General features: G+C 53.9%; 45 protein-coding genes, 1 pseudogene and 1 riboswitch (2 of these 47 running past the window's edge). Of the genes and pseudogenes, 28 read left to right on the top strand and 18 right to left on the bottom strand.

Annotation, left to right across the window (positions count from 1 at the left end; genetic code table 11):
• From I2123_RS20445 to kefC, 6 genes are all read left to right on the top strand, one after another.
• Positions 1-494 carry the 3' portion of an HlyD family type I secretion periplasmic adaptor subunit gene (locus I2123_RS20445; protein ID WP_213051391.1) on the top strand. The gene continues 940 nt to the left of window position 1, outside the view, so the window shows 494 of its 1,434 coding nt (coding positions 941-1,434); its start codon lies off the left edge, out of view; its stop codon occupies positions 492-494.
• Positions 495-764: 270 nt separating this feature from the next.
• Positions 765-1,586, top strand: coding sequence for a 4-hydroxy-tetrahydrodipicolinate reductase (gene dapB, locus I2123_RS20440; RefSeq protein WP_213051390.1), 822 nt, complete (start codon positions 765-767; stop codon positions 1,584-1,586).
• A 477-nt stretch (positions 1,587-2,063) separates the two neighbouring features.
• Entirely contained in the window at positions 2,064-3,221 is a 1,158-nt protein-coding gene (carA, locus tag I2123_RS20435) for a glutamine-hydrolyzing carbamoyl-phosphate synthase small subunit (RefSeq protein WP_213051389.1), read from the top strand.
• Between the two features lie 15 nt (positions 3,222-3,236).
• Entirely contained in the window at positions 3,237-6,461 is a 3,225-nt protein-coding gene (carB, locus tag I2123_RS20430) for a carbamoyl-phosphate synthase large subunit (protein WP_213051388.1), read from the top strand.
• Positions 6,462-6,585: 124 nt separating this feature from the next.
• On the top strand, positions 6,586-7,146 hold the full coding sequence (kefF, locus tag I2123_RS20425; protein WP_213051387.1) for a glutathione-regulated potassium-efflux system oxidoreductase KefF: 561 nt from the start codon (positions 6,586-6,588) through the stop codon (positions 7,144-7,146).
• Complete coding sequence (kefC, locus tag I2123_RS20420) at positions 7,133-8,986, top strand: glutathione-regulated potassium-efflux system protein KefC (RefSeq protein ID WP_213051386.1); 1,854 nt, start codon at positions 7,133-7,135, stop codon at positions 8,984-8,986. The genes kefF and kefC overlap by 14 nt, the downstream gene beginning before the upstream one ends.
• Before the next feature lie 62 nt (positions 8,987-9,048).
• Here kefC and I2123_RS20415 read toward each other — a convergent pair whose 3' ends face one another.
• Positions 9,049-9,663: a LysE family translocator gene (locus tag I2123_RS20415; RefSeq protein ID WP_213051385.1), complete on the bottom strand. Its 615-nt coding sequence runs from the start codon at positions 9,661-9,663 to the stop codon at positions 9,049-9,051.
• A 105-nt stretch (positions 9,664-9,768) separates the two neighbouring features.
• On the opposite strand from I2123_RS20415, the gene I2123_RS20410 reads away from it, so the two are divergent.
• The 3 genes from I2123_RS20410 to folA all read left to right on the top strand — a co-directional run bounded on the left by I2123_RS20410 (position 9,769) and on the right by folA (position 11,655).
• The gene (locus I2123_RS20410; protein ID WP_213051384.1) at positions 9,769-10,578 is read left to right on the top strand and encodes a threonine/serine exporter family protein; all 810 of its coding nucleotides are present in this window, start codon (positions 9,769-9,771) and stop codon (positions 10,576-10,578) included.
• On the top strand, positions 10,575-11,039 hold the full coding sequence (locus I2123_RS20405) for a threonine/serine exporter (protein ID WP_213051383.1): 465 nt from the start codon (positions 10,575-10,577) through the stop codon (positions 11,037-11,039). Before I2123_RS20410 ends, I2123_RS20405 begins: the two co-directional genes overlap by 4 nt.
• Before the next feature lie 130 nt (positions 11,040-11,169).
• A complete protein-coding gene (folA, locus tag I2123_RS20400) occupies positions 11,170-11,655 on the top strand; it encodes a type 3 dihydrofolate reductase (RefSeq protein WP_112168225.1) in 486 nt (161 codons plus the stop codon).
• Between the two features lie 75 nt (positions 11,656-11,730).
• Here folA and apaH read toward each other — a convergent pair whose 3' ends face one another.
• From apaH to lptD, 6 genes are all read right to left on the bottom strand, one after another.
• Positions 11,731-12,585, bottom strand: coding sequence for a bis(5'-nucleosyl)-tetraphosphatase (symmetrical) ApaH (gene apaH / locus I2123_RS20395; RefSeq protein ID WP_213051382.1), 855 nt, complete (start codon positions 12,583-12,585; stop codon positions 11,731-11,733).
• Between the two features lie 6 nt (positions 12,586-12,591).
• On the bottom strand, positions 12,592-12,969 hold the full coding sequence (gene apaG / locus I2123_RS20390; protein ID WP_112168227.1) for a Co2+/Mg2+ efflux protein ApaG: 378 nt from the start codon (positions 12,967-12,969) through the stop codon (positions 12,592-12,594).
• 4 nt (positions 12,970-12,973) lie between these two features.
• Positions 12,974-13,801, bottom strand: a complete 828-nt coding sequence (gene rsmA, locus I2123_RS20385) for a 16S rRNA (adenine(1518)-N(6)/adenine(1519)-N(6))-dimethyltransferase RsmA (protein WP_056776854.1) — start codon at positions 13,799-13,801, stop codon at positions 12,974-12,976.
• A 5-nt stretch (positions 13,802-13,806) separates the two neighbouring features.
• On the bottom strand, positions 13,807-14,829 hold the full coding sequence (gene pdxA, locus I2123_RS20380; RefSeq protein WP_213051381.1) for a 4-hydroxythreonine-4-phosphate dehydrogenase PdxA: 1,023 nt from the start codon (positions 14,827-14,829) through the stop codon (positions 13,807-13,809).
• Complete coding sequence (surA, locus tag I2123_RS20375) at positions 14,819-16,114, bottom strand: peptidylprolyl isomerase SurA (RefSeq protein ID WP_112168228.1); 1,296 nt, start codon at positions 16,112-16,114, stop codon at positions 14,819-14,821. The genes pdxA and surA overlap by 11 nt, the downstream gene beginning before the upstream one ends.
• 66 nt (positions 16,115-16,180) lie before the next feature.
• A complete protein-coding gene (lptD, locus tag I2123_RS20370) occupies positions 16,181-18,556 on the bottom strand; it encodes an LPS assembly protein LptD (protein WP_213051380.1) in 2,376 nt (791 codons plus the stop codon).
• A gap of 181 nt (positions 18,557-18,737) precedes the next feature.
• Between lptD and djlA the strand changes: the two genes are divergently transcribed.
• On the top strand, positions 18,738-19,559 hold the full coding sequence (gene djlA, locus I2123_RS20365; RefSeq protein ID WP_112168230.1) for a co-chaperone DjlA: 822 nt from the start codon (positions 18,738-18,740) through the stop codon (positions 19,557-19,559).
• Positions 19,560-19,636: 77 nt separating this feature from the next.
• Here djlA and rluA read toward each other — a convergent pair whose 3' ends face one another.
• From rluA to I2123_RS20350, 3 genes are all read right to left on the bottom strand, one after another.
• A complete protein-coding gene (gene rluA, locus I2123_RS20360; protein WP_112168735.1) occupies positions 19,637-20,338 on the bottom strand; it encodes a bifunctional tRNA pseudouridine(32) synthase/23S rRNA pseudouridine(746) synthase RluA in 702 nt (233 codons plus the stop codon).
• Positions 20,339-20,403: 65 nt separating this feature from the next.
• Positions 20,404-23,301, bottom strand: a complete 2,898-nt coding sequence (rapA, locus tag I2123_RS20355; protein ID WP_213051379.1) for an RNA polymerase-associated protein RapA — start codon at positions 23,299-23,301, stop codon at positions 20,404-20,406.
• Between the two features lie 223 nt (positions 23,302-23,524).
• Positions 23,525-25,930, bottom strand: a complete 2,406-nt coding sequence (locus tag I2123_RS20350) for a DNA polymerase II (protein WP_213052581.1) — start codon at positions 25,928-25,930, stop codon at positions 23,525-23,527.
• 238 nt (positions 25,931-26,168) lie between these two features.
• On the opposite strand from I2123_RS20350, the gene I2123_RS20345 reads away from it, so the two are divergent.
• Complete coding sequence (locus I2123_RS20345) at positions 26,169-26,936, top strand: DedA family protein (RefSeq protein ID WP_112168732.1); 768 nt, start codon at positions 26,169-26,171, stop codon at positions 26,934-26,936.
• Here I2123_RS20345 and thiQ read toward each other — a convergent pair.
• The 4 genes from thiQ to sgrR all read right to left on the bottom strand — a co-directional run bounded on the left by thiQ (position 26,926) and on the right by sgrR (position 32,063).
• Positions 26,926-27,633 (bottom strand): thiamine ABC transporter ATP-binding protein ThiQ, encoded by a 708-nt coding sequence (thiQ, locus tag I2123_RS20340; protein WP_112168739.1) that lies wholly within the window; start codon positions 27,631-27,633, stop codon positions 26,926-26,928. The genes I2123_RS20345 and thiQ overlap by 11 nt on opposite strands.
• Positions 27,617-29,227 carry a thiamine/thiamine pyrophosphate ABC transporter permease ThiP gene (thiP, locus tag I2123_RS20335; RefSeq protein ID WP_213051378.1) on the bottom strand — a complete coding sequence of 537 codons (1,611 nt, stop codon included), beginning with the start codon at positions 29,225-29,227 and terminating at the stop codon, positions 27,617-27,619. Before thiP ends, thiQ begins: the two co-directional genes overlap by 17 nt.
• Positions 29,203-30,186 carry a thiamine ABC transporter substrate binding subunit gene (gene thiB / locus I2123_RS20330; RefSeq protein ID WP_213051377.1) on the bottom strand — a complete coding sequence of 328 codons (984 nt, stop codon included), beginning with the start codon at positions 30,184-30,186 and terminating at the stop codon, positions 29,203-29,205. The genes thiP and thiB overlap by 25 nt, the downstream gene beginning before the upstream one ends.
• 43 nt (positions 30,187-30,229) lie before the next feature.
• Positions 30,230-30,358: riboswitch (TPP riboswitch) on the bottom strand.
• A 40-nt stretch (positions 30,359-30,398) separates the two neighbouring features.
• Positions 30,399-32,063 carry an HTH-type transcriptional regulator SgrR gene (sgrR, locus tag I2123_RS20325; protein ID WP_213051376.1) on the bottom strand — a complete coding sequence of 555 codons (1,665 nt, stop codon included), beginning with the start codon at positions 32,061-32,063 and terminating at the stop codon, positions 30,399-30,401.
• A 102-nt stretch (positions 32,064-32,165) separates the two neighbouring features.
• On the opposite strand from sgrR, the gene sgrT reads away from it, so the two are divergent.
• Both sgrT and I2123_RS20315 read left to right on the top strand, forming a co-directional pair.
• Positions 32,166-32,366: a glucose uptake inhibitor SgrT gene (gene sgrT, locus I2123_RS20320; RefSeq protein ID WP_112168728.1), complete on the top strand. Its 201-nt coding sequence runs from the start codon at positions 32,166-32,168 to the stop codon at positions 32,364-32,366.
• Positions 32,367-32,544: 178 nt separating this feature from the next.
• A complete protein-coding gene (locus I2123_RS20315; protein WP_213051375.1) occupies positions 32,545-33,708 on the top strand; it encodes an MFS transporter in 1,164 nt (387 codons plus the stop codon).
• A 60-nt stretch (positions 33,709-33,768) separates the two neighbouring features.
• Here I2123_RS20315 and leuD read toward each other — a convergent pair whose 3' ends face one another.
• From leuD to leuA, 4 genes are read right to left on the bottom strand one after another with little or no spacing between them, the layout of a single operon-like run.
• Positions 33,769-34,371 (bottom strand): 3-isopropylmalate dehydratase small subunit, encoded by a 603-nt coding sequence (leuD, locus tag I2123_RS20310; RefSeq protein WP_112168726.1) that lies wholly within the window; start codon positions 34,369-34,371, stop codon positions 33,769-33,771.
• A gap of 10 nt (positions 34,372-34,381) precedes the next feature.
• A complete protein-coding gene (leuC, locus tag I2123_RS20305) occupies positions 34,382-35,782 on the bottom strand; it encodes a 3-isopropylmalate dehydratase large subunit (RefSeq protein WP_112168725.1) in 1,401 nt (466 codons plus the stop codon).
• 1 nt (position 35,783) lies between these two features.
• Positions 35,784-36,875, bottom strand: coding sequence for a 3-isopropylmalate dehydrogenase (gene leuB / locus I2123_RS20300; RefSeq protein WP_213051374.1), 1,092 nt, complete (start codon positions 36,873-36,875; stop codon positions 35,784-35,786).
• A gap of 2 nt (positions 36,876-36,877) precedes the next feature.
• Positions 36,878-38,467 carry a 2-isopropylmalate synthase gene (gene leuA, locus I2123_RS20295; protein WP_112168723.1) on the bottom strand — a complete coding sequence of 530 codons (1,590 nt, stop codon included), beginning with the start codon at positions 38,465-38,467 and terminating at the stop codon, positions 36,878-36,880.
• 752 nt (positions 38,468-39,219) lie between these two features.
• Here leuA and leuO point away from each other — a divergent pair.
• The 15 genes and pseudogenes from leuO to murG all read left to right on the top strand — a co-directional run.
• Positions 39,220-40,178 (top strand): annotated as a pseudogene (gene leuO, locus I2123_RS20285) (transcriptional regulator LeuO).
• 290 nt (positions 40,179-40,468) lie between these two features.
• Positions 40,469-42,265: an AMP-dependent synthetase/ligase gene (locus I2123_RS20280; protein ID WP_213051373.1), complete on the top strand. Its 1,797-nt coding sequence runs from the start codon at positions 40,469-40,471 to the stop codon at positions 42,263-42,265.
• Positions 42,266-42,674: 409 nt separating this feature from the next.
• Positions 42,675-44,393: an acetolactate synthase 3 large subunit gene (ilvI, locus tag I2123_RS20275; RefSeq protein ID WP_112168719.1), complete on the top strand. Its 1,719-nt coding sequence runs from the start codon at positions 42,675-42,677 to the stop codon at positions 44,391-44,393.
• A 2-nt stretch (positions 44,394-44,395) separates the two neighbouring features.
• Positions 44,396-44,887, top strand: coding sequence for an acetolactate synthase small subunit (gene ilvN, locus I2123_RS20270; protein ID WP_013577020.1), 492 nt, complete (start codon positions 44,396-44,398; stop codon positions 44,885-44,887).
• 167 nt (positions 44,888-45,054) lie between these two features.
• Positions 45,055-46,059, top strand: coding sequence for a catabolite repressor/activator (gene cra / locus I2123_RS20265; RefSeq protein ID WP_112168718.1), 1,005 nt, complete (start codon positions 45,055-45,057; stop codon positions 46,057-46,059).
• 704 nt (positions 46,060-46,763) lie between these two features.
• Positions 46,764-47,222 (top strand): division/cell wall cluster transcriptional repressor MraZ, encoded by a 459-nt coding sequence (mraZ, locus tag I2123_RS20260; RefSeq protein WP_112168717.1) that lies wholly within the window; start codon positions 46,764-46,766, stop codon positions 47,220-47,222.
• Between the two features lie 2 nt (positions 47,223-47,224).
• On the top strand, positions 47,225-48,166 hold the full coding sequence (rsmH, locus tag I2123_RS20255; RefSeq protein WP_213051372.1) for a 16S rRNA (cytosine(1402)-N(4))-methyltransferase RsmH: 942 nt from the start codon (positions 47,225-47,227) through the stop codon (positions 48,164-48,166).
• Complete coding sequence (ftsL, locus tag I2123_RS20250) at positions 48,163-48,483, top strand: cell division protein FtsL (protein WP_112168715.1); 321 nt, start codon at positions 48,163-48,165, stop codon at positions 48,481-48,483. The genes rsmH and ftsL overlap by 4 nt, the downstream gene beginning before the upstream one ends.
• 27 nt (positions 48,484-48,510) lie before the next feature.
• Positions 48,511-50,274 (top strand): peptidoglycan glycosyltransferase FtsI, encoded by a 1,764-nt coding sequence (locus I2123_RS20245; RefSeq protein WP_112168714.1) that lies wholly within the window; start codon positions 48,511-48,513, stop codon positions 50,272-50,274.
• On the top strand, positions 50,261-51,748 hold the full coding sequence (murE, locus tag I2123_RS20240; protein WP_112168713.1) for a UDP-N-acetylmuramoyl-L-alanyl-D-glutamate--2,6-diaminopimelate ligase: 1,488 nt from the start codon (positions 50,261-50,263) through the stop codon (positions 51,746-51,748). The genes I2123_RS20245 and murE overlap by 14 nt, the downstream gene beginning before the upstream one ends.
• Positions 51,745-53,121: a UDP-N-acetylmuramoyl-tripeptide--D-alanyl-D-alanine ligase gene (gene murF, locus I2123_RS20235; protein ID WP_213051371.1), complete on the top strand. Its 1,377-nt coding sequence runs from the start codon at positions 51,745-51,747 to the stop codon at positions 53,119-53,121. The genes murE and murF overlap by 4 nt, the downstream gene beginning before the upstream one ends.
• Complete coding sequence (mraY, locus tag I2123_RS20230) at positions 53,115-54,197, top strand: phospho-N-acetylmuramoyl-pentapeptide-transferase (RefSeq protein WP_213051370.1); 1,083 nt, start codon at positions 53,115-53,117, stop codon at positions 54,195-54,197. The genes murF and mraY overlap by 7 nt, the downstream gene beginning before the upstream one ends.
• A 2-nt stretch (positions 54,198-54,199) precedes the next feature.
• Positions 54,200-55,516 (top strand): UDP-N-acetylmuramoyl-L-alanine--D-glutamate ligase, encoded by a 1,317-nt coding sequence (gene murD, locus I2123_RS20225; protein ID WP_213051369.1) that lies wholly within the window; start codon positions 54,200-54,202, stop codon positions 55,514-55,516.
• A 5-nt stretch (positions 55,517-55,521) separates the two neighbouring features.
• Positions 55,522-56,724, top strand: a complete 1,203-nt coding sequence (ftsW, locus tag I2123_RS20220; protein ID WP_413527961.1) for a cell division protein FtsW — start codon at positions 55,522-55,524, stop codon at positions 56,722-56,724.
• On the top strand, positions 56,721-57,671 hold the 5' portion of the coding sequence (murG, locus tag I2123_RS20215) for an undecaprenyldiphospho-muramoylpentapeptide beta-N-acetylglucosaminyltransferase (protein WP_213051368.1). Its footprint extends 117 nt past the window's final position; the window shows 951 of its 1,068 coding nt (coding positions 1-951); its start codon is at positions 56,721-56,723; its stop codon lies beyond the right edge, outside the window. Before ftsW ends, murG begins: the two co-directional genes overlap by 4 nt.

Here is a 57,671-nt window from a genome sequence, read left to right as displayed (position 1 = left end):
GCGGGCAACTGGAAAAGGCGGAGCAGCGGCAGTCGCTGATGAACCTGAAGGCACCGGTTGACGGAACCGTGCAGCAAATGGCTTTTCATACGCTGGGTGGCGTCGTTATGGAAGGGCAGGCAATCATGACAATTGTCCCTCTCGACGATAAAATTGAAGTTGAAACGATGATCGCCAATAAAGATATTGGTTTTGTGAATGTGGGTCAGGATGTTGTCGTCAAAATTGAATCTTTCCCTTATACCCGTTACGGTTACATCACGGGTAAAGTAACCAGCGTCAGTTTTGATGCGATCGAAAATGAGAAGCTGGGATTAGTTTTCAGCGCAATAGTCTCGCTCGATAAAAATTACCTGCTGGTTGAAGGCAAGCGGATTAATCTGGTCGCGGGCATGAATGTCAGCGCTGAAATCAAAACAGGTAAACGGAAAGTCATCGACTATCTCCTTAGTCCGCTGCAGACCAAAGTGGATGAGAGTTTTAAAGAACGCTAGTGCATGATGGTGTTTATTCACAAAAGTGAATCGTTATGCGAAGTGGCTTTTTGCGCATTTTTTCAGCCTTTTTCTCTCTTAGTTCCAGTTTGGCTGTTTGGTTAACACAAATCATTTAAGTTGGTAACCTTAAATCAGATGCTTTTTACTGATATTAACCAGCCTGTATCATAATTTTCTAATTATGAGGCAATTTTGCTGGCTACCCGATAACAGGGTGGCTAACCTGATTCTGTTTTACGGCAGAACCCCTATATAAAGAGAGTATTTATGAGTAACGCTGATATTCGCATGGCCATCGTTGGCGCAGGTGGTCGTATGGGCAGACAGCTGATCCAGGCCGTTTCTGAAGCCGAAGGCGTAGTGCTCGGCGCGGCACTGGAGCGTCCGGGTTCTACGCTTGTCGGTGCCGATGCCGGAGAACTGGCGGGGATCGGAAATGCAGGTGTCAAAGTGAATGACTGCCTGAATACCGTCGTGAATGACTTCGATGTGCTGATTGATTTCACCCGCCCTGAAGGCACGCTGGCACATCTGGAAATTTGTCAGAAACACCATAAAGGCATGATTATCGGCACTACGGGCTTCGATGATGCCGGTAAGGCCGCGATTAAACAGGCTTCTGAGGTTATTCCTGTGGTTTTCGCCGCCAACTTCAGCGTGGGCGTAAACGTCGTCCTCAAACTTTTAGAGAAAGCCGCCAAAGTGATGGGCGACTATACCGATATCGAAATCGTGGAAGCGCACCACCGTCACAAAGTGGATGCACCATCAGGCACTGCCCTGGCGATGGGCGAAGCAATTGCCGGTGCGCTGGGCCGTGACCTCAAGGAGTGCGCGGTGTATGCCCGTGAAGGACATACCGGCGAGCGCGATCCAAAAAGCATTGGTTTTGCCACTATCCGTGCCGGCGATATCGTAGGGGAACATACTGCGATGTTTGCTGATATGGGAGAGCGGGTGGAGATTACCCACAAGGCTTCCAGCCGCATGACCTTCGCAAATGGCGCTGTTCGTGCCGGAAAGTGGATTTCGTCGCATAAGTCGGGTCTTTATGACATGCGTGACGTGCTTGGATTAGAAGATTTGTAGTAAATGATTTAGATGTGATGTGGTTGTTTTGGTCATAATGTTTTGATAAAAGGGCAGTTCCTTGATTGCCCTTCTCTTTTTATTTAAAAATACGGACTTAATCAAAATATTTTATCCTCGCTTGTATTTGTTTTGGTTTATGTTGTTTTTTACATGCGAGTTGTGCGTTTTTTAAACTCAGCCTTTCTCCGTCATTGACCCCTACCCACTTTTATCACTGTTTTTCAGACATCGTCTTCCGCAAACGGTTACTATGCTTACTTAGGCTATGCTTTTGTGGCTGTGATGAAGCCTTTTCACTGAGTTGTGCGAAAAATAGAGAAATAGTGGTGCTTTTGGTAGACAAACCGAACTGCCCTCATTAGAATGCGCCCAATTTGCCGAAAATTGGCTTCCGGAGCGATTTTTGCATTGATTTAGATCGGGTTATCTGAATTAATATGCAAATATTGTGATTTATTATTCTTGGAGGATGCTTTGATAAAGTCAGCGCTATTGGTTCTGGAAGACGGAACCCAATTCCACGGTCGGGCCATCGGGGCAGAAGGTTCGGCAGTGGGGGAAGTGGTCTTCAATACGTCGATGACCGGTTATCAAGAAATCCTCACTGATCCTTCCTATTCCCGCCAGATTGTCACTCTCACTTATCCCCATATCGGTAACGTCGGCACCAATGCCGCAGACGCAGAATCTTCCGCAGTACACGCTCAGGGCCTGGTCATTCGCGACTTACCTCTTATTGCCAGTAACTACCGCAGTGAAGAAAACCTTTCTGATTACCTCAAGCGCAACAACATCGTAGCCATCGCCGACATTGATACCCGCAAGCTGACCCGTCTGTTACGTGAAAAAGGCGCACAGAACGGCTGCATTATCGCGGGCGATTCTCCGGATGCCGAACTGGCGCTGCAAAAAGCCAAAGCGTTCCCGGGGCTGAAAGGGATGGATCTGGCGAAAGAAGTGACCACCGCAGAATCCTACAGCTGGCAGCAAGGCAGCTGGACGCTAGAAGGCGAGCTGCCGGAAGCGAAGAAAGAAGAGGAACTGCCTTTCCACGTGGTGGCTTACGACTACGGCGCAAAACGCAACATCCTGCGTATGCTGGTAGATCGCGGTTGCCGCCTGACGGTAGTGCCGGCGCAAACGCCTGCCGCTGACGTGCTGAAACTTAATCCGGATGGCATCTTCCTGTCCAACGGCCCGGGTGACCCGGAGCCTTGCGATTACGCCATCGCTGCCATCCAAACGTTCCTCGAAACGGAAATTCCGGTCTTCGGTATCTGCCTCGGCCATCAGTTACTGGCATTAGCCAGCGGCGCAAAAACGCTGAAAATGAAACTGGGCCACCACGGCGGTAACCATCCGGTTAAAGATATCGACAACAATGTGGTGATGATTACCGCGCAAAACCACGGCTTCGCAGTAGATGAAAACAATCTGCCCGCGAACCTGCGCGTGACCCACAAATCGCTGTTCGACCATACGGTTCAGGGCATCCACCGCACGGACAAACCGGCATTCAGCTTCCAGGGTCACCCTGAAGCCAGCCCTGGCCCGCACGATGCTGCGCCGCTTTTCGATCATTTCATCGAACTGATTAACGCTTTCCGCGCTTCTCACAACAACGCCAAATAACAGGAGCGAATAAAAATGCCAAAACGTACAGACATAAAAAGCATCCTGATCCTCGGCGCCGGCCCGATTGTCATCGGCCAGGCTTGTGAATTTGACTACTCGGGTGCACAGGCGTGTAAAGCGCTGCGCGAAGAAGGTTACCGCGTCATTCTGGTGAACTCGAACCCGGCGACCATCATGACTGACCCGGACATGGCCGATGCGACTTACATCGAGCCCATCACCTGGGAAGTGGTACGCAAAATCATCGAAAAAGAGCGCCCGGACGCTGTGCTGCCAACCATGGGCGGCCAGACCGCGCTGAACTGTGCGCTGGAACTGGAACGTCAGGGCGTGCTGGAAGAATTCGGCGTGACCATGATTGGCGCGACCGCAGATGCCATTGATAAAGCTGAAGACCGCCGCCGTTTTGATGTGGCGATGAAAAAAATCGGTCTGGATACGGCGCGTTCGGGCATCGCCCACACAATGGAAGAAGCGCTGGCGGTTGCCGCTGACGTCGGCTTCCCGTGCATCATCCGTCCTTCATTTACCATGGGCGGCACCGGTGGCGGTATCGCGTATAACCGCGAAGAGTTTGAAGAGATTTGCGAACGCGGTCTGGATCTTTCCCCGACCAAAGAGCTGCTGATTGATGAGTCGCTGATTGGCTGGAAAGAGTACGAGATGGAAGTGGTGCGTGATAAAAACGACAACTGCATCATCGTCTGCTCTATCGAAAACTTCGATGCAATGGGCATCCACACCGGTGACTCCATCACCGTGGCACCGGCGCAGACCCTGACCGACAAAGAATATCAAATCATGCGTAACGCCTCGATGGCGGTGCTGCGTGAAATCGGCGTTGAAACCGGTGGCTCCAACGTGCAGTTCTCGGTGAACCCGAAAAATGGCCGTCTGATTGTTATCGAAATGAACCCACGCGTCTCCCGCTCCTCCGCGCTGGCATCAAAAGCGACTGGCTTCCCAATTGCGAAAGTAGCGGCCAAACTGGCGGTAGGTTATACCCTCGATGAACTGATGAACGACATCACCGGCGGCAAAACGCCTGCGTCATTCGAACCGTCCATCGACTATGTTGTGACGAAAATTCCTCGCTTTAACTTCGAAAAATTTGCCGGTGCTAATGACCGTCTGACCACGCAGATGAAATCTGTCGGCGAAGTGATGGCAATCGGTCGCACACAGCAGGAATCCCTGCAAAAAGCGTTGCGCGGTCTGGAAGTTGGTGCAAGCGGCTTCGACCCGAAAGTGAGTCTGGATGATCCGGAAGCGCTGACCAAAATCCGTCGCGAACTGAAAGAAGCCGGTGCCGAGCGTATCTGGTACATCGCTGACGCCTTCCGCGCCGGGATGTCCGTGGACGGTATCTTCAACCTGACCAACGTTGACCGCTGGTTCTTGGTGCAGATTGAAGAGCTGGTGAAACTGGAAAACGAAGTTGCCGAAGGCGGCTTCAATATACTGACGCATGATTATCTGCGTATGCTTAAACGTAAAGGCTTTGCTGACCTGCGTCTGGCGACCCTGGTGGGCGTTTCAGAAAGTGAAGTCCGCAAACTGCGCCACAAATACAATCTGCATCCGGTCTACAAGCGTGTGGATACCTGCGCGGCGGAATTCTCCACCGATACCGCCTACATGTACTCCACATACGAAGAAGAGTGCGAATCCAACCCGACTAACGACAAGCCAAAAATCATGGTGTTGGGCGGTGGTCCAAACCGTATCGGTCAGGGCATTGAGTTCGATTACTGCTGCGTACATGCCTCACTGGCGCTGCGTGAAGACGGTTACGAAACCATCATGGTGAACTGTAACCCGGAAACCGTATCCACCGATTACGACACTTCAGACCGTCTGTATTTCGAATCCGTAACCCTGGAAGACGTGCTGGAAATCGTGCGCATCGAGAAGCCAAAAGGCGTCATCGTGCAGTACGGCGGCCAGACTCCGCTGAAGCTGGCGCGTGAACTCGAAGCCGCTGGCGTGCCAATTATCGGCACCAGCCCGGACGCGATTGACCGTGCCGAAGACCGTGAGCGTTTCCAGCAGGCGGTTCACCGTCTGGGCCTGAAACAGCCGGCGAACGCCACCGTAGCGACCATCGAACAGGCGGTTGAGAAAGCCAGCGGTCTGGGTTATCCGCTGGTGGTGCGCCCGTCTTATGTTCTGGGTGGCCGCGCGATGGAAATCGTGTATGACGAAATCGATCTGCGCCGTTACTTCCAGAATGCCGTCAGCGTCTCCAACGACGCGCCGGTTCTGCTGGATCGCTTCCTGGATGATGCGATCGAAGTAGACGTCGATGCTATCTGCGACGGCGAACGCGTACTGATTGGCGGCATCATGGAGCATATAGAGCAGGCTGGCGTGCACTCCGGTGACTCCGCATGTTCGCTGCCATGCTACACGCTGAGCAAAGAAATTCAGGACGTGATGCGCCAGCAGGTTGAGAAACTGGCCTTTGAGCTGAGCGTTCGTGGCCTGATGAACGTCCAGTTCGCGGTGAAGAATAACGAAGTTTATCTGATTGAAGTCAACCCGCGCGCCGCGCGTACTGTGCCGTTCGTCTCTAAAGCGACCGGTGTACCGCTGGCGAAAGTGGCTGCCCGCGTAATGGCTGGTCAGACGCTGGCGCAGCAGGGCATCACAGAAGAAGTCATCCCGCCTTACTACTCCGTGAAAGAAGTGGTTCTGCCGTTCAACAAATTCCCTGGCGTTGACCCGATTCTGGGGCCAGAAATGCGCTCTACCGGTGAAGTCATGGGCGTCGGACGCACCTTCGCTGAAGCCTTTGCCAAAGCGCAGCTCGGCAGTAACTCCGGCATGAAGAAAGCGGGACGCGCGCTGTTGTCTGTGCGTGAAGGCGATAAAGGTCGCGTCGTCGATTTGGCGGCGAAACTGCTCAAACGCGGCTTCGAGCTGGATGCGACGCACGGGACCGCAGTCGTACTGGGCGAAGCAGGGATAAACCCGCGCCTGGTCAACAAGGTGCATGAAGGCCGTCCACACATTCAGGACCGTATTAAAAACGGTGAGTATGTGTACATTGTCAACACCACGGCGGGCCGTCAGGCGATTGAAGATTCCAAGCTGATTCGTCGCAGCGCACTGCAATACAAAGTGCATTACGACACCACGCTGAACGGCGGATTCGCCACGGCGATGGCGCTGTCTTCCGACCCGACTGAGCAGGTGATTTCAGTGCAGGAAATGCACGCGAAAATCAAAGGCTAATGGCATAATCGGTTAGCAAAAGGCGCGGCGAAAGCTGCGCCTTTTTCATTTTATCCATCCGACTTTCACCACAATGTCGAAAGTTGCGTATGCTGAAGTAAATAAAATAAGACAAGAGACCTGCATGATTTTAATCATTTACGCCCATCCTTATCCGCGCCATTCGCGGGCCAATCAGGGATTACTCGCGGCGGTAAAAGACCTGCCGAACGTGGAAATTCGTTCACTGTACGATCTTTACCCCGACTTCAACATTGATGTGAATGCCGAACAAAAAGCTGTTGAACGCGCCGATATGGTGGTGTTCCAGCATCCTATCCAATGGTACAGCCTGCCGCCGTTGCTGAAATTGTGGGTCGATAAAGTGCTGGAGCACGGCTGGGCTTACGGTCACGAAGGCAACGCGCTGAACGGCAAACATTGTCTTTGGGCAGTGACCACCGGCGGTGACGAGCATCATTTTGAACTCGGCGATCACCCGAATTTCGACGTGCTGTCGCAGCCTTTACAGGCGACGGCGGTCTACTGCGGCATGCACTGGCAGCCTTACTTTGCGGTGCACAATACGTTTATCTGCGATGAAGTCGCGCTGAAAGCGGCGGGCGAAGAGTACCGCAGGCGCTTAACCGCATGCCTGAGTCTGAAAGAAGGCTGTGCGCCGGAGGTCGAAAATGGACAACCATAATCTGATGATTGAAGGGCTGATTTATCTGGGGTCGGCGGCGTTATTTGTGCCGATCGCGGTTCGCCTCGGATTAGGTTCAGTTCTGGGTTATCTCATCGCCGGCTGCATCATCGGCCCGTGGGGACTGAAGCTGGTCTCGGACGCCGAATCGATTCTCACCTTTGCGGAAATTGGCGTCGTGCTGATGTTGTTTGTCATCGGCCTTGAACTGGATCCTAAACGTCTGTGGACCATGCGCGCCTCGGTCTTTGGCGGTGGCAGTATTCAGATGGTTGGCTGTGGTGCGGTGCTCAGTGCCTTCTGCTATTTCCTGGGCCTGGACTGGAAAATCGCCATGCTGATCGGCCTGACGCTGGCGCTGTCTTCCACCGCCATTGCCATGCAGGCGATGAGTGAACGCAGCCTGACCGCAGCGCCAATTGGTCGCAGCGCGTTTGCCGTTCTGCTGTTCCAGGATATTGCGGCGATCCCTTTGGTCGCCATGATCCCCTTGCTGGCGAGTACCGGTGAAGCCACCACGCTGGTGAGCTTTGGGCTGTCTGCCGCGAAAGTCGCCGGTGCGCTGGTGCTGGTGGTTCTGCTCGGTCGCTATGTCACGCGTCCGCTGCTGCATTTTGTTGCCCGTTCCGGGATGCGCGAAGTGTTCAGCGCCGTGGCACTTTTCCTGGTGTTCGGCTTCGGGATTCTGCTGGAAATGGCGGGCATGTCGATGGCAATGGGCGCATTTCTGGCGGGGGTTCTGCTGGCGAGTTCCGAATACCGTCACGCGCTGGAAAGCGATATTCAGCCGTTTAAAGGTTTGTTGCTCGGCTTATTCTTTATCGGCGTCGGTATGTCTATCGACTTTGGGACGCTGGTCCATCAGCCGTTGCTGATTGCCACATTGCTGGTCGGCTTTATGGCGCTGAAAGCTGCCTTGCTGTGGCTGGTGGCGCCGTGGCTGGGTGTACCGAAAAAACAGCGCGGACTGTTTGCTATTCTCATCGGGCAGGGGAGTGAGTTCGCCTTCGTGATTTTCAGCACCGCGCAAACTGCCGGTGTGTTGCCGGTGGAATGGGCGAAAGCGCTGACGTTGGCCGTAGCGTTGTCGATGGCGGTCACACCGCTGCTGCTGGTTCTCGCTGCACGTATGGAACGTAATGCGCCGCAAGACGATCGTCCGCAGGACACTATCGATGATGAAAACGCGCAGGTGATCATTGCCGGCTTTGGCCGCTTCGGACAGATTGCCGGTCGTTTGCTGCTGGCGAATAACGTGCATACCGTGGTATTGGATCACGATCCGGACCATATCGAAACGCTGCGTAAGTTTGGCACCAAGGTATTTTACGGCGATGCCACCCGCGTGGATTTGCTGGAATCCGCCGGTGCCGCGCAGGCCAAAGTGTTGATCAATGCCATCGACGATGTCGAAGCCAATCTGCAGCTGACCGCGCTGGCAAAAGAGCATTTCCCGAACCTGAAGATTATCGCCCGTGCGCGAGATGTCGATCACTGGTATCAGTTGCGTCAGTTAGGCGTCGAAGCGCCGGAGCGTGAGCTGTTCGAAGGTTCTCTGCGCGTTGGCCGTGAAGTGCTGGAAACGCTGGGGCTGGATGCTTATGAAGCCCGCGAAAAAGCCGATCTGTTCCGTCGCTATAACCTGAAAATGCTGGAAGCGACGGTCGCGAATTACGAAGATACCAAGTTCCGTATCGCCAGTATGCAGCGTGCGAAAGACATGCTGAGTGCGGCCATCGAGCAGGATCAGGAACGTCTGGCCTCGGAGCAACAGCAGGGCTGGCGTGGCAGTATCGACGGCAAAGCGCCGGAAAATGAAGTGATTGAAGCGAAGAGTTAACGAAGGATGAAACCAGAAGCCGGTGCCCGAAATGCACCGGCTTTTTTTATGGCTGTAGGTTATCAGCTGAGCGCCACTTTAATGCCCAAACCAATCAACACACCGCCCAGCAGTTTATCAATAATCTTCTGCGCTTTCGCCAGACCGCGACGCACCGGTGCGCTCTGAATGAGCAGAGCCAGTGAAGGCCACCAGACCGTGGAAAGGCCAACGATGATCGAGGCATACCAGAGTTTTTCGCCGATGCTGGAATCTATCTGCAAGACCTGAGTAAACATCGCCAGGAAAAACAGCGTCGCCTTCGGGTTTAGCAAGTTGCACAGATAACCCTGCACAAACGCCGTGCGCAGTTTCACCTGCTGCGGTTCAAGTCCGTCGAGATTCATCTTGCTGTTGCTGCGTGAAAACAGTGCCTGAATACCCACCCAAATCAGATAAGCCGCGCCGACGTATTTCAGTAAATCAAACAGCCACGGCGTGGTGGTAATAACAACAGCCAGACCTGCGACGCAGTAAGACATATGCGTGATCACGCCACAAATCACCCCGAAAGATGTCATCAGTGCCGCAATGCGAGGATAGCGGGCCGCATTTTTGATCACCAGAAAGAAATCAGGGCCGGGAGAGAGCATGCCGAGAAAGGCGATACTGGCAACAAAAAGGGAGGTTTCAAGCATGAAAGTAACCGTCGTCAATGTTCAGAACAAAATAAGGCCGCATGATACGTCAATCTTCACTTCGGCGTATCACACTTATTGGCTTTTTTTACGGGCGGTAACGGTATGCAAGACCCTGTCGTTGAATACCTGGAACGTGAAAGTCCGCAGGCGCACTATCAGCGTGAAATCACCCGGCTGTGCATCGAATGTGCGCTGCTGCTGTTGCAGCACGGTGCAGAAAGCATGCTGGTGGAACAGCTGCCAGCGCGGCTGGGTATCGCGCTGGGTATGGATCGGGTGGAAAGCTCGATCTCCGCTAACGCCGTGGTGCTCAGCACGCTGTGCGGTGGCTATTGCCTGACGTCGACGCGCAAAAATGTCGATCGCGGGATCAACATGCAGGTAGTGACTGAAGTGCAGCATACGGTGATTCTGGCTGAGCATAAGCTGCTCGACAGCACGCTGGTGGCGAAACGTCTGAGCCACATTAAGCCGCTGCGCTATCCCCGGGGTTTGATGATCCTAATGGTGGCGCTGTCCTGCGGTTGCTTTAGCAAACTCAACGGCGGCGGCTGGGATGCGTTCAGCGTGACATTTTTAGCCAGCGGCGTGGCGATGGCGGTACGCCAGACGCTGACCATCCGTCATATGAACCCGCTGATCAACTTTTGCTGCACCGCTTTTGTCGCGACGTCGATTTCCGGTTTACTCATGCGTCTCGACTTTTTCCATCTGACGTCAAACGTGGCGATGGCCGCCAGCGTGTTGCTGTTGGTGCCCGGCTTTCCACTGATTAATGCGGTGGCGGACATGTTCAAAGGCCACGTGAATACCGGGCTGGCGCGCTGGGCGATGGCCAGTCTGCTGACGCTGGCGACCTGCATCGGTGTAGTAATGGCCATGGCGTTGTGGGGATTACGGGGGTGGTCATGAGTCTTTTGTGGGCACTGATTCAGGATATGTTGCTGGCCGCCGTACCGGCACTGGGTTTTGCGATGGTGTTCAATGTCCCGCCCCGGGCGTTGCGCTATTGTGCGCTGCTCGGTGCGCTGGGGCACGGCTCGCGTATGCTGATGATGCACGGCGGGATAAACATTGAGTGGGCTTCTCTGCTGGCGGCTATACTGATTGGCATCATAGGGATCCACTGGTCGCGATGGCTGCTGGCGCACCCTAAAGTTTTCACGGTGGCGGCCGTTATCCCCATGTTCCCCGGCATTTCTGCGTATACGGCGATGATTTCGATGGTGGAGATTTCACACCTTGGCTACAGCGAGGCGCTGATGTCTACTATGGTCACCAATTTCCTGAAGGCCAGTTTTATCGTCGGCGCATTATCGATTGGATTATCTTTGCCGGGACTGTGGCTGTACCGCAAACGTCCCGGTGTGTAAGTCTGTTAAGAGTACGCTTATATCTTTGTAAAGCGTGAGTCTCCCTATCGACGGCTGATAGGGCTTTCCGTATAGTGGCAGCTCTTTTTTCGGGTCACGGTTTTATTCCTTATCTACACAGGGTTTCACAATGATTATTAGCCTGATCGCCGCACTGGCGACCGATCGCGTTATTGGCATGGAAAACGCTATGCCTTGGCATTTACCCGGTGATCTGGCCTGGTTTAAGCGTAATACGCTCAATAAACCCGTCATCATGGGTCGCAAAACGTTTGAGTCGATAGGGCGCCCTTTACCTGGCCGACTGAATATTGTCATCAGCTCTAAACCCGGCGAGCACGAAGGCGTGACCTGGGTGACGTCTGTTGATGCAGCACTGGCAGCGGCCGGTGGTGTGGAAGAAGTGATGGTGATGGGCGGAGGCCGTGTGTATGAGCAGTTCCTGCCGAAGGCCAACCGTTTATATCTGACTCATATCGATGCCGAAGTTGAAGGGGACACGCATTTCCCTGACTATGAGCCGGATGACTGGGAAAGCACCTTCAGTGAATTCCACGACGCTGACGAGCAGAACTCACACGGCTACTGCTTCGAGATCCTTGACCGCCGCGCCTGATTTAATGGCGGCAGTCAGCAAAAAGGCACCTCTTTGAAGGTGCCTTTTGTTTTTCAGCGCGCAGTAAGAGCCTGATTATTCGGCTTTTGGAACCACGGCTTTCTCTTTTTCAGGACGGCGGTGTGAAGGTTCGGTGAAATAGGTTTTGTCTTCCCAGCGCAGCATCGTCATATCACCACCCCAGCAACAACCTGTGTCCAGTGCATAAATCCCTTCCGGCGCACCTTTGCCTTCCAGCGACGCCCAGTGACCGAATGCAATCCTGTATCCGGCTTCCTGCAACGGCCCTGGAATATCAAACCACGGCTTGAGCGGTTTCGGCGCGTTTTCCGGCGTGTCTTTGCAGATCATATCCAGCTGCCCGTTCGGGAAGCAGTAACGCATACGGGTAAACGCATTGGTGCTAAAACGCAGGCGCGCCAGACCTGTGAGCTCCGGATGCCAGTTGTTTGGCATGTCGCCGTACATCGCGTCGAGGAACAGCGGATAAGTGTCGCTGCGCAGCACGGCTTCTACTTCACGGGCGCACATCTGTGCGGTCTCCAGATCCCACTGCGGGGTAATTCCGGCATGGGCCATCACCAGTTTCAGCTCTTCATCGACCTGCAGAACCGGCTGACGCCGCAACCAGTTGATCAACTCATCGGCGTCATCGGCCTCAAGCAGCGGCGTAATACGGTCTTTCGGTTTGTTAAAGCTGATGCCCGCAAAAACCGCCAGCAAATGCAGATCGTGGTTACCAAGCACCATGCGCACAGAATCGCCCAAACCGCTGACAAAACGCAGAACCTCGAGGGATGACGGACCACGGGCGACTAAATCGCCAGTCAGCCAGAGACAATCATTTTGCGGATTAAAATCCACCTGCGCCAATAGCGCCTTGAGTTCATCGATGCAGCCGTGAACATCACCAATAAGGTATGTCGACATAGGGGATTAATTTATCAGTGTAGGGATGGCGAGGCGGAAGACCGGAACCGGCACACGGAAGATTTCACCGTCTTGTGCGACCATTTCATAATGGCCTTCCATGGTACCGAGCGGCGTTTCGAGAACAGCACCGCTGGTGTAGTGAAATTCACTGCCGGGCAGGATCAATGGTTGTTCGCCAATAACCCCTTCGCCCTGGACTTCCGTTTGCTGACCGTTACTGTTAGTGATCAGCCAGTAACGGCGCAGGAGTTGCACATTAAAACGCCCCAGATTGCGGATGGTGATGGTGTAAGCGAAGACGAAACGCTCTTCTTCCGGTATCGACTGAGACTCAATGTAGACACTTTGCACCTGAACACAAACGCGGGGCGAATTAAGCATATCGCTACTCCTGAGGTTCTGTTGTTTTCGGTCGGGTAGATAACCAGTTAGCCAGTTTACAGAATTGCTCAACAGAAATATTTTCAGCACGCATTGAAAGATCCAGACCCAACGCGCTCATCTGTTCTGGTGTGAACAAGTGACCGAGACTGTTACGGATTGTCTTGCGACGCTGGTTAAACGCATCGGTCGTCAGACGACTCAGAATGCGGATATCGGAAACCGGATAGGGGATCACGTCGTGTGGAATCAAACGCACCACGGCGGAATCAACTTTCGGTGCCGGCGTGAAGGATTCTGGCGGAACTTCCAGTACCGGGATCACATTACAGTAATACTGCGCCATGACAGTTAAACGACCATACGCCTTGCTGTTCGGGCCTGCAACCAGACGGTTAACCACTTCCTTCTGCAACATGAAGTGCATGTCTTTGATGGCGTTGGTATAGGTGAACAGATGGAACATCAGCGGGGTAGAGATGTTGTACGGCAGGTTACCGAAGACGCGAAGCGGCTGGCCGAGCTCTTCTGACAGTTCCGCGAAATTGATTTTCATCGCATCAGACTGAATAACGCGTAATTTGCCCTGAAACTTAGGATTGCTCTCCAGACGTGCGGCCAAATCGCGGTCAATTTCGATAACGGTCATGCTGTCCAGACGTGAAGCGACAGGTGCCGTCAACGCTGCCAGACCGGGCCCGATTTCGACCACCGCTTGCCCAGGCATTGGGTGAATGGCCGACACGATGCTATCAATCACAAATTGATCGGTTAAAAAGTTCTGGCCGAAACGTTTACGGGCAAAGTGCCCCTGGTGGACTCTACTATTCATTGTTTTTATTTATCAGTTTGTTGTGGATCAAAAGTATTGATTGCCATACGAATGGCGAGATTTATTGCTGTCCTGAAACTGCCCGCATCGGCGGTGCCGGTGGCGGCAAGTTCAAGTGCGGTACCGTGATCAACCGAAGTCCGGATAAAGGGCAGGCCAAGCGTGATATTCACTGCGCGACCGAATCCCTGATATTTTAGCACCGGAAGGCCCTGATCGTGATACATCGATAAAACAGCATCAGCGTGCTGTAAATATTTCGGCTGGAAAAGGGTATCTGCGGGCAGCGGGCCGATCAGATTCATTCCCTGCTGGCGTAATTCCTCCAGTGCAGGAATGATCGTGTCGATCTCCTCGTGCCCCATATGACCGCCTTCTCCGGCATGCGGATTCAGGCCGCACACGTAAATCTGCGGTTCTGCAATGCCGAATTTGGTTTTCAGGTCATGATGAAGAATGGTGATCACTTCATGCAGGCTTTGACGGGTAATGGCACCCGGCACGGCCAGCAAAGGTAAATGCGTGGTCGCCAGCGCGACGCGCAGTTCTTCCGTCGCCAGCATCATTACTACACGATCGCAGTGGCTGCGTTCGGCAAAGAATTCGGTATGGCCGATAAATGGAATGCCAGCATCATTGATGATGCTCTTTTGCACCGGGCCGGTAATCAGCGCAGAAAATTCACCGCTGATTGCGCCGTCACAGGCTCTGGCGAGAGTTTCCACCACGTACGAACTGTTCGCGACGTCAAGCCTGCCCGCTGTTACCGGCGCTGCGGTTTTCACCGGCAGTACGGTCAGCGTACCTGCGGCCTGAGGCTGTGCAGGACGCCCCTGTACATAGTCGCGTAACTGAATACTCAGCCCCAGTTTGTCTGCTCGTTCAAGCAGCAGGGCCGGATCGGCACATACCACCAACTCAACAGGCCATGCCTGCTGAGCCAGCGCCAGTACCAGATCCGGCCCAACCCCGGCAGGCTCGCCGGGGGTGATGACCACAGATTTTGTCATGGAAGTATTATTTACCATTACCATCCATAATTTTCACATACGCTTCAGCACGTTGTTCCTGCATCCACGTCTGTGCTTCTTCCGCAAACTTACGGTTGAACAGCATGCGGTAAGCGCGTTCTTTCTGTGCTGCATCGGTTTTATCGACCTGACGGGTATCAAGCAGTTCGATCAGATGCCAGCCAAAGGCAGAGTGCACCGGAGCGCTCATCTGGCCTTTTTTCAGGTTCAACAGCGCATCGCGGAACGCCGGATCATACATGTCCGGAGACGCCCAGCCTAAGTCACCACCCTGAAGGGCAGAACCTGGATCCTGAGAAATTTGTTTAGCTTCATCAGCAAACGTCGCCTTACCGCTCTTAATATCAGCAGCAACCTCTTCCAGTTTCGCCTTAGCCTGTGCATCGGTCATCACTACAGAAGGTTTCAGCAGGATGTGACGTGCATGGACTTCGGTGACGGAGACCGTTTTGTTATCGCCACGGATATCGTTCACTTTCAGAATATGGAAACCGACACCTGAACGGATTGGACCGATGATCTGGCCTTTCTGTGCGGTACTCAGCGCCTGTGCAAACAGGGAAGGAAGCTCCTGCAATTTGCCCCAGCCCATGTTGCCGCCTTTCAGCGCCTGTGAGTCAGCAGAATAGGTAATAGCCAGTTTGCCGAAATCGGCGCCGTTGTTCAGATCGGCGACAATTTTCTTCGCCTGTTCTTCTGCAGCATCAACCTGATCCTGCGACGGGTTTTCTGGCAGAGCCAACAGGATGTGGCTGAGGTTGAACTCAGCGCTACCGCCGTTTTGGGCCGCAACCTGTTTGGACAGCTGGTCCACTTCCTGAGGCAGGATAGTGACGCGACGACGGACTTCGCCGTTGCGCACTTCGCTGATCAGCATTTCTTTACGGATCTGGGCGCGGTAAGTGCTGAAGTTCAGACCGTCGTAAGCCAGACGGCTACGCAGCTGATCCACGGTGATGTTATTTTGCTGAGCAATACCGGCAATGGCTTTATCCACGTCCTGATCGGTCAGCGTGATGCCCATCTTCGACGCCATCTGAAGCTGGATCTGGTCCATAATCAAACGATCAAGGATCTGGTGGCGTAAGGTCGCATCATCAGGCAGCTGTTGTTTAGCCTGGCCCGCTTGTTGTTTAACCGACTGCATTAAGCCATCGACGTCACTTTGTAACACGACACCGTTGTTCACAACGGCGGCGACTTTATCAACTTCCTGAGGGGCTGCAAACGCAGTGCTGGCACAAAGCGTCACGCCGAGGAGAAGTGTTCTCCAGTTCTTCATACTTTTTCCATTTGTCTAATCCGCAAAGCGGGTTTCAAGTTCACTGAGTTAAACGTGTCGTCTGGCTTAGAAAGCGCGTTGATAAGGCAGTATGCCGGTGGCCAACATTTCTTTCGTTCCGAGGGTTTGATTACTTCCAAGGCCTCTAAGTTCAATGTTGAAACCAATCTTATTGTCATACTTACTTTCTGACTTAACGGTGTCGTAGTTGGTTATCTTACGTTCGTAGCCGACGTTGACAGCCCAGCAACAGGTGTTGTATTGCAGGCCGATTAACTGGTCTGCTGGCTGCTGTGCTTTGGTGTCGTAATAGTAAGCACCGACAATCGCCCAGCGATCGGCGATTGGCCAGCTTGCGATACCACCGACCTGAGAAATGCCGTCCTGATAGCCTGCATTTTTCACATCAGGCAGCGTCGCCTGAATATATTCCGGGCTGGCATAACGGTAGCTCAACTGAATCATTCTTTCTGAGTCAGCTTTGTACTCAAGGACCGCATCACCAACGGCCAGCGAATCGAGACGGGTGTCATACTGCACACCGCCGCGAACACCCCAGAAATTGTTGATTTTGTAGTAAGTATCACCGGCCCACACCAGGCTACCGGTATCATCATTTTTATCCAGTGCGCTGTTCTGATCGCCAGTACGCGGTGGCTGGAAGTAGTAAATCTGACCCGCAGACGCATTGAAACGTTCTACCAGACCTTCATCATAAATACGTGTCGTTAAACCACTTGCCACCTGGTTAGCAGAGGCAATACGGTCGAGTCCACTGTAGCTCTTATCACGGAACAGGCCGGTATAGTCGGACTGTAACAACGTGGAGTCATAGACGTTAATTGAGCTTTGATTACGATAAGGGATGTACAGATACTGAACACGCGGCTCCAGCGTTTGCGTGTAATCACTGTTCCAGTCCATGTTACGGTCAAAGACCATTTTGCCGTCGCTTTTAAACTCAGGCATCACACGGTTAACTGACGAGCGCAGTTTGGTATCCGGATTGGCATCGTAATAGTTATCCGAAATAGTCTGCTGATAGTGGGTCGCCATCAGTTTTACTTCGTTATCGAGACTTCCCCAGCCGTTACTGAGCGGCAGGCTGATGGTCGGTTCGATATGAGTTCGGACGGCTTCCGGGTTATCCGGATTTACGCTGGTAAACTTCGCGGCCTGACCATAAATATGCAGGTCGAAAGGCCCCACATCATTCTTGTAATAATTGACATCTAGCTGTGGCTGGGCGCGGTAAGCATTGGTGTTGCCGAAATCGGAGAACACCTGGAACTGTTTACTGGCAAGCGTCGCGTTCCAGTTTTCGTTGAAATAGCCAACGCTGAATTTTTGCGTCGCATAGCCGTCGGTACTGGAACCGTATTTCGAATCAAAATCGGTGAAGTAGTACGGGTCACTAACTTTGGTGTAGTCGACGTTGAAACGCCATACCTGATCGTAAACACCTGAATGCACCCAGTAGTACATCCAGCGTTTAGTCTTGTCGCTGATACGGTTTTCATCTGCGACATACTGGTCATCAATTTTCTTATCATTACCGAGGTAGTCAAACTCCATCAAACCCGCACCGGCTACGGTCAGGTAACGGAATTCGTTCTGCAATTGCAGACCACGGTTACTCATATAGTTTGGTGTGATGGTGGCATCGTAGTTTGGCGCAATGTTCCAGTAGAAAGGAACGGTCGCACCGAAGCCGTTGTTGCTGCTGTATTTCGCGTTCGGAATAAGGAAACCGGAACGGCGGCGGTCGCCGATAGGCAACTGCATATACGGGCTGTAGAACACCGGCACCGGGCCGATGTGGAAGCGCGCATTCCAGATTTCTGCCACTTCTTCCTGGCGATCCTGAATCACTTCAGAGCCTACAACGCTCCAGCTATTGTCGCCGGGCAAACAGGTGGTGAACGTACCGTTGTCCATGATGGTGTAGCGGTTATTATCACGCTGCTTCATCTTGTCGGCGTCACCGCGGCCCTGGCGGCCAACCATCTGGTAATTACCGTCCTGAACATCAGTATCTTTGGTGGTCAGGTTCGCAAAACCCTTTGGTCCGTTCAGCTTGATTTGGTTATCGTTATAACGCACGTTGCCGGTCGCCGTGGCGGTACGGGTCGGTGTGGGCTGATTAGGATTAGCGATTTGATTGAGCTGAACCTGATCGGCATCCAGCGTGCTGTTGCCCTGTACAACGTTAACGTTTCCGCTAAACAGTGCGTTATCAGGGTAGTTGCCGGTTGCCTTATCGGCATTGATGGTCACAGGCAGTGAGTTAGGATCACCCTGCACCAGAGGTTTGTCATAGGTCGGAACGCCGAGCATACATTGTGCAGCAAGGTCGGCCATTGCGCCGTGACTGTACAATGCCGACCAGATTGTGGCGGCCAGCATTGTGGGTAAGCGTGTTTTCAGACGTCTGTTTTTCATACGTAAAATGGTGTTCCGTCATCAGAGGCATCATGCCGGCAAACGGTCAGAGACTATCTCACTCATCATGGTTGCGCTAGTGTTAAATCCCACCTGTTACGTTGCCGCCGTTAGGCACAACGATAAATGCCGGTTATGATAAAGCAATTTTTAAGCGACGGCATGGCGAATTGAGGAGTATATGCAGTATTGGGGAAAACTGCTCGGACTTATCCTTGGCTATATGTCAGGGACAGGCTTCTGGGGGATTGTATCAGGGTTGTTGATTGGACATATGTTTGACACAGCGCGCGCTGCAAAACGCCGCGGTTATTTCACCGATCAACAGACACGTCAAACTATCTTCTTCCGCACCACATTTGAGGTGATGGGGAATCTGACTAAATCGAAAGGCAGGGTTACTGAGGCCGATATCCAGATAGCCAGCCTCTATATGGAGCGTATGCAGTTACACGGCGAACAGCGCAATGCCGCGCAGCGCGCCTTTCGCGACGGGAAAGAAGCCAATTATCCGTTGCGGGAAAAAATGCGCGAATTGCGCAGTGCGTGTTTTGGTCGTTTCGACCTGATACGGACTTTTCTGGAAATTCAAATCCAGGCGGCATATGCCGATGGGTCGTTGCACCCCAATGAACGGGAAGTGCTGTATGTGATCGCCGAAGAGCTCGGCATTTCACGCATGCAGTTCGATCAGTTCTTGCGCATGATGGAAGGCGGTCAGCAGTTCGGAGGCGGTCAGCAGGGCGGCCGGTCTTACGGTGGCGGCTATCAGCAGGCGCAACAGGGCCCGACGCTGGCCGATGCCTGTAAAGTGCTGGGCGTGAAGGCGACAGACGATGCGACCACCATCAAGCGTGCGTACCGTAAGCTGATGAGCGAACACCATCCGGATAAACTGGTGGCGAAGGGTTTACCGCCAGAAATGATGGAAATGGCGAAGGAAAAGGCGCAGTCGATTCAGGCAGCGTATGACCTTATCAAGCGTGAGAAAGGGTTTAAGTAAGACTTTCTGACCGGAACGTAATGCAAAAAGGCGCTGAATTCAGCGCCTTTTTTACTTTCAGGGACGGAACACTTCCCTTAAAAATCCGGTTCGCAGTTAAACACCAGTGGGGCATCAGTAATCGGATGATAAAAAGACAGCTCCTGCGCGTGCAGTTGCAGACGGGGGGAGGCGGCCAGTGCGTCGGGGTGTGCATAGAACTTATCACCGAGGATAGGATGCCCGAGTGCCAGCAGATGAACGCGCAACTGATGCGAACGCCCGGTGATGGGGCGCAGTTTGACGCGCGTCGTACCATCATCATCCCACGACATCACTTCGTACTGCGTCAGCGCCTTTTTACCGGTCTCGTGACAGACTTTCTGCTTTGGCCGGTTCGGATAATCGCAGATCAGCGGCAAATCGATGATGCCGTAATCATCTTCCATGCGTCCCCAGACCCGCGCGATATACACTTTCTTGGTTTCGCGTTCGCGAAACTGACGCTTGAGCTCGCGCTCGGCGTCTTTGGTCAGCGCGACGACAATCACGCCGCTGGTCGACATATCCAGACGATGCACCGATTCCGCGACCGGAAATTCCTGCTGAATGCGGGTCATCAGGCTGTCCTGATGCTCCGCTAATTTCCCCGGCACCGAGAGCAGACCGCTGGGTTTATTAACCACCATGATGTGTTCATCCTGAAAAATCACCTGCAACCAGGGATCGGTCGGTGGATTGTAGTTTTCCAGCGGCCGGGTGTTTGAAGGGACAGGGATGTTCGGTTGATGTTCGCTCATAGCGGTTTCAGTCTGTGTCAGCGTTAAAAGAAAGAGGGATGCAGACCGGCTGCATCCCGTCGGGCTTACTGGTGGCTGACCACCACCAGGCGGATCGCATCCAGACGCCAGCTGGCATCGTTCAGGTTTGCCAGCACTTGCTTACGGTTGGAGTCTACCGCGTCCAGCTCATCGTCACGAATGTTCGGGTTCACTTCTTTCAGCGCTTTCAGTCGGGCGAGTTCCTGCGTCAGTTGCTCGTCGGCTTCTACTTTGGCGGCTTCAATCAGCACCCGCGCCTGTTCGGCAATCTGCGGTTCTGCCTGTTGCAGCATGGTATGCACATCCTGCTGTACGGCATTCACCAGCTTGCTGGAGTTATGACGGTTGATGGCGTTCAACTGGCGGTTAAAGCTTTCAAACTCGACCTGAGCAGCCAGATTGGTGCCTTTACTGTCCATCAACATGCGAACCGGCGTCGGCGGCAGGAAGCGGGTAAGCTGCAGGTGTTTTGGTGCCTGACATTCCACCACGTAAATCAGCTCTGCCAGCATGGTGCCTACCGGCAACGCTTTGTTTTTTAGGATCGACACCGCACAGCTGCCGGTATCACCGGAGAGGATCAGATCCAAACCGTTGCGCACAATCGGATGTTCCCAGCTGATGAACTGCGCATCTTCGCGCGACAACGCCTGTTCGCGATCGAACGTCACAGTGCAGCCATCTTCCGGCAGACCTGGGAAATCCGGCACCAGCATGTGATCGGAAGGTGTCAGTACGATCAGGTTATCGCTGCGATCTTCCTGATTGATGCCGACGATATCGAACAGATTCAGCGCGAAGTTAACCAGATTCACGTCGTTATCCTGCTCACCGATTTCCTGCGCCAGTTGCTGCGCACGTTCGCCGCCGTTGGAATGCATCTCCAGCAGACGATCGCGACCATTTTCCAGCTTCTCTTTCAGCGCATCGTGCTCAGCGCGGCATTCAAGGATAAACGTATCCAGACCTTCCTGCTCGGCAGGCGTGGCGAGGAAAGCGATCAGCTGTTCATAAGCGCTGTCATAAATGGTGCGGCCGGTCGGGCAGGTATGCTCAAATGCATCCAGACCTTCGTGGAACCAGCGAACCAGCACCGACTGCGCGGTCTGCTCGAGGTAAGGCACCATAATGTCGATGTTGTTTTGCTGACCGATACGATCCAGGCGGCCAATACGCTGTTCGAGCAGATCCGGGTTGAACGGCAAATCGAACATCACCATTTTACTGGCGAACTGGAAGTTACGGCCTTCGGAGCCGATTTCAGAACACAGCAGAACCTGTGCGCCATCTTCCTGCGACGCAAAGTACGCGGCGGCGCGGTCGCGTTCGATGATGGACAAACCTTCATGGAACACGGCAGCACGGATCGCTTCACGCTCGCGCAGAACCTGCTCCAGTTGCAGCGCAGTGGCGGCTTTGGCACAGATAACCAGCACTTTTTCGTCGCGGTTGGCGGTCAGATAGCCGAGCAGCCATTCCACACGCGGGTCGAAGTTCCACCACGTCGCATTCTCGCCTTCGAATTCCTGATAAATCTGCTCCGGATAGAGCATGTCGTGCGCACGCGCTTCGGCGGATTTTTTCGCGCCCATGATGCCTGAGACTTTAATCGCGGTCTGATACTGCGTCGGCAGCGGCAATTTCACCGCGTGCAGATGACGATCCGGGAAGCCTTTCACACCGTTACGGGTGTTACGGAACAGCACGCGGCTGGTGCCGTGGCGGTCCATCAGCATGGAAACCAGCTGTTTAGCTGCAGCCTCGTCGCCCTGATTGGCGGCGGTCAGCAGGGCATCGGTATCGGCATTGCCGACGCTTTCACCCAGTAAAGCCAGCGCTTCTGGCGTCAGCGGTTCTTTATTGAGCAGCAGCGTGACCGCATCGGCAACTGGCTGATACTGCTGCTGCTCTTCGATGAATTCTTCGTAATCGTGGAAACGATCCGGATCGAGCAAACGCAGGCGCGCAAAGTGGCTCTCCTGCCCGAGCTGTTCCGGCGTTGCGGTCAGCAACAGCACGCTTGGGATTTGTTGTGAAAGCTGTTCGATCACCTGATATTCGCGGCTCGGCGCGTCTTCGCTCCACACCAGATGGTGCGCTTCATCGACTACCAGCATGTCCCATGACGCGTCGGACAGCTGCTCCAGACGAGATTTGTTGCGGCGTACGAAGTCCAGCGAGCAGATAACCAGCTGTTCGGTTTCAAACGGGTTAGTCGCTTCGTGAACGGATTCCGCGTAGCGATCGTCATCAAACAGGGAGAAGTGCAGGTTGAAGCGGCGCAGCATTTCGACCAGCCACTGGTGTTGCAGTGTTTCCGGTACCACGATCAGCACGCGTTCGGCGCGGCCTGACAGCAGTTGCTGATGGATGATCATCCCCGCTTCGATGGTTTTCCCCAGACCCACTTCATCGGCCAGTAAAACGCGTGGCGCATGACGCTGACCGACTTCATAAGCAATGTGTAACTGATGCGGGATCAGGCTGGCGCGCATACCGCGCAGGCCGCCGAATTCCAGACGGAACTGTTCGCGCTGATATTTACGGGCACGAAAGCGCAGGGCGAAACGATCCATGCGGTCGATCTGGCCGGCGAATAGGCGATCCTGCGGCTTGCTGAAGGTCAGCTTGCTGTCGAGCAGCACTTCGCGCATCGCGACGCCGGTTTCTTCTGTATCAAGACGGGTGCCGATATAGGTCAAGAGACCTTTATCTTCAATGACTTCTTCGACTTGCAGCTGCCAGCCTTCGTGGCAGCTGATGGTATCACCGGTATTGAACATCACGCGGGTGATCGGGGAATCATTTCGGGCATACAAACGGTTTTCACCGGTGGCGGGGAAAAGCAAAGTCACCATGCGCACATCTATTGCAACCACGGTGCCTAATCCTAATTCGCTTTCCGTATCGCTTATCCAGCGTTGACCCAATGTAAACGGCATAATCTCTCTCTGTGTTGTATGTTCCAGATGTGGCAACTGCGACGTCAACTGCGCAATGCTTGCTATGCCTCGGATAACGCGCGGGCAATAGTCTTCTTTCCCCGCCCGAAGGCGCGGAGTGTTTCACTGTGTGAGGATGATTCAGAAATGGGAAAGGGCGCTATGGTAATGGAAGGTAAACGATTCGTCACCTGCGAATCACCGGACTCGCGCCAACTTTTGTTTAAAACAGCCCCATCTGACCTGTAATAAGTGTAGCAAAATCGTCGTGCAGGAAAGGCAAAATACCGTCGGCTACCGGTTCGAGCTGGCGTTCAATGTAATGATCGTAGTCGATCGGGGACAGGCGGTTCTCCAGCGGTTCCGGCCCGGACGTGGTCATCACGTAGCTAATCCAGCCGCCGTTCTGATACTGCTTCGCCCGTCCGTGCAGCGCGTTGTACTCATCGGCTAACCGTGCGGCGCGAACGTGCGGCGGCACGTTTTTCTCATAGTCGCTGAGCTTTCGGCGCAGGCGTTTGCGATAGACCAGTTTATCATCAAACTCACCATTGAGCGTGCTGGCCACGTAGTCACGGACATAATCCTGATAAGGCTGACGGTGGAAAATTCGCTGATACAGTTCCTGCTGAAAGACCTGCGCGAGCGGTGTCCAGTCTGTGCGCACGGTTTCCAGACCTTTATAAACGATGTGCTCACCGTCGGCGTCTTTTACCAGTCCGGCGTAGCGCTTTTTACTGCCGGTTTCCGAACCGCGAATGGTCGGCATCAGAAAACGCTGGTAGTGAGTTTCAAATTCCAGTTCCAGCGCGCTTTCCAGCCCGTACTCTTGCTGTAAATGCGTCTTCCACCAGACATTCACTTGTTCAACCAGATGACGGCCAATCACGTCAGCGTCTTCCTGACTGTGCGCTTTATTCAGCCAGACGAAGGTGGAATCGGTATCGCCGTAAATCACCTGGTAGCCTTCGGCCTCAATCAGTTCGCGGGTCTGGCGCATGATGTCGTGGCCGCGCAGCGTAATTGACGATGCCAGACGCGGATCGAAGAACCGGCAGCCGCTCGAGCCGAGTACGCCGTAAAAGGCATTCATGATGATCTTCAGCGCCTGTGACAGCGGTTTATTCTTCTGCTGTTTAGCGGCCTCACGTCCCTGCCAGATTTGACGAACGATTTCCGGCAGGCAATGTTTTTCCCGCGAGAATCGCGCATTGCGGTAACCGGGAACCGAGTGTTCATCGTCCGGCTGTTGCAGCCCGGCGACCAGCCCGACCGGGTCAATCAAAAAAGTGCGGATAATCGACGGGTAAAGGCTTTTGTAATCAAGCACCAACACCGAGTCGTACAAACCGGGGCGTGAATCCATCACAAATCCGCCGGGGCTCATTTCGCCCTCCAGCTCGCCAAGATTGGGCGCGACATAACCGGCGCGGTGCATTCGGGGAAGATAAAGATGGGTGAACGCCGCCACCGAGCCGCCGCTGCGATCGACCGCCAGACCGGTGACCGAAGCACGCTCAAGCAGGAAGGGCATCAGCTCCGTTTTGGCAAAAATACGGGTAACCAGTTCGCAGTCTTTCAGGTTATAGCGGGCCAGCGCCGGTTTGTCTTCACGAAAACGCTGTTCGATTTCCGCCAGCCGCTGATAAGGGCTGTCGCTGGATTTCCCTTCGCCCAGTAAACTTTGCGAAACGAATTCGAGGCTAAATGAATTGAAGTTCCAGAATGCGGATTTAAGGGCCTCGATGCCATCAATGATCAGGCGGCCTGCGGCGGCAGCAAAAAAGTGCCCCTGTTTGAAACCATGCTCACGCCATTCCAACTCGCCGCCGTCGCGACCAAAACGCAGCGGGATCTTGTAACGTTCCGCGTGTTTTTGCAGCACGCGCAGATCAAACTGCACCACGTTCCATCCGATGATGGCGTCCGGATCGTAGCGTTCCAGCCATTCATTCAGTTTTTGCAGCAGCTGCGGGCGGCTCTCGACGTATTCCAGATGGAAATCAAACTTACTGTCCGGGTCACCGTTTGGCGGTCCGAGCATATAGACGTGGCGTTGCCCGCAGCCTTCCAGCCCGATGCAGTAGAGCTCGCCGTTACCGCTGGTTTCGATATCCAGCGAACAGAGCTTCATCGGCGGGCGGTAGCCTTCGGCGGGCTTCATTTTGGTGTCGAGCAGCAGATTTCCCGGCCCCGGTTTTCCGCTGAACCAGACCGGCGCGGTGATGTAACGCTCCATCAGAAAACGTTCCGGCGGGCGAATATCCGCTTCATACACCTGAACGCCGCCTTCTTTGAGCAATTTTTCGATGCGCATCAGCTGGCGATGCTGCGTGCAATACAGGCCGAGAACTGGCCGCGAATGGAAATCCTGCATCGGCAAGGTGCGCAAACTGATATTTTTTTCATCGGCCAGAAGACGTTCCGCCTGAGCCTTCTGAACCGCCGGGATAAACGCCACGGACTCCTGCAACGGCAGGCGGATTTTTTGCGCGCCCTCGTCCGTTGCCAGCCACAATTCCACCTCGGTACCACGCTGTGTGTCGCGCCAGTGGCGGGTTAGCACAAAACCCTGACGCGGCGTGGCGTCAGCGGGGACAGAAGAGGGACGTGCGGTTGGGGAGTTAATAAGCGCCTCGGAACGACAGAGATGAATAAGAGATCGTCAAAGACAGAGTATGGTTATTTATACAGTCTTTGTCTATTGCTAAGGTCTCAGCCAAATACGCATACAATTACGCGGTTGACTGTAAAAGTTCATGCGCTGACAATTCAGCCGCTTAATGTTTTGACTACAATGAGAATGCAGAAAACTCACATTTGTCTCATTTATCTGCGCAATTCGCGTAACTGAATACTGGGAATTTATGGAAGCCTATCTACAACATCTGGTCGCTCAGTCGGTGGGCTTTGCTTTAATTATTGTCGCTGTCGTCGCATTTTTCGAATCATTGGCGCTGGTCGGGCTAATCCTGCCGGGCACCGTCATGATGGCCACGCTGGGGACGCTGATCGGCAGCGGTCAGGTCGGCCTGTACGAAGCCTGGCTGGCAGCCGGACTCGGTTGCTTCCTCGGCGACTGGGCGTCCTACTTTATCGGGCGTGGATTCAAAGAACCGCTGCACCGCTGGCGCTTTCTTCAGCGCTATCAGTCCTTGCTGGATAAAACCGGTTACGCCCTCGATCGCCACAGTTTTGCCACGGTGATTTTAGGGCGCTTTATCGGGCCGACGCGCCCGCTGGTGCCGCTGGTCGCCGGTATGCTTAATCTGCCGCCGTATAAGTTTGCGCCCCCGAATATTGTCGGCTGTATCACCTGGCCGCCGGTTTATTTCCTGCCGGGGATCCTGGCTGGCGTCGCCATCGACATTCCGGCCAGCCACAACAGCGGCGTATTCAAATGGCTGCTGTTTATCAGTGTGATGCTGATTTGGCTCAGTGCCTGGCTGGCGTGGCGCTGGTTCCGCGCCGGAAAGGGCTCGCCGGACATGATGACCAAATGGTTGCCGCTGACGCGATTACGGGTTGTGTGCGTGCTGAGCGTGGTGGCGACGGTGGTCAGCATTGTGATGCTCAGCAAGCAGCCGATGATGCCGGTTTACGGCCATCTGCTGTGGAAAGTGATCACCCGCTGATTGGGCTGATGCCCAACACTTTGGCTTCCGGCGCACTGCCGTCTACCAGCGCCTGCGTCGGGCCGTCGTAGAAGATTCTGCCGTCGACGACCAGCAGCGTGCGCGGAGCAATCCGCGCCGCATCATCCAGATTGTGTGACACCATCAATAACGTCAGATTACGCTGTCCGCAAACCTTATCCAGCAGGCTCAGCATTTCACTGCGCAGCGCCGGATCGAGCGCCGAGAAAGGTTCGTCGAGCAGCAAAATCGGCTGGCTACGCAACAGACAGCGTGCCAGCGCCACCCGCTGCCGCTGGCCGCCGGAAAGCTGCGAGGGCAGACGATCTAAACACTCACTCAGCCCGACCTGTCGGGCGATCTCTTCCAAATCCTGCTTTTGCTGCGCGCTGAGTTTCAGCCCCGGATGTAAGCCCAGTCCCATGTTCTGACGCACGGTCAGATGCGAGAACAGATTGTTCTCCTGAAACAGCATTGACACCGGACGCCTGGCTGGCGGTGTCGCGCTGTGATCGTCACCGTTGAGCAAGATTTGCCCGCTCACTGGCGCGAGAAAACCGGCAACCAGGCTCAGCATGGTACTTTTCCCCGCACCGCTCGGGCCGAGGATCGCCACGCGTTCACCCGCGGCGATGCGTAAATCAAAGCGCATCGGCAGATGCTCGTACAGATAAGTCAGTTTATTCAGCGTCAGCATGGCGGCCCGGCAGTTTCTCGATCAGGGTGAATAACAGGAAGCACAGCAGCAGTAATAACAGCGCAGTTACCGCGCCGTCCTGACTGCGGTAGGAACCGATCTGCTGATACAAATAAAATGGCAGCGTGCGAAAATTCTCGTTGCCGAACAATGCGATCACGCCGAAATCCCCCAGTGACAGCACACAGGCAAACGCCAGCGCCTGAGCTATCGGGCGTTTCAGCGCACTCAGTTCCACCCGGCGCAGCCGATGCCAGCCGTGCATATCCAGCGAAAGACATAGCGGGTTGTAGCGTTCCGCGACGTCACGCATCGGGTTATCCAACACTTTCAACGCATAAGGCACCGCCATCAGCGCATTGGTGAGGATCACCAGCGGCCAGGGCGATTGTGGTAAACCGGTTGTATCACCGAGCAACAGGAAAAACCCGGTCGCCAGCACGATGCCCGGCATCGCGAGGATCAACATACCGCTGAGATCCATCGCCTGCGCCCAGCCGCTAAACTTGCGCAAACGCAGTTCGCGGCTGCTCCACAGCAACATCATGGTGAGCAGTACACAAAGCAACCCGCTGCCCAGTGCAATACGTACTGACGTCCACAATGCCTGCCAGAGCGCGGCCTGTTGCAGAACGCTGACGGCGGCGCGATTCACGCCATCAAAAATCACTGCCAGCAATGGCGGCAGGATCAGCAGCAGGGCAAGGCCGATCAGTACGCCGTCGGCGAGGCGGCGCGGCAGGGAATCATCGGGATTACGCCAGCGCTGAGAGTGCGTTTGTCCGACCGGCAGCGCCTGACTGAGTTTTTGGCTCAGCAACACCAGCGCCAGACAGCAGAACAACTGGATCAGCGCCAGCGTGGCGGCGCGGCCTAAATCGTAGTCATAACTGAGCGCCTGATAGATAGCCAGTTCGATCGTGGTCGCCTGCGGGCCGCCGCCGAGAGAAAGCACGGTGGCGAAGCTGGCAAAACACAGCATGAAAATCAGGGCTGCGGCGGGGAAAATCTGACGGCGCAGGGCAGGCCATTCGACAAAACGAAATTGCTGCCACGCATTCATGCCCAGCTGCGCGGCAAGCTGGCGCTGTTCTACAGCGATATTCTCCAGCGCCTGCAACAACAGGCGGGTGGCGAGCGGCAGATTGAAGAAGATGTGCGCCAGCAAAATGCCCTGTAAGCCATAGGGCGAAAAATGATAATCCATACCGAGCCAGCCGCACAGCTGCGCCAGCCAGCCTTGTCTGCCGTAGACGCTGAGAATGCCAAACACGGCCACCAGCACCGGCAGCACCAGCGTCATGGCGCATAAACGAAGTAGTAACTGACGGCCAGGAAAACGGCGGCGGAACAGCGCCCGCGCCAGCAAAATTGCGGGCAGCACCGAGCAGAGCGCCGAAAGCAACGCCTGCCAGAAAGTAAAACGGATCACATGCCAGAGATAGGGATCCTGCCACAGCGAGGCGCCGCTCATCTGCGGCGCGTGACGCCACAGAGAGCCTAACGCCAGCGCGGCAACCAGCAGCATCGCCAGCGATGCCACCGCGCCCGGCCACAGCCAGCGCGGGATCAACGGCTGACTGCGTTCTGCCATGCCTGGATCCATTCTGTGCGGTGAGTGGCGACGTCCTGTGCGCTGTATTGCAGGGATTTCGCGGGTACCGTCAGCTGATTAAAGGCATCGGGCAGCGGTGTGGCGATCACCGGATACATCCAGTTACCGGTCGGTATTACTTTCTGGAAACCGTCGGTAGTGACGAATTTCATAAACTGTTCAGCCAGCTTCGGTTGCTTGCTGTTCGCCAGCTGGCCTGCCACTTCCACCTGCATGTAATGACCTTCGGTGAAATTGGCCGCCGCGTAGTTATCCTTCTTCTCTTCGATGATGTGATACGCCGGAGAGGTGGTGTAACTCAGCACCAGATCGCTTTCGCCTTTGAGGAACAAACCGTAGGCCTCGCTCCAGCCTTTGGTGACGGTGACGGTTTTCTTCGCCAGCTTCTGCCATTCTTGTGGCGCTTTATCGCCATAGACTTTTTGCATCCACAGCATCAGACCCAGACCCGGCGTGCTGGTGCGCGGATCTTCGTAGATCACTTTCCAGTTCTGATCGCTGTTGATCAGTTCATCGAGACTTTTCGGCGGATTCTTCAGTTTGTTTTTGTCGTAGACGAACGCGAAATAGCCGTAGTCGTAAGGCACGAACGTACTGTTATCCCAGCCGCCGGGGACAGCCAGTTTGGCGTCGGTTTTCGGTGCTTTGGCGAAAAGCCCGGTTTGCTCCGCAGCTTGCAACAGGTTGTTATCCAGCCCAAGCACGACGTCCGCTTTGCTGTTTTTGCCTTCCATCCGCAGACGGTTGAGCAAAGACACGCCGTCTTCCAGCGCGACGTATTTCAGTTCGCAGCCGCATTGCGCTTCAAAGGCTTTTTTGATGGCAGGGCCAGGGCCCCAGTCGGCAGAGAAAGAGTCGTAGGTGTATACGGTCAGGACAGGTTTTGCAGCAAATGCAGGTGCAGAAAGTAACAGCAGGCAGGACAATAATTTTTTCAACTTTGCGCTCCAAAAAAATAAAGGGGCAAAGGATTTTGAGTGAGCAAGGCGCAGTCTCAAATCCCTCCGCCGGTATCAACCGGATCAGGTTCGACGGGTCTAAATCTCAGCCAAACTTGCTCGCGGCGTTTACATCGCTGCTTTAACAAGTTGGGCACCCCGTTGAGAACGAATGTCATTCTAGAGATTAACGGCGCGATGCGATAGTCCGATTAACTGTCGGGGGGCGCAAACCAGGCGGATTTGAAGTCAAACCACCCAAGAGTGTTCATGCGTACGCCGCGCATGCTGCGCTGGCCCTGCAACACTAACCAGTGATGGAACAGCGGATGAATATGATGGCTGGCAACCTGTTTCTGGCTCCATTCGGCCATGGAGAATTTACCCGCCTGCCATAACGCGGCGTCTTCGCTCATGTCATTGCTGAAACAGTGCGCGGCCAACGGCAGCTCGAAGAATGTCGCGAACAGAGAGAATTCCAGCGGCAGGGTGAAGTTGGCGCTGCCGAGCCACAAGTCGCTTTTCGCCTCGCCGCGATGCCAGACGGCGTAATCCACAATCTGAATAATCAGCTCGATGCCTTCCGCTGCCAGCAGCGGGCGCAGTGCGTTGCAGATCGCGTGATGCTCCGAATGCTCGCTGTAAAACGTCAGCGTAATGTGCGTCAGCCCTTGCGGTTTTATCGGGCGCGCCTGCGAATCTTTATGATGCCAGCGTGGCAACAGGCCGTAGGCTGGCGACCAGTAGCGCTGGTAAATCGGTTCTGCGGCGTTAAGTAATGCAATCGGGCTGAGCAGTTCACAGAGCCATTCGCGGATTTCATCCTGCTGGCCGACCGGCGAACGCTGATCGAACAGCAAGAAATAGCAGCCTTCCTCCAGACGGCTTTCCAGCTCGCTATTACCTGATTCATCCGCCTGTAACTGGACACCGGAATGGACCAGATCTTCGGTCAGCTCCGGCAGCACCCAGATATTCACTTCATCTATCAGCGCGCGAAAACCGAAATACTCGTCAAACGCGCGGATACGCAGCTGCGTTTTCTGATTGCGCACCACGGCGTAAGGACCGGTGCCGACCGGATGCCGGGCAAAGTCCGGCAGCGACTGCCACTCCTGCGGCAGGATCATGGCGTGAACATTGCCAAACAGCCACGGCAGCCAGCGGTCGGGGGTCAGCAGATGGATATCGATCACATTGGGTGTGGGTGAGGAAACTGACGAGAGATTGCTAAATAACCGGTGAGCCTGTTGCAGGCGGGTAAATGTGGCGATGATATCCGCCATCTCGAGTTCACGGCCATGATGGAAATGGATCGCCGGACGCAGATAAAACCGCCAATGCAGCGGTGTGATTTCCTGCCAGTGATGAGCTAAATCGGCTTCAACTTCCCCTTTTTCCTCATTTATGCGCGTCAGGCCGCTGAAGATTTGCCGGGCGATATGCGTCTCAGAACGACGCAACATGGTGCCGGGCAACAGGTTAAACAGTGGGCGGTAATACAGCACGCGCAGAATATGTTTGCCCTGACGGAAGCTGCGTCCAAGTTGCGATAGCAACATCTGACGCACCTGTGTTTTATCGCCCACCAGTTGAACCAGCTGATCGACTTTATCCTGCTCAACAAGCTCTTCGGCGCGCTGCTGCTGTAGCGCCAGGCCGGTATACAGGAATGTCAGTCTGGAACGTTTGCCGCGCCCGGCTTCGGCATCCCACGCCACCCAGCCCAGTTCCTGCATGGCGTTGAGCAATGAACGCATGTGCCGCCGTGAACAGTTCAGGATCTCGGACAGCGCCTGCAAGGTCGTTTCGGTTTCTTCGCCATGACAGGACTGCCACAACCGGATGAACTGCTGCTGCAAACGCGGTGAGGTCATAAAAGGGGAACTCCAAGGGCGATCTTCATCAATTTATCTTTCCCCATATTACTCCGATACTGTTTCTCAACGAAAGCCTGTTGTGAATACCCGGAGGTCATCATGAAACGCACGTTGAATGCCCGTTTTTATCAGCGTTATTTCTCCGCAATCAGCAGCGCTGCCATTAAACGCAACGCGGCAAAAAATCATGCTGACTGGCTGTCCTGGGTGCCGGTCGATTATCGGATGGATATTCTGTCCGGGCTGACACAGTGGGATATGGAGTCGCTTGACGAAGAACAATACCGTCGAAGGATTTGATAGTCAGACAACAGGCTCGACCCAATTCGATTTTCTGAGTAATGGTGTAATTTCACCAGCCAGTGGGGTAACTCACTGGTTTTTTTATATCCATTTTTCAGAACCCCTCGAAACCCTTTAAAACTTAGCTACACTGGGGGTCTTGTTTGTAAGACTTTCATTTCTCAGGGACGACGTCATGCCAAAACCTCGTATTAATGCCATTTATGTCACCTTTCTGGTGGTGTCCTTGCTGTGTGGTATTGCTGGCGCATTACAGGCACCGACGCTCAGTCTGTTTCTGACCAATGAAGTGAAAGTTCGCCCGCTGTGGGTCGGCTTCTTTTATACCGTCAACGCCATCGCCGGGATTGCGATCAGTTTCCTGCTGGCGAACCGTTCTGATAACAAAGGTGACCGCCGCAAGCTGCTGATCTTTTGCTGCCTGATGGCCATCGGTAACAGTCTGGTCTTTGCGTTCAGCCGCGACTATCTGGTGCTGATCACCGTCGGCGTATTGCTGGCGGCGATCGGGAATGCCTCAATGCCGCAGCTGTTCGCGCTGGCGCGTGAACATGCCGATCGCTCATCGAGCGAAGTGGTGATGTTCAGCTCAATGATGCGTGCGATGCTCTCGCTGGCGTGGGTACTCGGCCCGCCGCTTTCCTTCATGCTGGCGCTGAATTACGGATTTACGCCGATGTACCTGAGCGCCGCCGCGGTGTTTGTCGGCAGCATCCTGATGATCGTGTTCTTCCTGCCGTCGGTACCGCGCGTCGAGCAGCCGGTGGATGAAAAAGTGGTGCCGGTCAGCGCGTGGCGCAATAAAGATGTGCGTCTTCTGTTCTTCGCCTCCCTGCTGATGTGGACCTGCAACATCATGTACGTGATTGATATGCCGCTTTACATCACCAGCGAATTGGGGCTGCCGGAAGGGCTGGCGGGCTTGCTGATGGGGACGGCGGCAGGGCTCGAAATTCCGGCGATGTTGCTGGCGGGTTATCTGGTCAAACGCACCGGTAAGCGCAAGCTGATGCTGTATGCGGTGGCCAGCGGGGTGGTTTTCTACGCCGGACTGGTTTTGTTCCAGTTCAAAGCCGCGCTGATGATCCTCCAGCTGTTTAACGCGATTTTCATCGGTATCGTGGCGGGTATCGGGATGCTCTATTTTCAGGATCTGATGCCGGGTCGTGCGGGTTCAGCGACGACGTTGTTCACCAACAGCATTTCCACTGGCGTTATCTGCGCGGGATTATTGCAAGGCTTTATCGTCGAAAGCTTCGGGCATTATCCGGTGTACTGGGTGGCGACGGGGCTGGCGATTATCGCATTAGGCCTGATGTATAAAGTCAAAGACGTCTGAATGATATGAAAAGAAAAACCCGCGACAGTCGCGGGTTTTTTTATGCTTTCGGGGGTGGAATCAGTTCATAAAGGCAGGCTGATTCTTCTCGTAAGCGGAGATGTTTTCTTCGTGTTGCAGCGTCAGACCGATGCTGTCCAGACCGTTAATCATGCAGTGACGGCGGAAGCTGTCGATCACAAACGGATAGCTTTTATCACCGGCTTTGACGGTCTGCGCTTCCAGATCCACTTCAAAGGTAATGCCTTCATTATCATTCACCAGCGCGAACAGCTCATCAATTTCTGCATCGCTCAGGGTGATGGGCAGTAACTGGTTATTGAACGAGTTACCGTAAAATATATCGGCAAAGCTTGGCGCGATCACCGCGTGGAAACCGTAGTCGGTCAGCGCCCACGGCGCATGTTCACGGGAAGAACCGCAGCCAAAGTTTTCGCGCGCCAGTAAAATGCTCGCACCTTTATAGCGCGGCTTATTCAGCACGAAATCCGGGTTAGGCACCTGACCGGCGTCGTCCAGAAAACGCCAGTCGTTAAACAGGTGCTGACCGAAACCGGTACGGGTTACTTTCTGCAAAAACTGTTTCGGAATGATGGCATCGGTATCGACGTTAGCGGCATCCAGCGGAACCACCAGACCAATGTGTTGGGTAAATTTAGCCATGGTGTTTTCCTCAGTTCAGTTCACGAATATCAGCGAAACGGCCAGTCACCGCTGCCGCCGCAGCCATTGCCGGGCTGACCAGATGCGTGCGTCCGCCACGCCCTTGACGGCCTTCGAAGTTACGGTTGCTGGTGGAGGCGCAACGCTCGCCCGGTTCCAGACGATCGTTGTTCATTGCCAGACACATGGAACAGCCCGGCAGACGCCATTCGAAACCGGCTTCGATGAAGATCTTATCCAGACCTTCTTCTTCGGCCTGTGCTTTTACCGGGCCTGAGCCGGGAACCACAATTGCCTGTACGCCGGTCGCGACTTTGCGACCTTTGGCCACGGCTGCGGCTGCACGCAAATCTTCGATACGTGAGTTGGTACAGGAACCGATAAACACTTTATCGATCGCCACGTCGGTCAGTTTAATGCCCGGTTGCAAATCCATATACGCCAGCGCTTTTTCAGCGGATGCGCGTTCTACCGGATCGGCAAAAGAGGAAGGATTTGGGATCGTCTGATTCACGCCCATGACCTGACCAGGGTTGGTACCCCAGGTGACCTGCGGTGCGATATCTGCCGCGTCCAGCGTCACGACACTGTCAAATTTGGCATCCGCATCGGTTGTCAGGGTTTTCCAGTACTCGACGGCGGCGTCCCAGTTTTGATCTTTCGGAGCGAACTGGCGACCTTTCAGATAAGCAAACGTGGTTTCGTCAGGCGCGACCAGACCGGCTTTGGCGCCCATTTCAATCGCCATGTTGCACAGGGTCATACGACCTTCCATGCTCAGCGCTTCGATGGCTTTACCGCAAAACTCGACAACGTGACCTGTACCGCCGGCGCTGCCGGTTTTACCGATGATCGCCAGCACGATATCTTTGGCGGTGATACCCGCAGGTGCGTCGCCGGTCACTTCGATTTTCATGGTTTTAGCGCGACCCTGTTTCAGGGTTTGCGTCGCCAGCACGTGTTCCACTTCTGATGTGCCGATACCGAAAGCCAGTGAGCCAAACGCACCGTGCGTCGCCGTATGGGAGTCGCCGCAAACGATAGTCATGCCCGGCAAGGTCATGCCCTGCTCAGGTCCGATTACGTGGACGATGCCCTGGAACGGGTGATTCAGGTCATACAGCTGCACGCCGAATTCCGCGCAGTTCTTGATCAGTTCCTGCATCTGAATGCGTGCCATCTCGCCGCTCGCATTGATGTCTTTGGTTTGCGTGGATACGTTGTGGTCCATCGTGGCGAAGGTTTTGCCCGGCTGACGTACCGGACGCCCCATCGCGCGCAGGCCGTCGAACGCCTGCGGAGAGGTCACTTCGTGCACCAGATGGCGGTCTATGTACAACAGCGGCGTTTCGTTTTGCGCTTCGTAAACGACGTGCGCGTCATACAATTTTTGATACAGCGTCTTCGCCATGTTATGCCCCTTCTTTCACAAAGCGGGCAATGATATCGCCCATTTCACTGGTGCACAGCGCCTGCTGGCCGTTAGCCAAATCACCGGTGCGGTGGCCTGCTTCCAGCGCTTTATTCACTGCCTGCTCGATGGCGTTGGCGGCTTCATCAGCCCCCAGACTGTAACGCAGTAACAGCGCGGCAGAGAGGATCTGTGCAATCGGGTTAGCGATGTTTTTACCGGCGATATCCGGTGCGGAGCCGCCTGCTGGCTCGAACAAACCAAACGCCTGCTCGTTCATGCTGGCCGAAGGCAACATGCCCATGGAACCGGTTATCATCGCGCATTCGTCTGACAGAATGTCGCCGAACAGGTTGGAGCACAGCAGCACGTCAAACTGCGACGGATCTTTAATAAGCTGCATTGTCGCGTTGTCGATGTACATGTGGCTCAGGCTGACGTCCGGGTAATCCTTCGCGATTTCGTTAACCACTTCACGCCACATTATGGACGTTTGCAATACGTTGGCTTTATCGATGGACGTCACAATGCTGCGGCGTTTGCGTGCAGATTCAAAGGCGATGCGGGCGATACGTTCGATCTCAAAGCGGTAATACACTTCGGTATCGAAGGCTTTTTCATGCTGCCCCTGGCCTTCGCGGCCTTTCGGCTGGCCGAAGTAAATACCGCCGGTCAGTTCGCGGACGCACAGAATGTCGAAACCTTTGGCGGCGATGTCGGCACGCAGCGGGCAGAACTCCTCCAGACCCTGATACAAACGGGCAGGGCGCAGGTTGCTGAACAATTTGAAGTGCTTACGCAGCGGCAGCAATGCGCCGCGCTCTGGCTGATCGTTAGGCGGCAGGTGTTCCCATTTCGGGCCGCCTACTGAGCCAAACAGGATGGCATCGGCTTGTTCGCAACCGGCAACGGTCGCTTGCGGCAACGGGCTGCCGTGTTTGTCGATAGCCGCGCCACCGACGTCATATTCGCTGGTGCTGATTTTCAGGCCAAAACGCGCACGTACTGCATCCAGAACTTTGTATGCCTGGGCCATAACTTCCGGGCCAATTCCGTCTCCGGGTAAGACGGCAATATGATGGGTCTTGCTCATGATCACACCGTTTCCTGATTATTTTGAATGTTGTTGTGTTGCTGAACTTCGTGCTGCAAACGTTGTTTTTCGATCTCAACTTGTTTGCTGCGCCAGATATTATTCAGTACGTGAACCATCGCTTTGGCGGAGGATTCCACGATGTCTGTCGCCAGACCCACGCCGTGGAAGCGGCGGCCATTAAAGGAGACGACCACGTCGACCTGACCCAGTGCATCACGTCCCTGACCTTTGGCACTCAGCTGATATTTCACCAGCTCGATTTGATAACCCGTGATGCGGTTAATCGCCTGATAGACAGCATCAACAGGGCCATTGCCGGTAGCGGCTTCAGTGATGATCTCATCGCCACAGGCCAGATTCACCGATGCGGTGGCGGTTATCTTAGAACCGGACTGCACGCTGAAGTTGTCCAGACGGTAAAACTCTGGCTCTTCCTGTTGCTTATTAATGAACACCAGCGCTTCTAAATCGTAGTCGAAAACCTGACCTTTTTTGTCAGCCAGCTTCAGGAACGCGGCATACAGATGATCCATGTTGTAATCGGATTCTTTGTAGCCCATTTCTTCCATACGATGCTTCACGGCGGCACGGCCGGAGCGGGAGGTCAGGTTCAGCTGGATCTGGTTCAGACCAATAGATTCCGGTGTCATAATTTCGTAGTTTTCGCGATTTTTCAGCACGCCATCCTGATGAATACCGGACGAGTGTGCGAAAGCGTTGGAGCCGACAATCGCTTTATTGCCAGGGATCGGCATATTGGTTATCTGGCTGACTATCTGGCTGGTACGATAGATTTCTTTGTGATTGATATTGGTGTGGACGTTCATGTAATCCGAACGGGTCCGGATCGCCATGATGACTTCTTCCAGTGCCGTATTCCCGGCACGTTCGCCAATACCGTTCAGCGTGCCTTCTACCTGACGCGCACCGGCCTGAATCGCCGCGATAGAGTTACCGACCGCCATGCCCAGATCGTCGTGGCAGTGTACGGAAATAATCGCTTTATCGATGTTTGGTACGCGCTCATACAAATTAGTAATGATCCCGCCGAACTGGACCGGCGTGGTGTAACCGACAGTATCAGGAATGTTGATGGTGGTCGCACCGGCTTTGATCGCGGCTTCGACAACGCGGCACAGATTATCCAGCGGTGTACGACCCGCATCTTCGCAGGAGAATTCGACGTCATCCGTATAGTTACGGGCGCGTTTCACCGAATGAACCGCCATCTCCAGAACCTGATCAAACGAACGCTTCAATTTGGATTCAATGTGCAGAGTCGAGGTGGCCAGGAAAACGTGGATGCGGAAGGCTTCGGCAACGCGTAATGCTTCGGCGGCGGCGTCAATGTCACCATCCACGCAGCGTGCCAGACCGCAAACGCGGCTGTTTTTAATCTGGCGCGCGATAGTTTGTACAGACTCGAAATCACCGGGAGAAGATACCGGGAAGCCGACTTCCATCACGTCAACGCCCATCCTTTCCAGCGCCATTGCAATTTGAATCTTCTCTTTAACACTCAGGCTGGCTTGTAACGCCTGTTCACCGTCACGCAGCGTGGTATCGAAAATAATGACTTGCTCGCTCATGGGTTTTTCCTTGTCTGCTCTATTTTTCGCGCCCTGCGGGAGATAAAAAAAAACCCGCGCATCGGCGCGGGTTTATTGTCTGTGGAAGTTGAATCAGTTCTGATTTTCGCCCACTGGCATACCGCGCAAATTTTTTGCGTTGAGTAGTAGGCCAAGGAGACGGGTAATCATGAACATGTATTTTCAGCTTCTCTTAATAGGGTAGTTAAACGGATATCGTTCAAACAGTGCTTAAAGTGATACGGGAATGTGTGTGCTATGTCAACCTTCAGAGTGTGGAAATAGCGGTAATTTTTACAAATGAAAAACAATCTCATTTAGCATAAAACACTACCTGTAAGAGGGTGTTTGGAGGAAAGGATTCCTCAGTCATTACGATGATTTTTTTGGGTCAAAACCGTAAAAAACTGGACTATAAAATATGCTGATTGAAAAATAACCTTTCTGATTCAGTTGATTAGAGATGATTTACTTCTGCTTAACTTATTATTCAATTTTTGCATGTTGTTTCGGTAATTATTTTATTGTCTTATATCATCAGTTTTTTGAAGAGAAATGAAATTTATATTTTACTTTCTGATTATTAGAAGCAGCACCTAGGTCCTTTTCGAATAATAATAATATGAAATGGCACGCGTTTTTTGTCGGCTATTATTTATTAGTCTGATATGACTGTGCCGTGTTTTGTTTAAATAAATCAATTAAAGATAATCATTATTCTTCAAGCCTGATGATCTTTAATGGGGATAACCATGTCTGATATCATTACCGAAAGCTCTGCAAAACCTGCTGAGTTTGAAACGCATCTGCGTAATGTCGATCTTAATTTATTGACTGTCTTCGATGCCGTCATGCAATTACAAAATATTACTCGTGCAGCTAATATGCTGGGCATGTCTCAGCCTGCCGTAAGTAATGCCGTGGCCCGTTTGAAAGTCATGTTCAATGATGATTTATTTGTTCGCTTCGGTCGGGGCATCCAACCGACAATGCGTGCCCGTCAGCTGTTCGGCCCTGTCCGTCAGGCACTTCAGTTGGTCATGAATGAATTGCCCGGTGCAGGTTTCGATCCCAGTATCAGCATGCGCCAGTTTAACGTCGCAATTTGTAGCCCGCTGGATAAGCGCCTGACCTCTCAGGTTCTTCACGCCGTCGATACCCTGGCCAGCAGCGTCAGTATTAAATTACAGACTATCGTTAATGATAATATTGAACATCAGCTGCGTTACCAAAATATCGAATTTATGATCAGCTACCGTAAATTTGAACGGCCTGATTTCTGTAACGAACCGTTATTTAATGATGAACTGGTGTTGGTTGCAGCACAAAATCACCCGCGTATTAGTCCTTATATGTCCGACGAGAAATACCTGCGCGAAAAACATGCTGTCATGATGATTGACCGCTTCTATTCCTTCAGTGCGCCTTATTATGATGACCCTGAGCTGCAATCTTTAATCGCCTATCAGGGAACAGATCTCTACAGCGTCATGGAAGTCGTGTCGAAAACCGATATGGTGGCGCTGGTTCCCCGCTGGTTCCCCGCTGGTTAGCGCAGGCCAATACCGGGATCTTAAATTTATCTGTCATTCCATTACCGTGGATGAAAAATCAGCTGACCTGTTATCTGTCATGGCATGAATCATCCAGTAAAGACCGCGGCAATATGTGGATGAAATCTTTATTAAGCCAGTGCGTATTGACGCTCTGATCCCTAAACGAACATCATTTTTACTTTGGTGCGCGCTGAAGTAAATATGGCTGGTTATGATTTATTTTGAAGTTTTTTATCCTGCGTGCTTTTTCGCCTCGTTAAAGCTGCGCAGGTTTTTTTTTCCCGCTATTTACTCATTTTGAGCCGGTGTTTCGCCTCCTCCTGACTCTCTATAATTTCATTTCGCCGCGCAATATTTGTCGGTAGACTGCGTTAAATCTTTGTAACAGAGCAATACAGTTAGCCGCCTCCTGGCGAGCTGCGCTGAACGCCGGTATAGACGCTCAATGAATCCAACCTTAAATGACTACCATCTGATCGCCCGTTTTCGCCAACAGGTCGCACTTCGTGCTGACCAAACCGCCTTTCGTGAATGGTCACCCGCTGTTGAAACCTCACTGACTTGGCGTCAGTTAGGGGCGAAAGTCGATGCTTTATCGACTCTCCTTTTACGCGAGCGGGTCGAGGTTCAGGAGCGGATTGCCATCTGCGGGAACAATTCCATCGCCTGGGCAATGGCGGATCTGGCAATTTTACAACTGCGCGCGGTAACCGTGCCGGTCTATGCCACCAATACCCCCGCGCAATCAGCGTATGTGCTTAACGATGCGGATATCCGCATTTTATTCGTGGTCGGCCAAAAGCAGTACGACGCGGCGATTGCGTTGCGCGAGCTCTGCCCGCAGCTAAAACATATTCTGGTGCTGGATGGTGACGTCGATTTACAGGGCGTGCAGATAGCCCGGCATGTGTCCGATATCACCGTATCGGACTCTGCGTTAGACGCCGAACGCGAAGCACGCATCAGCGACAGCGATCTCAACGATTTGTTCACACTGATTTATACCTCCGGTACCACAGGGGAAGCCAAAGGTGTGATGCTCGACTATCGCAGCATGGCGACGCAGCTAAAGCAGCACGAAAAACGTCTGACGATTTCTGACCACGACATCTCCCTGTGTTTCTTGCCGCTGGCGCATGTGTTCGAACGGGCGTGGAGCTTCTTTGTGATGCATTGCGGTGCGCAGAACGTCTTTCTGCGCGATACCGATTTAGTGCGGGATGCGTTACAGGCGGTGAAACCTACCGTCATGTGCGCCGTGCCGCGTTTCTATGAAAAAGTGTTCAGTGCAATCCACGATAAAGTCGCCCGCGCGGGAACAGTGAAAAAGTGGCTGTTCCACTGGGCAGTTTCGCAGGGTAAAGAGAAATTTCTGATCGAGCGCCGTGGCGAACGTTATCCCTTCTGGCTCTCACCGGCATATTTTCTGGCGGATAAGCTGGTGCTCAAAAAGCTGCGCGGCTTGCTCGGCGGCAACTTACGTTTTCTGCCAGCCGCCGGCGCGAGCCTTGATGATAATGTGATCCTGTTTTTCGAATCCCTCGGTTTGCATATCAAATACGGTTATGGTCTGACCGAAACCTGCGCCACCGTCACCTGCTGGGAAGAGAAAGATTTCCGCTTTGGCTCAGTTGGCACGGCGTTGCCGGAAATCGATGTGCGCATCGGTGACGAAAATGAAATTCAGGTACGCGGACCCACGCTGCTGCGCGGTTACTTCAATAAACCCGAAGAAACAGCGGCCAGTTTCACTGCGGATGGCTGGTTCAAAACCGGCGATGCGGGGAAGATGGATGCACAAGGCAACGTGTTTATCACCGAACGACTGAAAGATCTGATGAAAACGTCAGGCGGTAAATACATCGCGCCACAGCGGATCGAAGGCACGCTGGTCCAGGATCGCTACATTGAACAGGCCGCGGTGATAGCCGATGAGCGTCACTTTGTTTCTGCGCTGATCGTGCCGGATTTCGATGTGCTTAACATGTACGCGCAGGCGCATCATATCGATTATTTCAACCGCAGCGGTCTGGTCAAAAACGAACAGATTCTGTCACTGTTTGCTCACCAGTTACGCGAAATTCAGCACGATCTGGCAGGCTTTGAGCAGGTGAAAAAATTTGTCCTGCTGATCAAACCCTTCACCATGGAATCTGGCGAACTGACGCCGACGCTCAAGCTGCGTCGTAAGGTTATTTTCAGCCGTTATAAAAAGGAAATCGACGAGCTTTACGGCGAATAACGCCGCGTCTTTCTCTTTTTCTCAACACCGGCGAATGCCTGTTCGCCGGTTTGCTGATCATTTTTATGTCAGCATCAGACATAATTTAATCCTGTAATTTTTCCCGCCTTCCTGATATTTCTGACTGGTTGCCGTACGCAGGCAGTGTTTTGTAGCGGACGGGCGATTGATGGCAGCGCGTCGCAATAAACGAAATCTGTCATCCCTATTTTGGCGTTTGCCTGACCCAAATTCTCACGCTAAGGTACTGAGTTGAGTTAGCAACGCCAATAAGAGCAGCAGGGTTTTCATCCGCTCTGCGTAAAGGCCTAAAATTCAGTGATTTAACTTTAGATTGCTGCTTGATAGAACAGCTTGCTGAAATAAAAAGTCATCCTATAGAAGAAATAAAAAGCCTGGAGGCAAAACCATGGAGATGTTGTCAGGAGCCGAGATGGTCGTTCGATCGTTAATCGATCAGGGCGTGAAGCAGTTATTCGGTTATCCCGGCGGAGCGGTGTTGGATATCTATGATGCCCTGCACACGGTCGGCGGGATTGATCATGTGCTGGTGAGACATGAGCAGGCCGCTGTTCATATGGCTGACGGTTATGCGCGCGCCACGGGCGAAGTGGGCGTGGTGCTGGTGACGTCCGGTCCCGGTGCAACCAATGCTATCACCGGTATTGCGACAGCTTATATGGATTCCATTCCGCTGGTGGTGCTATCCGGCCAGGTACACAGTTCACTGATCGGTTATGACGCGTTCCAGGAATGCGACATGGTGGGGATCTCCCGTCCGGTGGTGAAGCACAGTTTTCTGGTAAAACGCGCGGAAGATATTCCTACCGTGCTGAAAAAAGCGTTCTATCTGGCGTCCACGGGCCGTCCGGGTCCGGTGGTGGTTGATTTGCCTAAAGACGTGGTGAATCCACAAATCAAATTGCCGTACGCTTACCCTGAGCAGGTAACGATGCGGTCGTATAACCCGACGGTGCAGGGTCATCGTGGCCAGATCAAACGCGCATTGCAGACGTTGCTGGCCGCCAAAAAACCGGTGCTGTACGTTGGCGGTGGCGCTATTAACTCTGAGTGCCACGCAGAAATTCTGGAACTGGCAGAAAAACTGAATCTGCCGGTAACCACCTCCCTGATGGGATTGGGCGCATTTCCGGGCACCCATCGTCAGAGTCTCGGTATGCTCGGCATGCATGGCACCTACGAAGCCAATATGGTGATGCACAATGCCGATCTGATTTTCGGCGTGGGCGTGCGTTTCGACGACCGTACGACCAACAATCTGGCGAAATACTGTCCGAATGCCACGGTAATGCATATCGATATCGACCCGACGTCTATCTCAAAAACTGTCAGTGCAGACATTCCGATTGTGGGTGATGCGAAGCAGACGCTGGTTCAGATGCTGGAACTGCTGGCGCAGAGCGATGACAAACAGGAATTCGATGCACTGCGCGACTGGTGGACAAGTATTGAAAACTGGCGTGCGCGTCAATGCCTGAGCTACGACAAAAACAGTGGCAAGATCAAACCGCAGGCCGTTATCGAAACGCTGCATCGCCTGACCCACGGCGACGCCTATGTGACGTCGGACGTAGGTCAGCATCAGATGTTTGCCGCGCTCTATTATCAGTTTGATAAGCCACGTCGCTGGATAAATTCCGGTGGTCTCGGAACGATGGGCTTCGGCCTGCCTGCCGCGCTGGGTGTGAAACTTGGTCTGCCGGACGAAACGGTCATTTGTGTCACCGGCGACGGCAGCATCCAGATGAACATTCAGGAGTTGTCGACCGCGCTGCAATACGGTTTGCCAGTCATTGTGGTCAACCTGAATAACGGTTATCTCGGTATGGTAAAACAGTGGCAGGACATGATTTACTCCGGTCGCCATTCGCAATCCTACATGGAATCGCTGCCTGACTTCGTCAAACTGGCGGAAGCCTATGGTCACGTTGGCATTGCCATTCGCACCCCGGATGAGCTGGAAAGCAAACTGATTCAGGCACTGGAACAGAAAAACCGTCTGGTATTTGTGGATATCAGCATTGATGAAACAGAACACGTTTACCCGATGCACATCCGTGGCGGTGCGATGGACGAAATGTGGTTAAGCAAAACGGAGAGGACCTGATCATGCGCCGGATTTTATCAGTATTACTGGAAAACGAATCGGGCGCGTTGTCCCGCGTAGTCGGCCTGTTCTCTCAGCGTGGCTACAACATCGAAAGCCTCACCGTTGCGCCGACCGATGATCCAACATTGTCGCGAATGACGATTCAGACCGTAGGCGATGCCAAGGTGCTTGAGCAGATCGAAAAGCAGCTGCATAAGCTTGTCGACGTGCTGCGTGTCACCGAACTGGTGCAGGGTGCTCACGTTGAGCGTGAAATCATGCTGGTCAAGGTCCAGGCCTCCGGTTATGGCCGCGAAGAGGTGAAACGTTCAACTGAAATCTTCCGCGGCCAGATTGTGGATGTGACGGCGACGCTTTACACCGTTCAGCTTGCCGGCACCAGCGACAAGCTCGACGCCTTCTTAGCCAGCATTCGTGATGTGGCTGAAATCGTCGAAGTGGCTCGCTCCGGCGTGGTCGGTGTTTCGCGCGGCGACAAGATCATGCGCTAAAGCGTAAAAAATCAGCACGATGTAAAGTTTATCTGCTCTAGGAAAGCTCAACTTTTTGGTTGGGCTTTCTTTTTTGTGGCTCAGGTGAAGCGATTCGGTAAAACACCTTGCCCGGCAGGGGCTTCTGGGGTTAGATAAAGCATTATCTTTCTTAAGGGGTTATCTCAGTGAAGCTGGATGAGATCGCGAGGTTAGCGGGCGTTTCGCGTACGACGGCCAGTTATGTGATTAACGGCAAAGCGAAGCAGTATCGTGTCAGCGATAAGACAGTCGAAAAAGTCATGGCTGTCGTGAAGGAACATAACTATCACCCGAATGCGGTGGCTGCGGGTTTACGCGCTGGCCGGACCCGTTCTATTGGTCTGGTGATCCCCGATCTGGAAAATACCAGTTATACCAAGATTGCCAATTTTCTCGAACGTCAGGCACGCCAGCGTGGCTATCAGCTGCTGATTGCCTGTTCAGAAGATCAGCCTGACAACGAAATGCGCTGCGTCGAGCATCTGCTGCAACGTCAGGTTGATGCGATCATCATTTCCACATCTTTACCGCCGGAACATCCTTTTTATCAGCGTTGGGCCAATGATGATTTCCCCATCATTGCGCTGGATCGCGCGCTCGACCCTGAGCATTTCATCAGCGTTGTCGGTGCCGATCAGGAAGATGCGTTGATGCTGGCACAGGAATTACGGACGTTCCCTGCTGAATCGGTATTGTATCTCGGTGCATTGCCGGAATTATCGGTCAGCTTCCTGCGCGAGCAGGGCTTCCGTGAGGCCTGGGCTGAAGATTCACGTCAGCCGCAGTATCTTTATGCCAATGCGTATGACCGCGAATCCGCGGCGGTAGTGTTTGCCCAGTGGCTGAAACACAATCCGATGCCGCAGGCGCTTTTCACCACCTCGTTCCAGTTGTTGCAGGGCGTCATGGACGTCACGCTGAAAACCGAAGGGCGTTTGCCTGTCGATCTGGTGATTGCCACCTTCGGGGATAACGAACTTCTCGACTTCCTCGAGTGTCCGGTTCTGGCGGTCGCACAGCGTCATCGTGACGTTGCCGAACGCGTGCTGGAGCTGGTACTGGCGTGCCTGGATGAACCGAAAAAACCAAAAGCAGGCCTGACCCGTATTCGCCGCAACCTCTTCCGTCGTGGCAGGTTGAGCCGCAAGTAATCCTGACGGGTATTCAATTGAATGCCCGTGATTCCCTCGCACAAACACGCTTTTCTTTCCTCTTTTGCCTAATTGCTCATTCTGCTCACAAACACGAAAAAAAATCACCATGCGGTGAAAGTGGTTATTTTAGGAGCATTCCCAGAGCGCTGAATTATTAAGAAATGTTTTCGCCTTTCAGTTGCCGATATAAATCTGTTTATTGATATCTAAAATACGTTAATGCTGCCTGCAAAAGTGCTGTAGAATTCCCCGCTTAATTTCTCCGGGTCTGCGGCTGTTTCACGACTCGTGGTTTTTAAACACCCTGAAAGGCTTGTGCCATGCGGGCTGGCTCGCAAAATGATGATGATTTAGCCGTGATAGCCAAAAAAAAATCGGAAATGATTTTTCTTATGGCAAAAAGAACAAGAAACGAGAGTTAGATAACAGAAGAATATAAATAGTTAAATAATATTCAGTTTGGTTTTTTTTTAAACGAAATTATTAACCCTCCGAAATTTCTTCAACTAATCATGACGTTATTTTCTATTTCACCTCTAAAATACCTCACCGCGTTACGTTGGGCTTTCGGGTCTTCGCGTAAATATTGCCAAACCGCCTCCGCTCTGGCTTGACAAGGTTTTAAAACCATCCGTAAACTCTTTTAAGTGGGAATTTGTGGAGGAAAGTGGTGATTAGGGTCATAGAGGGGTAGATCGGTCATGTTTCGTGGCGCGACGATGGTTAACCTCGACAGCAAAGGGCGACTTGCCGTACCCACCCGTTACCGGGATTTGCTGAGCGAAGAATCGCAAGGTCAAATGGTGTGTACCATAGACCTCCATCACCCCTGCCTCCTCCTTTACACCCTTCCCGAGTGGGAAATTATCGAACGTAAATTGTCCCGTCTGTCGAGTATGAACCCCGTTGAGCGCCGTATTCAGCGCCTGTTACTGGGACATGCAAGTGAATGTCAGATGGATAACGCCGGGCGTCTGTTGATTGCCACTACGCTGCGTCAGCACGCCGGGCTCGCAAAAGAAGTGATGCTGGTTGGGCAGTTCAACAAGTTTGAACTGTGGGATGAACAGACCTGGTATCAACAAGTTAAGGAAGACATAGACGCTGAACAATCGTCTCAGGAACCACTCTCTGACCGATTACAGGACTTGTCATTATAAGCATGGTTGAAAACTACAAACACACTTCCGTCTTGCTGGATGAAGCCGTCAACGGCCTGAACATCCGCCAGGACGGCATTTACATAGACGGAACCTTTGGCCGCGGTGGCCACTCACGTCTGATTTTGTCACAGCTTGGCCCGCAAGGTCGCCTGCTGGCGATCGACCGCGATCCGCAGGCAATTAAAGCCGCAGAATCTATTGATGACGCGCGTTTTTCTATCGTTCACGGACCTTTCTCCGACCTCGCTGACTACGTTCGCGAACGCGGTCTGGAAGGTAAGATCGACGGCGTACTGCTGGATTTAGGTGTTTCCTCGCCGCAGCTTGATGATGCGGAACGTGGTTTCTCCTTTATGCGTGACGGACCTCTGGATATGCGCATGGATCCGACGCGTGGTTACTCAGCGGCCGAATGGCTGATGAAAGCGGAAGAAGAAGACATCATCTGGGTATTGAAAACGTTTGGTGAAGAGCGTTTTGCAAAACGCATTGCGCGCGCGATTGTCGAGCGTAACCGCGAATTGCCAATGACGCGAACAAAAGAACTGGCTGATTTGATTGCGAACGCCTCGCCGTTTCGTGAGAAGCATAAGCATCCGGCGACACGCAGCTTCCAGGCGATTCGTATCTACATCAACAGTGAGCTGGAAGAAATCGAACGTGCGCTGGATGGCGCGCTGGAAATTCTGGCACCGGCAGGGCGTTTATCCGTGATCAGCTTCCACTCACTGGAAGACCGCATCGTGAAACGCTTTATCCGTCAGCACAGCCGTGGCGCTCAGGTGCCGGCCGGTATTCCGATGACAGAAGCGCAGATCGCGGAACTTGGCGGACGCTCATTAAAATCAGTGGGAAAAATGATGCCTTCCGATGCGGAAGTGTCAGAAAACCCGCGGGCACGCAGTTCAGTCCTGCGTTTTGCTGAGAGAACGGCATCGTGATTGGCAATGAACGCCACGGTTTAGTGGGGGTCATTGCCAGCGACATTTTGCGCAATGGCAAGATCCCGATGATTTTGCTGATTGCCGTTTTGATCAGCGCCATCTTCGTTGTCACCACTGCGCACCGTACGCGTTTACTGACGGCACAGCGGGAACAGTTAGTACTGGAAAGGGATGCGCTGGACATTGAGTGGCGCAACCTGATCCTCGAAGAGAATGCCCTTGGCGATCACAGCCGGGTAGAACGCATCGCAACGGAGAAATTGCAGATGCAACATGTTGATCCATCTCAAGAAACTATTGTGGTTCAACCTTAAAATGTGCACGGAGGATACAGGCAGCTAATGAAAGCAACACGCACCGCGAAGTTAAAGCGTCCCGAAGATCAAGCCAGCTTTATCAGCTGGCGTTTTGCGTTGTTGTGCGCCTGTATTTTACTTGCCCTGCTGGGCCTGATGTTGCGGGTGGCTTATCTTCAGGTGATAAACCCGGATAAGCTGGTGAAAGAAGGGGATTTACGTTCCCTGCGCGTTCAAACCATTCCGACATCCCGTGGGATGATCACCGACCGCTCAGGACGGCCTCTGGCGGTCAGCGTGCCTGTAAATGCGATTTGGGCCGATCCGAAAGAGATTAACGATCGCGGTGGCATCACGGTCGACACCAAGTGGAAAGCACTCGCCGATGCGCTCAACATGCCACTCGATCAGCTGTCTGCCCGCATCAACGCCAATCCCAAAGGCCGCTTCGTTTATCTCGCCCGTCAGATCAACCCTTCCGTTGGCGAATACATTCGCAAACTCAAACTGCCAGGGATTTCACTGCGTCAGGAGTCCCGTCGTTACTATCCGGCCGGACAGGTGACATCGCACGTCATTGGCGTCACTAACATCGATGGCGAAGGCATTGAAGGCGTTGAGAAAAGTTTTGACCGCTGGCTGACCGGAAAGCCGGGCGAGCGCACCATCCGTAAAGACCGCTTTGGGCGAGTCATTGAAGACATTTCCTCCGTTGACAGCCAGGCAGCGCACAATCTGGCGCTGAGCATCGACGAACGTTTGCAGGCACTGGTGTATCGCGAACTCAATAACGCCGTGGCCTTTAACAAAGCCGAATCAGGCACTGCGGTGTTGGTCGATGTACAAACCGGCGAAGTGCTGGCGATGGCCAACAGCCCGTCTTACAACCCAAATAACATGCCGAACACGCCGAAAGACGTGATGCGTAACCGCGCCATCACCGACATCTTCGAGCCGGGTTCCACCGTCAAACCAATGGTGGTGATGACGGCGCTGAAAAATGGCGTCGTGCGCGAGAACAGTGTGCTGAACACAGTGCCGTATCGAATCAACGGTCATGAGATTAAAGATGTGGCCCGTTACGCGGAGCTGTCCGTGACGGGTATCTTGCAGAAGTCGAGTAACGTCGGTGTTTCACGACTGGCGTTGTCGATGCCGTCCGCAGAGCTGGTAGACACTTACTCGCGATTCGGATTGGGAAAACCGACCAATTTGGGACTGGTTGGAGAAAGCAGTGGCTTATACCCTAAAAAACAACGGTGGTCTGACATAGAGAGGGCCACCTTCTCTTTCGGCTACGGGCTAATGGTGACACCTCTCCAGCTAGCGCGAGTCTACGCAACGATTGGCAGCATGGGCATTTATCGTCCGCTGTCGATAACAAAAGTTGATCCGCCTGTCTCCGGCGAACGCATCTTCCCTGAACCGATTGTCCGCACCGTCGTGCATATGATGGAAAGCGTCGCACTGCCCGGCGGTGGTGGCGTGAAAGCGGCGATCAAGGGTTATCGCATTGCGATTAAAACCGGTACCGCGAAGAAAGTCGGTCCCGATGGTAAGTACGTGAACAAATACATTGCCTACACCGCAGGCGTTGCACCGGCAAGCAATCCGAGATTTGCGCTGGTGGTGGTTATCAACGATCCGCAGGCAGGGAAGTATTACGGTGGGGCCGTTTCCGCACCTGTGTTTGGCGCGATCATGGGCGGCGTATTGCGCACCATGAACATCGAACCGGATGCGCTGACTGCCGATGAAAATGCAGACATAGTGAATAATCAAAAAGAGGCTTCAGGTGGCAGATCGTAATTTGCGCGACCTATTAGCGCCCTGGGTGAGTGATGCCCCGGCAGTAGCGCTAAAAGACATGATTTTAGACAGCCGCGTGGCGGCTGCCGGAGATCTGTTCGTCGCGATTTCAGGCCATACCAGCGACGGGCGTCGTTTTATTCCCCAGGCAATTGCTCAGGGCGTCGCTGCCGTTGTGGCCGAAGCAAAGGGTGAACAAGAGCACGGAACGGTTAGCCAGATGCATGGCGTGCCGGTGATTTACCTCGAGAATCTCAATGTTTTGCTGTCCGAACTGGCAGGGCATTTTTACCATCAGCCGGGTCAGGCCTTACGTCTGATCGGTGTCACCGGCACCAACGGCAAAACTACTACCACGCAGCTGCTGGCGCAGTGGAGTCAGTTGCTCGGTGAAACCAGCGCCGTGATGGGTACCGTCGGCAATGGTTTGCTCGATAAAGTGGTACCGGCGGAAAATACCACCGGTTCTGCAGTACAGGTTCAGCATATTCTGGCGGATTTAGTACAACAGGGCGCCACTTTCGCTGCGATGGAAGTTTCTTCCCACGGTCTGGTTCAGCACCGCGTTGCCGCGCTGCCATTTGCCGCCGCAGCCTTCACCAACCTGAGCCGCGACCACCTGGACTATCACGGTGACATGCAGAGCTACGAAGACGCCAAATGGCAGCTCTTCTCCTCGCATCAGGTCGGCCAAAAAATTATCAATGCTGACGACGAAGTCGGGTTGCGCTGGCTGGCGAAAACCCCGGATGCTATCGCCGTCACGATGGAAGACAAGATCCCGGCAGGCTGGAAAGGCCGCTGGCTGGCGGCGCGCAGCGTGAATTATCATGACAACGGCGCGACCGTAAATATCGATTCAAGCTGGGGAGAAGGCCTGCTGGAAAGCCGCCTGATGGGCGCATTCAACGTCAGCAATTTGCTGGTGGCGTTGGCGACCCTGCTTTCACAAGATTATCCGCTGGCTCAGTTGCTGGCGGTAAGTTCACAACTGCAACCGGTGTGCGGCCGCATGGAAGTATTCAATGCGCCGGGCAAACCGACCGCTGTAGTGGATTATGCTCATACGCCTGACGCGTTGGAAAAAGCGCTGGCGGCGGCACGTCTGCACTGTCGTGGCACGCTGTGGTGCGTGTTTGGTTGCGGCGGTGATCGCGACAAAGGCAAACGTCCTCTGATGGGCGGCATTGCGGAACAGTACGCCGATCGCGTGATCGTGACAGATGACAACCCTCGCAGCGAAGAGCCCCGCGCTATTGTCGCTGATATCCTTGCCGGGCTGCTGGATGCTGGCCGTGCACAGGAAATTCATGGCCGCGCAGAGGCAGTGACCAGCGCGATTATGCAAGCCACTGAAGATGACGTTGTGCTGATCGCCGGTAAAGGCCACGAGGATTACCAGCTGGTGGGCAATCAGCGTCTCGACTATTCCGACCGCGTAACGGTTGCCCGTTTGCTGGGGGTGATCGCATGATCCGCGTTTCCCTGCAAACGTTGAGTGCGGCGCTCAATGCCGAACTTATCGGCAACGATACTCAAATCGACAGTGTCACTACAGATACCCGTCAGATTACACCGGGCTGTTTGTTCATCGCCCTGAAAGGCGAAAAATTTGATGCGCACGACTTTGCGGCCGATGCCGTTAAAGCCGGTTCAGGGGCTTTACTGGTAAGTAAGCGCTTACCGGTGGACGTGCCGCAGTTAGTGGTGGCGGATACCCGAATTGCGCTCGGCCAGCTCGGCGGCTGGGTGCGTCAGCAGGTTCCTGCCCGCGTGGTCGGCCTGACCGGTTCCTCAGGTAAAACGTCCGTGAAAGAGATGACCGCAGCGATTTTACGCGAGTGCGGCAATGTGCTCTACACCGCAGGCAACTTCAATAACGATATCGGCGTACCGCTGACGTTGCTGCGCCTGACCGCAGAACATGATTTTGCCGTCATCGAAATGGGCGCTAACCATCCGGGCGAAATTGCTTATACCACCGCACTGGCCAGGCCTGAAACGGCGCTGGTCAATAACCTGTCAGCCGCTCACCTTGAAGGTTTTGGTTCACTGGCCGGCGTTGCGCAGGCCAAGGGTGAAATTTTTGAAGGTCTGCCTGAAAACGGCACGGCGATTATTAATGCTGATAGCAACGACTGGCCGAACTGGCAGCGCAAGCTCGGCGGCAAAACCGTCTGGCGATTCTCTTCGACAAAAGATTCGGCGCAACAGAATGATGGCAGCGATTTCTTCGCAACAGACGTCAAAATCAGTCCGCTGAACACCGTCTTTACCCTGCATTCTCCTCAAGGCAGCATAGATGTTTCGCTGCCTGTGCCGGGCCGTCACAATATTGCTAACGCGATGGCTGCGGCCGCGCTGGCGCTGTCGGTCGGCGCTTCACTCGAAAATGTTCGCGCCGGTCTGACGACTCTGCAATCGGTCAAAGGCCGCTTGTTCCCGATCGCACTTTGCGACGGTAAAACGCTGCTCGATGACAGCTACAACGCTAACGTTGGTTCGATGACCGCCGCCGCGCAAGTGCTGGCAGAAATGCCGGGCTATCGCGTAATGGCCGTTGGCGACATGGCGGAACTGGGCGCACAAAGCGAAGCGTGTCACCGCGAGGTGGGCGAAGCGATTCGTGCAGCCGGGATCGACAAAGTTTTCAGTATTGGCCACGACAGCCGCATCATCAGTGATGTCAGCGGGTGTGGTGAGCATTTAGCGGATAAGGCAGCCCTGACGGCGCGCCTGACCAGCTTACTGTCTGAACATGCGGTAATTACCGTTTTAATTAAAGGTTCACGTAGTGCCGCAATGGAGCAGGTAGTACGCGCGTTACAGGAGAATGCAACATGTTAGTTTGGCTGGCAGAACACTTGGTCAAATATTATTCCGGATTCAACGTCTTTTCCTATCTGACGTTTCGCGCCATTGTCAGCCTGCTGACTGCATTGTTCCTGTCATTGTGGATTGGTCCGCGGATGATTGCCCGTCTGCAAAAAATGTCATTCGGTCAGGTTGTGCGTAACGACGGCCCGGAATCACATTTCAGTAAACGCGGCACGCCAACCATGGGCGGGCTGATGATCCTGGCCTCCATCACCATTTCGGTGCTGATGTGGGCGTATCCCTCGAACCCGTATGTCTGGTGCGTGCTGTTCGTGCTGATCGGCTACGGCATCGTCGGTTTCATTGATGATTACCGCAAAGTGGTGCGTAAAGACACCAAAGGGTTAATCGCCCGCTGGAAATACTTCTGGCAGTCCGTGATTGCACTGGCCGCCGCTTTCACTATGTACGTCATCGGTAAAGACACCCCGGCGACAGAGCTGGTGGTGCCGTTCTTTAAAGACGTCATGCCGCAGCTGGGCCTGCTGTACATCCTGCTGAGCTACTTCGTGATTGTGGGTACCAGTAACGCCGTCAATCTGACCGATGGTCTGGACGGGCTGGCGATTATGCCCACTGTGTTCGTCGCCGGTGGCTTTGCGCTGGTGGCCTGGGCGACAGGTAACATGAATTTCGCCAGCTACCTGCACATTCCTTATCTGCGCCACGCGGGGGAACTGGTGATCGTATGTACCGCGATTGTCGGTGCCGGGCTCGGATTCCTGTGGTTTAACACCTATCCGGCTCAGGTCTTCATGGGTGACGTCGGTTCTCTGGCCTTGGGCGGCGCACTGGGTACCATCGCCGTCCTGCTGCGTCAGGAGTTCTTACTGGTGATTATGGGCGGTGTATTCGTGGTCGAAACACTGTCGGTGATCCTGCAAGTCGGGTCCTTTAAGTTACGTGGGCAGCGCATCTTCCGTATGGCGCCAATCCATCATCACTACGAACTTAAAGGCTGGCCGGAACCGCGCGTCATTGTGCGCTTCTGGATTATTTCGCTGATGCTGGTGCTGATCGGCCTTGCAACGCTGAAGGTACGTTAACTATGGCTGACTATCAGGGTAAAAAAGTCGTCATCATCGGGCTGGGGCTGACCGGCCTCTCTTGTGTTGATTTCTTTGTGACACGGGGCGTGACGCCGCGTGTTATGGATACCCGCGTTAGCCCGTCAGGACTGGACAAGCTTGCGGATAATATTGAGCGTCATCTCGGTTCACTCAATGAAGAGTGGCTGCTGGATGCGGATCTGATCGTTGCCAGTCCGGGCATCGCACTGGCAACGCCTGCGCTCAGTGCTGCTTCTGAAGCCGGTGTGGAAATTGTCGGCGATATCGAGCTGTTTTGCCGTGAAACCCAGACACCGATTGTGGCGATCACCGGTTCAAACGGCAAAAGCACAGTAACCATGCTGGTCGGTGAAATGGCGAAAGCCGCCGGATGGCGTGTCGGCGTAGGCGGCAATATCGGTCTGCCCGTACTGAACATGTTGGATCACGAATACGATCTCTTTGTGCTCGAACTCTCCAGCTTCCAGCTGGAAACGACAGAAAGTCTGCAAGCCGCTGCGGCCACCATTCTGAACGTGACTGAGGACCACATGGATCGCTATCCGTTTGGTCTGCAACAGTACCGTGCGGCCAAATTAAAAGTGTATGAGAACGCCGCGCTTTGCGTGGTGAATGCTGATGATGCACTGACCATGCCGGTACGCGGGGCTGATAAGCGTTGTGTGAGCTTTGGGGTGGATGTGGGGGATTATCACCTGACCCGCCAGCAGGATGATATCTGGCTGCGCGTGCGCGGTGAGAAAGTCCTGAATACCAATGAGATGCCGCTGACCGGCCGTCACAACTATACCAATGCGCTGGCGGCTTTGGCGCTGGCGGATGCCGTCGGTGTTCCTCATGCTTCCAGCCTGAAAGCGCTGACCACCTTTACCGGCCTGGCACATCGTTTTCAGATAGCCTGGCAGCACAACGGTGTGCGCTGGATTAACGATTCCAAGGCAACCAACGTTGGCAGCACTGAAGCGGCACTCAATGGTCTGCACGTCGAGGGCACGCTGCACCTGTTACTGGGCGGCGACGGCAAATCTGCTGATTTCTCCCCGCTGACGCGTTATTTGCAGGGCGAGAAACTCCGCGTTTACTGCTTTGGCCGTGACGGGGCTGAACTGGCAGAGCTGCGCCCGGAAGTATCTTCTCTGTTTGAAACAATGGAGCAGGCGATGCGAGAAATCAGTTCACATCTGGCTTCCGGCGACATGGTGCTCCTGTCTCCCGCCTGTGCGAGTCTCGATCAGTTCCGCAGTTTTGAACACCGTGGTGATGTCTTCACTGCGCTGGCGAAGGAGCTTGGCTGATGCGGATCCGTATGCCGGGGCTGGGTCTCGTCAGAAAATTTAACGACTGGGTGATGGGTGCCAGAGAAAACGACACCGTCACGCTGGTGCTGTATGACCGCACGCTGCTGTGGCTGACCTTTGGCCTGGCGATTGTGGGGTTTGTGATGGTGACGTCAGCCTCGATGCCGATTGGTCAGCGTCTGGCGGATGACCCGTTCCTGTTCGCCAAGCGTGATGCGATTTATCTCGCGCTGGCTTTTGGAATGTCGCTGGTGACACTGCGTGTGCCGATGGCGGTGTGGCAGAAATACAGCAACGTACTGCTGTTGCTCTCGGTGGTGATGCTGCTGGTGGTGTTGGTGGTCGGCAGCTCGGTCAACGGGGCATCGCGCTGGATTTCCTTCGGCCCGCTGCGTATTCAGCCCGCCGAGTTTTCCAAATTGTCCCTGTTTTGCTACCTCGCCAGCTATCTGGTGCGCAAGGTGGATGAAGTCCGCAGTAACTTCTGGGGCTTCTGTAAGCCGATGGGCGTGATGGTCGTGCTGGCGGTGTTACTGCTGGCGCAGCCTGACCTCGGTACGGTGGTTGTACTGTTTATTACCACGCTGGCGATGCTGTTTCTGGCGGGGGCGAAAATGTGGCAGTTCCTGGCCATCATCGGCTCCGGTGCGTTTGCGGTTGTGCTGCTGATTATCGCCGAACCGTACCGTATGCGCCGTGTGACTTCCTTCTGGAATCCGTGGGCCGATCCGTTCGGCAGCGGCTACCAGTTAACCCAGTCACTGATGGCGTTTGGCCGCGGTGAGTTCTGGGGGCAGGGATTAGGTAACTCTGTGCAAAAGCTCGAGTATTTACCGGAAGCGCATACCGATTTTATCTTCTCGATTTTAGGCGAGGAACTGGGGTATTTCGGTGTGGTTTTAGCCCTGTTGATGGTATTCTTCGTCGCTTTTCGTGCGATGTCCATTGGACGTCGTGCATTAGAGCTCGATCAGCGATTTTCCGGCTTTTTGGCCTGCTCAATTGGCGTGTGGTTTAGCTTCCAGGCGCTGGTTAACGTTGGGGCCGCAGCGGGGATGTTGCCGACCAAAGGTTTGACCTTGCCGCTCATCAGTTACGGTGGTTCGAGCCTGATCATTATGTCGACGGCAATCGTGTTATTGCTGCGAGTGGATTTTGAAACGCGGCTGGCAAAAGCCCAGGCGTTTGTAAGGAGTGCCCGATGAGTGGCAATACCCGGCGTTTAATGGTGATGGCAGGCGGTACCGGTGGGCACGTTTTCCCCGGACTGGCCGTGGCACATCATCTGATGGATCAAGGCTGGGAAGTTCGCTGGCTGGGTACCGCAGATCGTATGGAAGCCGACCTGGTTCCTAAAAACGGCATTGAGATTGATTTCATTAAAATCTCAGGATTACGTGGGAAAGGTCTGAAAGCGCAACTCACTGCCCCGATTCGCATATATCATGCGTGGCGCCAGGCAAAAGCCATCATGAAGCGTTTCCAGCCTGATGTGGTATTAGGCATGGGCGGGTACGTTTCCGGCCCCGGCGGCTTAGCAGCGTGGTCACTGGGCATTCCGGTGGTTTTGCATGAGCAAAATGGTATTGCCGGCATGACCAACCGGGGTTTGTCGCACATTGCTAAAAAAGTGTTGCAGGCGTTTCCCGGCGCATTCCCGAATGCTGACGTGGTGGGTAACCCGGTGCGTACCGATGTGCTGGCGCTCGAATTGCCGGAAACTCGTCTCGCCGGGCGCGAAGGCCCTATCCGCGTTCTGGTCATTGGCGGGAGTCAGGGCGCGCGGGTGCTGAACCAGAGCATGCCGGACGTGGCGGCGCTGATGGGCGATAAAATCACGCTGTGGCATCAGGTGGGTAAAGGTGCACTGGAGTCCGTCAATCAAGCTTATGAAAAAGTCGGTCAGATGCAGCATAAAGTGACCGAGTTTATTGATGATATGGCGCAGGCGTATGCCTGGGCGGATGTGGTGGTCTGTCGTTCCGGGGCGTTAACGGTCAGCGAAATCGCTGCCGCAGGTTTACCGGCGATATTCGTCCCTTTCCAGCATAAAGACCGCCAGCAGTACTGGAATGCGTTGCCGCTGGAAAAAGCCGGTGCCGCGAAGATTATCGAGCAGAAAGATTTTAGCGCTGCCGCAGTGGCTGATTTG

This window comes from Rahnella inusitata, assembly GCF_018288855.1.
GTDB classification, from domain to species: Bacteria; Pseudomonadota; Gammaproteobacteria; order Enterobacterales; family Enterobacteriaceae; genus Rahnella; species Rahnella inusitata.
Note: the sequence above shows the minus strand (reverse complement) of the source record. Positions and strands in the feature narration are given on the sequence as shown.

Bases quoted from the DNA above. Each gene is read 5' to 3' on its own strand.
- rsmH (WP_213051372.1), top strand. From the start codon at position 47,225: ATGGTTGAAAACTACAAACACACTTCCGTCTTGCTGGATGAAGCCGTC.
- I2123_RS20345 (WP_112168732.1), top strand. From the start codon at position 26,169: ATGGAAGCCTATCTACAACATCTGGTCGCTCAGTCGGTGGGCTTTGCT.
- I2123_RS20315 (WP_213051375.1), top strand. From the start codon at position 32,545: ATGCCAAAACCTCGTATTAATGCCATTTATGTCACCTTTCTGGTGGTG.
- kefC (WP_213051386.1), top strand. From the start codon at position 7,133: ATGGACAACCATAATCTGATGATTGAAGGGCTGATTTATCTGGGGTCG.
- I2123_RS20415 (WP_213051385.1), bottom strand. From the start codon at position 9,663: ATGCTTGAAACCTCCCTTTTTGTTGCCAGTATCGCCTTTCTCGGCATG.
- ilvN (WP_013577020.1), top strand. From the start codon at position 44,396: ATGCGCCGGATTTTATCAGTATTACTGGAAAACGAATCGGGCGCGTTG.
- mraY (WP_213051370.1), top strand. From the start codon at position 53,115: ATGTTAGTTTGGCTGGCAGAACACTTGGTCAAATATTATTCCGGATTC.
- rapA (WP_213051379.1), bottom strand. From the start codon at position 23,301: ATGCCGTTTACATTGGGTCAACGCTGGATAAGCGATACGGAAAGCGAA.
- I2123_RS20280 (WP_213051373.1), top strand. From the start codon at position 40,469: ATGAATCCAACCTTAAATGACTACCATCTGATCGCCCGTTTTCGCCAA.
- I2123_RS20245 (WP_112168714.1), top strand. From the start codon at position 48,511: ATGAAAGCAACACGCACCGCGAAGTTAAAGCGTCCCGAAGATCAAGCC.
- leuC (WP_112168725.1), bottom strand. From the start codon at position 35,782: ATGGCGAAGACGCTGTATCAAAAATTGTATGACGCGCACGTCGTTTAC.
- leuD (WP_112168726.1), bottom strand. From the start codon at position 34,371: ATGGCTAAATTTACCCAACACATTGGTCTGGTGGTTCCGCTGGATGCC.
- leuA (WP_112168723.1), bottom strand. From the start codon at position 38,467: ATGAGCGAGCAAGTCATTATTTTCGATACCACGCTGCGTGACGGTGAA.
- carB (WP_213051388.1), top strand. From the start codon at position 3,237: ATGCCAAAACGTACAGACATAAAAAGCATCCTGATCCTCGGCGCCGGC.
- thiP (WP_213051378.1), bottom strand. From the start codon at position 29,227: ATGGCAGAACGCAGTCAGCCGTTGATCCCGCGCTGGCTGTGGCCGGGC.
- rsmA (WP_056776854.1), bottom strand. From the start codon at position 13,801: ATGAATAGTAGAGTCCACCAGGGGCACTTTGCCCGTAAACGTTTCGGC.
- pdxA (WP_213051381.1), bottom strand. From the start codon at position 14,829: ATGGTAAATAATACTTCCATGACAAAATCTGTGGTCATCACCCCCGGC.
- mraZ (WP_112168717.1), top strand. From the start codon at position 46,764: ATGTTTCGTGGCGCGACGATGGTTAACCTCGACAGCAAAGGGCGACTT.
- surA (WP_112168228.1), bottom strand. From the start codon at position 16,114: ATGAAGAACTGGAGAACACTTCTCCTCGGCGTGACGCTTTGTGCCAGC.
- murD (WP_213051369.1), top strand. From the start codon at position 54,200: ATGGCTGACTATCAGGGTAAAAAAGTCGTCATCATCGGGCTGGGGCTG.
- thiQ (WP_112168739.1), bottom strand. From the start codon at position 27,633: ATGCTGACGCTGAATAAACTGACTTATCTGTACGAGCATCTGCCGATG.
- rluA (WP_112168735.1), bottom strand. From the start codon at position 20,338: ATGAGCGAACATCAACCGAACATCCCTGTCCCTTCAAACACCCGGCCG.
- djlA (WP_112168230.1), top strand. From the start codon at position 18,738: ATGCAGTATTGGGGAAAACTGCTCGGACTTATCCTTGGCTATATGTCA.
- murF (WP_213051371.1), top strand. From the start codon at position 51,745: ATGATCCGCGTTTCCCTGCAAACGTTGAGTGCGGCGCTCAATGCCGAA.
- kefF (WP_213051387.1), top strand. From the start codon at position 6,586: ATGATTTTAATCATTTACGCCCATCCTTATCCGCGCCATTCGCGGGCC.
- lptD (WP_213051380.1), bottom strand. From the start codon at position 18,556: ATGAAAAACAGACGTCTGAAAACACGCTTACCCACAATGCTGGCCGCC.
- dapB (WP_213051390.1), top strand. From the start codon at position 765: ATGAGTAACGCTGATATTCGCATGGCCATCGTTGGCGCAGGTGGTCGT.
- I2123_RS20410 (WP_213051384.1), top strand. From the start codon at position 9,769: ATGCAAGACCCTGTCGTTGAATACCTGGAACGTGAAAGTCCGCAGGCG.
- ilvI (WP_112168719.1), top strand. From the start codon at position 42,675: ATGGAGATGTTGTCAGGAGCCGAGATGGTCGTTCGATCGTTAATCGAT.
- apaH (WP_213051382.1), bottom strand. From the start codon at position 12,585: ATGTCGACATACCTTATTGGTGATGTTCACGGCTGCATCGATGAACTC.
- leuB (WP_213051374.1), bottom strand. From the start codon at position 36,875: ATGAGCAAGACCCATCATATTGCCGTCTTACCCGGAGACGGAATTGGC.
- folA (WP_112168225.1), top strand. From the start codon at position 11,170: ATGATTATTAGCCTGATCGCCGCACTGGCGACCGATCGCGTTATTGGC.
- I2123_RS20405 (WP_213051383.1), top strand. From the start codon at position 10,575: ATGAGTCTTTTGTGGGCACTGATTCAGGATATGTTGCTGGCCGCCGTA.
- sgrR (WP_213051376.1), bottom strand. From the start codon at position 32,063: ATGACCTCACCGCGTTTGCAGCAGCAGTTCATCCGGTTGTGGCAGTCC.
- apaG (WP_112168227.1), bottom strand. From the start codon at position 12,969: ATGCTTAATTCGCCCCGCGTTTGTGTTCAGGTGCAAAGTGTCTACATT.
- sgrT (WP_112168728.1), top strand. From the start codon at position 32,166: ATGAAACGCACGTTGAATGCCCGTTTTTATCAGCGTTATTTCTCCGCA.